Origin of the sequence: Clostridium chromiireducens, from assembly GCF_002029255.1 — a bacterium.
GTDB classification, from domain to species: Bacteria; Bacillota; Clostridia; order Clostridiales; family Clostridiaceae; genus Clostridium; species Clostridium chromiireducens.
The window spans coordinates 1-53,039 of sequence record NZ_MZGT01000040.1 but is presented as its reverse complement, the minus strand read 5'-3'; the positions used below and the strand labels follow the sequence as shown (position 1 = coordinate 53,039).

Genomic DNA, 53,039 nt, shown 5'->3' with positions numbered 1-53,039 from the left:
AACACTAAATATATAACAATCTATGTGGTTATATTATTCAATATCAATCTTATTGTTACAAATTAGTATCATTATCCTTAATTAAAAAATTATACAATAAAAAATAGAGGCGATATTTACTTCATATATAAATATCATCTCTATTTTATTATAATATATTTATTACTATAGAATAAAACATATCAACTTTTATGAATATTGTTAAAACTTTTAGCAACCGATTCTCCTAATACAATTTATAGCTTGTTGCTTTGTATCTTGGCATGCATCTCTTGTTCCTTGTTCATAACCTTCACAGTATCCTTCTTCCCTTCCCGCTTCAACGCCATCACAATATCCATTATTATAACCAGCATTATAAGCTGCTTCTAATGCATCAGCATTAGGATAATTGTTGCATCTATTATTACTTGTTGCTCCAAGAGTTCCTCTATTATTACATCTATTATTTGTATCTGTTTCCCCAAGAGTTCCGCTTCCATTCCTACATCTTCTTCTGCATCTGCAATTTCTGTTTTCCATTTTTCATCCTCCGTATTTCAATTTCTTACATTAAGTTAAAACCCATCTACCTTTATATTATGCAGGCTCTCTATATTTGCTATAGTATTCAATAAGAAAAATCAAGCTAAAGTGTGAGCTTAGCGAGTTTATATAATAATTCTAGGCTATGTATCATTTATCTATAGAAAAACACAGATAGAGGAGCCTAAGTGTCGGAACTTAATCTCCTCTATCTGTGTTTTCTAAATTTATGTTTGAGTTATTTTGCACAAGTATAAAATATCATGTTTCAACATATTAATCTATGGTATTTTATGTTTTTTATGAACTCTCACAAATTATTTATAAAAATAACTTAATAATATATAATTTATTCTTTAAACATGTATTTAATTTATACGTTTAGCATAGAAGAATATCTTGAAGTATTTATTAAAACAGATCATCGTTATGCTCGTTGGCGAAAGCCTGTATATCTTTATGCACCTGAGATTTAGCATTATCCCAAAAAACATCTAATTTCTTACCTTCATTTATATTCAACAGTATCTCAAGAAAATTAGACTCTTCTTTTGTTGTTTTCTAAGAATTTATTTCAATATTCATTAAGTTTAATTCGCTATAAATTCAACATTATCAATTTGGAGATTTGTCATATCTGTACTATCTTGCATAAATGAAATTATTAACATACCGCTTGTAACATTAACCTGTTGAGATATTTCAACATAAGAATCTCCATGCGGTATTTCAATTGAAGCTGCATTTTCTCCAAATCCAGATAATTGCAATTTAGACAATGTAGGATTTCCTACACTTTGTTTAACCATTGCTTTTACTGTATAAATACCATTAGGTAATTCAGTTACCTTTTGTTGTAATGATTGCTTTCCTTTTCCCCAGAAGTAGCATTTATAATTTCCTGAAAAAACATCGTCATCATTAACTCCAAATCCATCTTTATTTAGTGCAGTCCAGCCTGATGCATCACCTTTTTCAAAATTTCCATTAGTTATTTTTCCAACTGACTCAGGCAAATCAACTATATATCCTTCATCACCAGGTTTAAGAATTTTAGCTTCTTTTGATATAACTTCCCCATTTTCATCCAATAATTGAATATCATCAATCTGTAAATTTGTTTCACCATTTACAGTTGATTTATAATTAAATGCTATATTTAACTTTCCATTTATAACATCTATAGAACCTTCTATTTTTATATAATCTTCACTATGCTTTATATTAACTTTTTCAGTATTATCACCAGAAGTTATTTCCATTGCTGCATAATCTGGAATTCCAGTATTTTGTTTTACCATAGCAGTTACTGTATATCTACCATTTTTTAATCCGACAACTGTTTGATCAATCTTTTGTGTATAAGGTTTTTTATCATAAAAATATAACTTATTATTTCCTGATGTCGCATCTGTTGCATCTAAGCCATAGCTTCTTCCAGTTATATTCCATCCCATATATCCATCTTCAAAGCCTGGATTATTTATTTGACCTGGTACACCGATTACATCATTATTTTTATCAATATTTTCAACATTTGATTTTTTAAGATAAATCATATTCCAATATTCTAATGATGGTACTGTAAATTCTATATAATTTCCTTTTTCGTCACTTCCTTTTGTAAATTGTAAATTTTGTGATTTACAATCATAAACATCAGGTGAGGCTAAGTACACTCCTTGAATATCTTGTGTAACATAATATTTAACATTAAAATTCTCTATTTTAGTTGGTTTAGATTTTAATCCGTCAGCAGCTCTCCAAGTATTATCCGAAACTCCTAAAAGATTTATCATTTGAATAATATCATAATTCGCATCTTTTTTGGCATATGTCCATATCTTATTAGCTTCGCCTATAGCACTATTAGCATATCCTTTGACCTCAATCTTATTCCCACTATTGATTTGTCCATCTCTTAATAAATTTTCATATGCAACTATAAAATCATAATATTTTCTTTCTCTTGCCTTTAATTCTTCATTCATAACAACATTTCTATTAGGAAAATATTCTTGAGTAAGCATCCTTGTATCATCACCTAGTTCAAGTCTAGATCCACCAGCTGCAAACACTGAGGCACCTGTTAACAATACTGGTTTTTCCTCATTATACTTGCTTCCTAAGTTGTAATTCATATATGCTGGTACTATTAATGATCTTCCTTTTGTCTCTATTCTTGCTTGATCAACAATACCTTTTAGTGCATCATATGTTGCAATACCATCCCAAGGCCAAACTTCTGTATATGCTCCATCTACATTACTTTCATTTACCTGTTCGTGTCCCTTATTTCCCACTGGATTCATTAATATATATTTATTAGGAAAAGCTTCTTTTGCAGAATTTAAAAAATCTTTAAATGTAGTAGTAATCGATACCGGAGTACCATCTGCTCTATATATTGTTCCAAAGTCACCAACAGTATCCATATGCCATCCATCAAAATCAAATGCATCAAAAACTTCTTTTTCTCTTCCAAAAATATAACTTTGCCATTCTTTGTTAGCTGGGTCCATAAAGTATAGATCCGATTCCCATCCATCAGGCATTTTCATTGTCCATTGTTCCGCATCAATTCCACCTTCATCCTTATATAATCCCCATTCTTTTTTTGCACCATCGGTCTCGTAATCTTTATATGCTCCATATATTAAGTTATATTCCATTGATGCCAGGCCTGCTTCATGTCCATTTTTAATATAGTCTTCTATTATAGATTTATATACATCATGTTTTGATAAATCTTTCCACTTATCCGCAACCTCTGAGCCTTCTTTTGGTATAGGTTCATCATGTTTATCCTGCCAATCATAATATTGTAATCCATTTATATGAAATTTTTTTAATTGATCTATTATATCTTTTGTATTAACATCTTTTTTATAATTAGTTAGATATCCATACCTCGGAAATTTGATCCAATTTGATGATACATCTACAGCTACTGATGATGATTCTATAACTTTTCCATCAGAATCTTTACATGTAATTTCAAGTAAATATCCTTTAAAATCTTCATTAGGTGCAACCCAATTTAAATCTATTTGTTTATCTTCACTTTTTCCAATTGTAAAACTTTGTTTTATTACATCTCCAATTTGTGTATCAAGGTATTTTGCTGCTAATTCCACAGTACCATTGGATATTTCATTTTCTGTGTAGTTAGCCATCTCAATATTTACTATCACATTTGAACCTGGCTTGTACATTGATTTATCCGTTGAAACGTCATATAATAATAATTTTTGATTGAAAGCCCCTTTCTCTGAAGTGTCTACTATTGGAATTTTATCAAAGCTATCGTATGCATATACAGTACTTGGTATAGCAAATAAATTTAATACAGTTGCAGTTGACATTATTGTTAAAGTAAATAAATTCTTTATTCTTTTTCTTGAATTTTTCATAACTCTTCCACCTTTTTAATTAATTAAAACTCCATCGTTTCCGATATTATAACCATTTATGGTTGTATTGGTTAACATTTTGCCATCTTTATCAAAATAGTACCATTTTTTATTATATTTCAACCATCCTGTAGTCATCTCTCCATCTGTCTTTAAATGATACCAGTTTCCAGAATCAAGTATCCATCCTATTGCTAACTTACCTGATCCTCTCAAATAATACCAGCTTCCATCTATATTTGCCCAACCAGTTGCCATACTTCCATCAGGATGTAAATAGTATAAATCATCTTCTAATTTTACCCATCCAGTTGCCATGCTTCCATCTGAGTTCTGATAATACCATTTATCACTTATGTTAACCCAGCCAGTTTGCATAATCCCATCTTTATTAATTAAATACCATTTCTCATCTACTTTAATCCAAGAATTTTTAATTTGCTTTCCTGACTCATCAAAAAATTGCCACCCATACTTGGTTTTAACCCAACCATTATTAATTTGTACTTCATTATTTGATATATCTTTATTACTATCATCATTACCACTGATAACACTATCTTCACTAGTTGTTTCATCAGTTTTTGCATATTCATTAATATTAGTCACATATCCCTCTTCAGATTCACTATCTCCCCAAGCAACTAAATTATTATTATTGTAAACATCTATATTATTTATCTGTGAAGGAATTGTATATTTTTCATCAAATCCATTACCACTAAATTCATATATTTTCCTTTTACCAAGCACCCATAAATTTCCTTCCGAGTCTATAGAATAATATGGCTTCAATAAATTCTTAATTTCATCTGAATCTACAGATGTTATAATTTCACCTTTAAGTCCTGTTTCAATAGATGGGTCGTTAACTTTATATATTTTATTTCTATTAATTTTTAAATCTTCATCTACCTTAGTCTGAAATCCGACTTGATTAACTTGAATTTTATTATTTTTCTTATCTTTATTAAATCTTACAATATATAAGTTCCCATTCTTAGCATACGTTTCTATATTGTACCAGTCATCATTTAATTTAGTTTGAGTCCAAGACTTATAGTCCGATTCTCCATTCATTTCATATGCAATAACTTCTTTTGGCATATTCGCTTCATCTGTCTTATCCCCTATTGCCTTTGAAATTTTCAAAATATAATTTTTGCTTTTCTCGCTATCAGGATATTCAATATTTATATCCATATCAGAAGTAAAATCAACACTAATATCAGCGTATATATAATTTGAATCTTGCGCAATTACCTCAAGTTTTTTTAAGCTAGCTACAATATTTTCGTTCCCATATTTTTCCCAAAATTTCTCTATATTAACTGTTTTAACCTTATCATTAACTGTATAGGCAAGTTTAATATTTGCAAACTCAGATATATCCATATATTTTTTATAATTATTTACAACTCCATAATATATAGGTAATTGATCATAATTTACAATAGCATGAGTATTACTAGTACTTCCTGTTGTATTTCCAGTATCTTCTCCCGTATCGCTATTGCTTTCACTTGATTCAGAGCCAGTTGTAGTATCTGTCGAATCATTCGCAGTTGGAGTTACTTCTTCTGTTGTTACTGAAATATTATCATCATATGAGATTATTACATCTCCATCTAATTGTGCATCAGATGTTACCTGAATAACTGGTTTTCCATTTTTCTCAACAACTTGTGCATCATATCCACAATAGTCTCTTATTCTTCCTGCTATATATTGTGATGCTTCATTTACATCTCCATTATATGTTTTTGCTTGTCCATCGGACTCTAGATTACTAGGATCATTTTCTGTTATTGAAAACCAAAATTGATAACTATCTCCAAGACTTGATGTTATACCTTCACCTTTTTTTAATGTGATATTCCTCCATTGATGCGCTGTTTGATCATTTATATCAATTGTTGTTGAATATTGTACTGCTCCACTAGTTGTAATTGAATCTACTGGTGGAATTGTTAATGAAATATTATTATCAGTTTCTACACTATTTCCTGGGCTGCCAGCATCTTCTCTATTGCCTGCTATATATTCAATATTTTTTGCAGGTACTGTTCTTGTTGTTACTGAAATATCACTATTATGCGATTGTATTACATTTCCATCTAACTGTGTATCAGATATTATTTGAATAACATACTTTCCATTTTCCTGAATAACTTCTGCATTGTGTCCACAGTAATTTCTTATTCTTCCTGCTATATATTCTGCTGCAGCAGATACATTTCCATTATATGTTTTTGCCTGTCCATCAGACTCTTTATTACTAGTATCATTAGTTGTTACTGAAAACCAAAATTGATAGCTATCTCCAAAATTCGATTCTATGCCATTACCTTTTTTTAATGTAATATTGTCCCATTCATCTGTTGATTTTGCATCTACATCAATTGTTGTTACATATTTCATATCTTGTCCATTATAGTTCGCACTATATTGATACCATACATCTCCAAATGCTCCTTTATTAGTAGCAATTCTTTTATCTAAGTTAAGATACTCTCCTACATCACTCCCGTATCTTTCTGTTTGTTTTAAATCTTTAATTAGATTTCTTTTAATATTATTCTCTTGGTCTTGTATGCTTTCGTCTTCAAACTTTCCTGTATCTAGATTAAATAAATTTTTGTTACCATCATCATCTAATTCTATATATTTGCTATCATATTTTATCGAATCATCATAGGCCTCCACATCTTCTAATTCATTATATTTTCCGTTTTTATAATATATTGTTTGCTCACTGCCATCAGTTCCTCTATAACCATCGTAGATATATTTGTTTGAATAGGCAAAAGCACTTGAAAAATCTCCTTCTTTTTCCTCTAACGCATCAACTGCAAATGCGTTTATTGATGAACCTAATGTTGTAATAGTTGTAGTACACATAATTAATGCAATTATTTTATTAGTTCTCTTAATCATAATATTATCTCCCTCATTTATAATTAAATTAATGAATTCGTATTTATTACTAAGTGCTTGTTTATCAGCAGCCCAAAATTCTGTTTATATATCTTTTATTTTTCAATTACTCTAAAACTATTCTATCTAACTTAATTAACTACAAATTGATCTATTGTAGAATTTAATTTTTCAACAACAACATTTAATTCCTCAGCAAATTGAGACACTTTTTGAATTTCTTCAATTTGTTCATTTGCTCCAGCTGATACCTGTTCAGTGGCTGCCGCTGTTTCTTCTGAAATTGCTGAAATGCTTTCCATTGCAATTTTAGTTTTATCTTTCGAATCAACTATTTCATTAATTGATCCAACTATATCTTTCAATTGATAAGATATTTGATTCATACCTTCAAATATAATTTTAAAAGCCTCATCTGTATTCTCAACTGCATTCATTTGTTCTTTTATTATAGTAGTAGAATTGCCTGCTTCTCTTACCATAACTTCTACTTTATTTTCTATATCATTAATGATTTTATTAATTTGAACAGATGATTCTTTCGATTTATCAGCTAATTTTCTTACTTCATCAGCAACAATAGCAAATCCTTTTCCTGCATCTCCAGCTCTTGCAGCTTCAATAGCAGCATTTAATGCTAATAAATTAGTTCGTTCTGCTATATCACCAATTAACTCTACAATTTCCTTTATATCTTTTACATTTAAATTTAAAGAGTTTACATCTCCAACAATTTTAGCTGAAACTTTACTTGTTTCTTCAGCTTTATTTTTCAATATTTTGACTGATACAACAGCTTCTTTTTTTAATTTTTGCGTTTCTTCTAGTACATCCCACACATTTTCTGTTTTTCTACTCACTTTATTTATCCCATTGGATAAAATATTCATGCATTCCATTCCTTCGTTAGCGCTAATAGCCTGATTTGAAGCTCCTTGTGCAATTTCACTCATTGTAGCTGCAATTTCCTCTGAAGATGAACAAGAACGTTCCGAAACTTCAGCAATCGTTTTTGTATTATTTGATACATTATTAGCTAGAATTTTGACGCCACTGATTAAAGTACTTATTTTAATTACCATATCATTAAATGCATTTATTACTTCTCCAATTTCATCTTTACTATCATCAGTTATAAGTAACGCTAAATTTCCATTCTTTGCTTTCTTCATAAGTGAAACTAACTTTCCTAGTGGATTAGAAATGCTTCTTGAGACTATTAATGCCACAAGCATTGAAATTATAAATGAAACCAAACCGATAATTATAGTATTATTCCTTAAAATATTTGACTCTAAATTCAAATAACTATATGGAATAACTCCTACTACATACCAGTCCGAACCACTTAAAGGTGCATAAGATACTAATGACTCCCCATCATTTGTTGAAAAATATTGTTTTGTTTGTTTTGTTTCATCATCAATATTAAATAAATCTTTTTCTTTATCTTTAATCTTTTCAATAATACTTTTATCCTTATACTCAGTTCCAATTAAACTTGAATCCTCGTTTAATATGACAATCCCCTTTGAATCCACAACAAATATATCTGAGTTAGTGCCTAAGCTTACATTTTTAAATAAGTTAACAAATAATTTAGGGTTTAATTCTTCTATAATAATTCCAAAATTTTCACCAGTAGTTAAAGTATTAATTTGAGCAGAAGCATAAATTTTATAACCTGATGCATTTTTATTTAATGACCATACAAATTTCCCTTTTCCCTCATTTGATAAATCTGATAAATTTCTTCTTATATCATCAGATAATTGATTAGAGAAGCTACCAATCTTCTCATTGTCAGTACCTATAATTCCCAAACCAGTCATATCATTTTTTGTTCCCGCTTTACTTTTCATTAAATTAGTTAAATCATTAATTCTGCGATAACCTTCTGACAAATCTATCTCTTGTTTATTCTCAAAATAATCTTGAAAATCTGGTTCTGTTACTATTGACATTGCAAAATTAGAGTTCTTATCCATTTCACTTAAAATATTCAATCCAATTTGTGACATTACCTGTGACGAAAAGTTGGAAATTTTATTATCGATTGAGTTTTTAGATTGTAATACTGATGTAACTCCTACTATTAGTAGCGGAATCAAAACTAGTAGTCCATAAGAAATCATCAATCTAGTTTTTATTTTTGAACTTCTTATAATACGTTCAAACTCATATAAAATATTTCTCTTTTTCTTATCCCTTATATTTTTAGCTGTTTTTTTATGGTTTACCTTGAAAATTTTTATCATTATATATATCTCCTTATATAATATCTTTATTAATTAGATAAATTATCTAATTTAGGCTGTTATTCACCAAAAGACAGTCAGTATTTTTTCTTTTTATTCCAAGCTTTCTTTCCATACATTCTTTACTCATAATTTCCTCTATTTAATATATCTTTTATTACTTTTATTTTTTACTTTATTAGTCTTTAACTTTAATATATTCTGAAATAATAATAGAATTCTTTCATATATTTATACTCTCCTTTAATACATTAGGTACTTCAAGATAAAGAAAGATAATAAAAATCACCCCATCAATAAGATATACCTAAAAATGGTATTAACTTCGATTATTGGGGTGATTCTAGAAAATTAAATGTTTTTTGAAAATTGAAGAGAGCTTTTTACTACCTTCGGTGGTGATTATTCCTGAAATTAAATTTATCATATGATTCTTTAGTACAGAAGAATATGATGGGTTTTAACTCTAAAATATAGCTGTTTGCTGCCTCGCCTTGGTTTAATATTGTTGTTAGCATAGATTACCTTCTAGGGTTTGGTGTTGGTAACTTAACCCTACGTATTTTTGAGGCATCTATGCTATTTTATTATAAAATTTTGTTAAAGTAATTTATACATTGTATTAATCGATAAAATCTTAAATCAATTGCAAGTTAAGTTGTATATTTAGTTTCCTCGCTATTAATTATTTATTCCAAGCTCCATTGGAATTTAAATAATATCCATCAATATATTCATTACTTGCCATAACTCCATTACTCTTTAAGTAATACCATTGTCCATCTGTATCTTTAAACCATCCTGTAGCCATTGCTCCAGAATTTTGTAAGTAATACCATTGTCCGTCTGTGTCCTTAATCCATCCTGTAGCCATTGATCCAGAATTTTGCAAGTAATACCATTGTCCATCTGTGTCCTTAATCCATCCTGTATTCATCTTACCTTCATTTGATAGATTATACCACGTACCATTATCATTGTACCAACCAGTTGCTAAATTTCCATCAGCTTTAACAAACTGCCAAGAACCATTAACTTTATTCCATCTATTTTTATTTGTATTTCCACCGATATTACTATTTTCTGTCTCATTTTGATTAGTAGTCTCTGAACTTGAAGAGCTATCATTTGATGATGAATTTGAACCGCTACTTGACCCTGAACTGCTATTATTATTTTGTACCTTTAGTCCACCTATTGCTGACTGTAAATTAGCTTTTGCATTATCTATTTGTGATTGTGTTGTATCCGCATTATCTATTACGCTCTTTGCATTATTCAATGCTGTCACAAAATTTCCCCAACTTTCAGTTGTATAGCTTCCTTTAGTATCATTTTTATGTGCATCGTATAAGCCTTGTAACTCAGACAATCCATTTGTTGGATTTGATAATTTATTTGATGTGTCAATTATAATGTTCTGAGCCACGCTTGTAGAAACTTTGCTAGTTCTTAAATATACTGTCTTTGCATTGCTATCATAGTACCATACATCACTTCCAGCATTAAGTGCATCCATAGAATCAACTTGTCTTAAATTCACATTATTACGCTTTATATTTGTAACAGCCTTATCTAGTGAATCTACTTTAACTTGTGCTGCCCACACTCTATCTGTTACCTTTCCTTGATAATCACCATTTATAGCTGAAATATTTAAATTAATAGTTTCATTATTTTTCTTAGTTGTAATATCTGTAGTTGCAGATTGATTCTTTTCATAGCTATAAGTATTTCCATCATCTTCATATAGTGAGAATTTAGTTTCTTCTCCTGACACCTTTGGATATACTTTTAAGTTAATATAATCATCTGGTTTCTCTCCCACATAGTTCACGTCTTGTCCCATAGGAATGATAGAACCTTCTTTTACGAATACAGGTATTTTTTCTAACGGCGCATCGTAGTCATCAAGTATTTTATTACCTTGATATTGAGTTCCGTCATTCCAATCATACCATGTACCTTCTGGTAGATAAACGTTTCTAGATACTGCACCTTCTTCATGGACTGGTGCTACCATAATAGAAGATCCAAACATCCATTGATCTTGCAATCTTGCCACTTGTGTATCATTTGTGTAATCCATAACTAATGGCCTCATAATTGGTCTATTGGTTTCATAAGTGTCTTTTGCTGTAGCATAGATATATGGTAATAATCTATATCTTTGTTTGATAAGGTCAGTTGTTATGCCTTCTGCTTGTTCTCCAAAAACCCATGGCTCTCTTTCTCCCTTTCCTTGGTTTGCACTATCATCACCATGTGCTCTAAAGATTGGCATAAATGCAGCTGCTTGCATCCAACGTGTATATAGTTCTGCACTTGGTGGTCCTTGTCTGAATCCGCCTGTATCATTTGTAAAGTATGGTATACCAGACATTCCTGTACTTAAACCAAGCTCTAAATTCTGTGTAAATGCATCCCAAGTAGCATTAACATCACCAGACCAAACTGTAGTGCCGTACTCTTGAATTCCAGAGAATCCAGATCTTGCTAAGGACCATACTCTTTCATCTGTATAACGTCTTTGTCCATCATAGAAAGCCTTGGCTTCATTTAATGCGTATACATTACGTATTTCTGCTGCATTTCCTGCATTAAATTGATCTCTTAACGAATCAGTAGCTGTCTCAGGTTCATTTAGGTCAATCCACCAACCTTTAACCCCTTCATCATGTAATTTTTTTACTTTATCTGTATACCATTTTGCTGCATCTGGATTAGTATAATCTATTAGACCAGACTTTCCATACCATGCATCATAAATAATAGTTTTACCAGAACTATTCTGTACAAAATACCCATTTTTATCTCCTTCTGTAAATATATCAGAGGTTACTTGTACATATGGATCAACAATGTTAGTCATTTTAATTCCTTTAGCAGCAAGGGCATCCATTGCTTCCTTTGGATTAGCAAAATTTTTAGACCAAGAAGTATCAAAATAATGATTTTCTGGTGCCCAATATGCATCTAATACCATTCCGTCTACTGGAATTCCTTTTGTTCTAAAAGTATCTACTATTTCATTTACCTCATCCCAATTCTTGTATCCAAACTTAGATTGGATATAACCTAAAGTCCACTTTGGAGGTAATGGTGCTTGTCCGGAAAGATTAGAATAGTTTTGCATTATTTTATTTAAACTTGAGCCATTCATAAAGTAATAAACCATTTCTCCATTTGGTGAACCAAAGGAATATTCATCTTTGTTAGTTGCTCCCATATCGAAAGTTGCGTTTTCATACGTGTTATCAAAGTAGATACCATATCCCTTTGTACTTGCAAAGAAAGTTCCTGATTGATCAGATACATTTCCAGATGTATCTCCGCCTACCATATTATTTTTCATTACTACTTTTTGACCTACTCTATCAAATGTTTTTGAATCACGATCCATTCCTAATCCATAGAAGTGTTCATCTTGACCCATCTTCATTGACTCATATACTCCAGTATCCCCATCATATTTCAATCCGCCATCTTGTGACTCACCTGTTATTAAATTTGTGTTTGTTGCATCATAATATTCAATTCTAAATGGCTCTTTATATACTCTTACTGTCAAAGCATTAGTACTTACCTTGATGTAATCACCTGCATCTGTAACTGTAGGAGTAACTTTTGCACTTTCATCGTTAACTACAAAAGACTTATCCTTACTGAATATTCCTGTAGGCTCCATCCATACTCTTGCAATTTCATCATTCATAAAATCTACTTTTACTTTAGACGCTTGATCAAAGTTGAATATTACTCCAGTTCCATCTATTGTATAAGGATTCTCTGTGCTTAAATTTCCAAGAGAAGACATAGCTTGATAGTCTGTTGGATTGGATTTTAGAAGTTCTAAATTATCAATATCTAAACTACTTCCAGCTTTTCCATCAACTAATGCCCCTAATTTAATAACTTCTCCATTTTGTATTGTAACATTTGGTAATACAATTGTTGTCCATTCACTAGATTTAGGAATTGCTACTTTCTTTGTTCCCCCTGCATAATTTACGTATAATGAAGATTCGTTGAAATCACCCTTGCTCCTTACCTTTGCTTTTAATGTATAAATACCTGCTCCAGGCGTAGCATATTGCCATAAATCTGAATTATACGCATTATCTCCTTCCATACGTACAAAATTACTATCGCCTTCATTTTGGATGGATTGATTAATCATGTTATTACGGCTCCAGTTTTCAAAACCAGCTTCAAAATCTGCATTATGAAGTGGTGCTCCTACATTCTCTATTTGTGCATCGGTTTTTTCAATTTTTATATTATCAATTTGTAAAGAAGTATCTCCTTGAGGTACTTGCGTATGGAATTCTATACTCATTTCTCCAGCAGTTACATCTGCCTCTAAAGTATATTCAACATATTCAAATCCACTTGCTTCAAGTTTAGTACCATCTTCTGCTACAACTCCATCTTTTACTTTTGGCATAATATTAGTGACCGCATCTGGTAGTCCTGGTTGTGTTACTTTTAATTCACAGGTTCCTCCAGCAAAGCTTGGATAAGAATGTGGCATTAATTTTGCCATAACAGTTACCTTATAATGTCCATCTGTTACATTAGTAATTTTTTGACTTATTGTAGCTTGTCCCGGATCTGGAAAATAGTTGTATAATTTACTACCTTGGTAAGCATCATCGGTATTCACTCCCCACCAGCCATCACCAGTTTTTTCCCATCCTGTTTGCCCATTTTCAAAGTTTCCATTGATAATGGTAGCTGCACTAACTCCTGTAATCATTTCAATAGAATCTAGGTTAACAGATCCTGATTTTCCTCGTACAGTTATTAAGTTAATTCCTTTTTTAAGAGTAAGAGATTGTTTTACGCTTCCCCATTTATCTAAAGTATCTGTAGTTGGTAGCGCAACTTCTTGCGAATCAATAGTATTACCACTTACTCTTTCTCTTGAATAAAAATCAACTGAAGCACCTTCTCCACCATTAGCATAGTTAATATTAAATTTATAATCTCCGTCTTTTGGTGCATCCACAGCAAAAGTTACTTTGTCATCAGCTGTAGAAATACTTTCTATATAACCAGAACCTGTATAATTTGAATGAGTGTTATTAAATTGCGCTCCGCTTACATAGTCTGGGCCGTTAAATTTTGCACCCTCATATGATGCTATTTCAGCTTCATATTTTGAAGTTTGCGATGCTGGAACAATTTTAATTATTGTACAATCATGTGGATCTAATACAACTGTATGGGTTTTTTTAGTTCCTAAGTCCTGATGTGCCCATAAATCTCTTACAAAGCCTTGACTGATTCCCAATTCTTTAGCAAAGTCAAAAGTGAAAGCCTTTTGCTCATCTGTTCTATTAAATAATCCAATAACATAGCTTCCATCTGGCAACTGTCCTACCCATCTTTCGCTGTCACGGCTCTTGTTATCTTTATAATGTGCATTAGTGTTAAATATAGGTTTGGCAGACAATCCAAGTTTATTAAGTTCAATGAGTTCTGTATTTTGATAGAATTTAGCGTTGTCTCCTATAGTATCATATTGGTCTGCTATAGTGATTGGAGAACCTGCTATAGTGAATAGTGAAATCTCAGATTTTCTTTCGTTATTAGCATATTGTCCAGTAAAAGTATTCAATCTTGTAAAATCACCATCATTGATTAAACTACCGGTCCCATTAATATCAGCAAATCCTGTAAATCCTTGGAATGCACCAGCCCATTGTGACCATTCTTCTCCTTGCCAGTTTTGTCTTCTTCCACTGGTATGATCCCAACCACCGCCAAAAACATCTTCATCAATTCTAATCATATCTCCATATTTACGCTCGATTTCACCATGATCTATAAGATGAGGCATAACTAAGCTTAAGATCATATCCTCACCAGCAGCTTCACTCATCCATTTAATAGCCTTATCGTATTGTTCTCTTGTATGTGCTTCTCCAAGTTTACCTAAATTTATATCTGTTCCTGTCTCATACCAAGATAAGAAGTCTACTCTTAAGAATTTTACACCTTGATCCTTAAAGAACTTTACATATCCTTTTATATATTCTTCTGCACCTGGAGCATCTACATTTAACCAATATAAGGCTTTGTCATTTCCTTGTCCACCATTAAATCTATCTCCTCCTGCTGTATTATTGGGATCTGATACTACAAGACTTGCAACTTGTATATCTGAATCTCCTACTTTTACTGTATATTTATCTGGATTTTTTACTACTTCTGGACTAACCCATAATGGATTATAATAAACACCATATTTTAAACCCTTACTAGCAGCATAATCAGCCCAATATCCCCAAGTATGTCCATCTGGATACTGTTCTGTTGGATACTGCCATGTAGGCTCCTGTCCATCTTCTGGAATAGCCTCTACAATTACGTCATCTAAGTCAAGACCTCCACTTTCTCCTATCGCATCATAAACAAATTGTAAATTTAATTTTCCAGTGGTTACTTCTACTTCTATCTCGTAAGTTTTCCATGATTCTGTATCTATGTTAACTACTTCTACAGCCGCTTGAGTGGTTACTTCCACAGCAGCCTGAGTAGTTACTTCCTCAAAAGCTTGGTTACCTATTACTTCAGTTGTCTGATTGCTTGTGTCTTCATCATAATCGCTAACAATCATCTGTGCAGTACTGCCATTAGTAGACATACCATTTTTAGTTTTAGCCTTTGCGCTTACTTTATATTTACCATTTGGTAAATCATTTATTTCTTGGCTTATTGATTGCTTATGAGGATCCCAGTTCCACGTATAAAGAGCTTTAGTAGCTCCTTGTTCACTATCATTTACACCATGAATTGCTGGTCCATCAAATGTCCATCCTGTTTCTCCATCTTCAAAATCTCCATTTATCACCTGATTTCCTACAGGCATAGTTGTTGTATCTCCTCCAGCTGCTTCTAATGTAATATCATCAATTTGAAGTGATGTACCACCAGCTTTAGCATCTAAATAAAATTCTATCGGAAGTTGTCCATTAGTAACATTTACCTCTACTTCATATGAACCATATCTTACAGCACCATACTCATTCTTTGATGGCTCGATGGCTTGAACTACATAGGAACTACTTCCTTGTTCTCCGAGCCTTATTTCAGCCTTGCTTCCATCTGTTGTAAAGCTATCATCCCCACTTATTTTTGTCCAAACTATTAAATTGTAATTTCCATTTTCTAAACCTGTTACTGTTTGTTTTAAGCTGCCAGTATGGGGATCATTGCTCCACATCCAATACTTACTACCAGTATGACCATCATTGGAATCTACTCCATGACCGCTAGTACCACTAAATGTCCAACCTATTTCTCCGTCTTCAAAGTCTCCATTAATCAGCTTTCCAGCTGAAGTGTTGCTTTCATTTCCAGACATATCAAGAGGGTTTGTCATCCAATGATCATTATGAGAGATAACATAACCGTTTTCATTCAGCATAGTAGCTCCCTCAATCCAACCATCTGTAGAAACCATATCATATCCATATGGTAAGAAATTCTCTGCCATCCAGTCAATGTTATCCTTAAATCTTTGTTCAGGCATGTATGTGTTTTTTGTCCATTGGTGCTCATAGCTAATCCAATACATGGGTCCTGAACCTTGTCTTGTAAATTGACTATCTCTAGCAGAAACTCCTTGCCCGGCTAATAATGAACTCATTGTTGCGATACATAAAATTCTTGCCACTTGTCTTTTTATCATATTCTCTACTCCTTTTTATAGTATTGTCAAAAGTTTTACTGTACTTTTGCTCAATAGCCTCCTATTTTTCTACTTTTTTAATACAACTATCTTGATCTCTCCTTAAATAGATGCATTTTTAATTATTTAACGTCCTTGTACAATCCTATATTTTCTTCTAATACAACTGTAGAGTTATAAATTTTTAATCTTACTTAATTGATCCTTGAACAATACCTGCAATAATTTGTTTCTGAACGAAGAAATAGAATATTATTATAGGGATGACTGCCATAATTAAAGCTGCCATAGCAAGTTCCCATTGCTTTGAAAATGCACCAAAGAAATTATTCATAGCAAGTGGTATTGTATTTATTTTTCCGTTTATAGTTAAAAAAGGCAGCAAGAAATCATTCCATATCCAAATACTATTTAAAACTGCTACTGTAACAGTAGTCGATTTCAATAATGGCAAAACTACTTTTGTATATGTTTTCCATTTACTACATCCATCTATGATTGCAGCTTCTTCAACTTCTTTTGGTATACCTTTAATAAATCCATGGTATAAGAATACACTCATAGCTGCTCCAAAGCCTATATACATGAATATAATTCCATAGTGTGTCCCTAGCATTTTAAATGGCCCAAATGAAATTTGAGACATCCACTTTATAAGTGGTAACATAACTGCTTGAAACGGTACAACCATTCCTGAAACAAATAAGTAGAATATTACCTTACTCTTTTTACTTTCATCACGAACTAAAGTCCAAGCTGCCATTGAAGAAAATAAAACTATTAAACCTACACTAAATACAGTTATTATTATTGAATTAGTAAATGCATGTAGAAAATCCATTCTAGCTGCTGCATCTGTATAATTACTGATGTTGAATACACTAGGTAATCCTGTTGTATCAGCAAATATTTCTCTTCTTGTCTTAAATGAATTTATAAACATTAAGTAAAATGGTATAATATAAATTATTAAGAATCCCCATATAAGTACTTCTAATAATTTAAGTTTTCCATTATAACTGTCTAGTGTATTTAGTCTTTTTATTTTTCTGTTATTATTTACCAAAGGAGTTTCAACACCTCTATTAACTTCCATTATGCTTCTACCTCCTTTTTCTTATTAAAGTACACTTGTGTTAGTGAAATACCTGTCACAAGTATAAAGAATATAATAGCTTTTGCCTGTCCTATTCCCATATTATTGGTTACAAATGCTTCTTTATATATATTTAGAGCTAACATTTCAGTTGTCTTTAATGGCGTTAATGAAAAATTTAAATCAAATATTTTAAATGAATTTGATAGAGTTAAAAATAAACATACTGTTATCCCTTGTCTTACCATAGGTATTGTTATGTTTTTAAATGTTTGCAATCCATTAGCTCCATCTATATGTGCTGCTTCTATTAAATCATGAGGTACATTTTCAAGTGCTGATACATATATAACCATTATATATCCAGCATATTGCCATGTTGAAACAATAAGCATTGCTAATATTGCTGTTGAGGTTCCTTGAAGAAGTGATGTAGAAAGTATAGTATTTCCTAAGTCTTTACCTACTCCAGTGAATACTGAATTAAACATGAATTGCCATATAAAACCTAATATTAATCCTCCAATTAAGTTTGGCATAAAGAAACCAGTTCTTAAAAAGTTTTTAGTTTTCAAATTCCTTGTTACTATATATGCTAAACCAAAACCTATTATATTTATTGTAATTACACTAGCAAATGTATATATTATTGTAATTCCAAAAGAATATAGAAATTGTTTATCTTTAACTAAACCTACATAGTTACTAATTCCAACAAAATCATAATTAGTATTAGCTCCATTCCAATTAGTGAATGTATAGTATATACCGATTATAAACGGAATCATTACTACCATTATAAGTGCAAATAGACATGGCCCTACAAAAAGCCAGAAGTCTCGTGTATCCCTTGATTTTTTGCTCATATTTCTTCTCCTCTCTACTGTTATTACTATACGACCATCTAATATATTTATTTCTCCTTAATACTTCTTAATAATGGGACATACTCCAAAACCTTATAAGAAAAGTTTAGAATATATCCACATTACTTTTTATTTAATTTTTATTTTTTAAATTTTGCAGGTGCTTCTTGAATTGATTTAAGCATTGCTTGTTTAGCACCATCTCCTAAATCACTTCCTGCATAAGTAGAAAATATAGGTGCTATAGAATCAAGAGCAAAACCATCTGGTAGATCACTGAAGCACCATGGAATAGTTTTTCCAGCCTTGTTATATTCATTAATTGATTTATTCAATGGGTTATCACTTTCAACAGTAAAATTCGTGAATGCTGGAATCATGTTCATATCTTTAACTAACGCTTCTTGACCAGTTTGACTAGTAACCATCCAATTCAAGAAGTCTCTAGCTTCTTTATTTACTGAAGAACCTTTATTTATAGCCCAATACATCGGAACACCAACCGGAATAGATCCACTTACTGCTGGATCATTATTAATGCACATTGGAATAAATCCTTTATCAAAATCAGCCCCTAAATTACCTAAATCTGATGCAGTCCAGTTACCTTGTTGCATAAATGCAGTTTTTCCTAATGCAAAATTACCAACTTGAGTACTATAATCTATAGTATCTAGTGCTTTACCACCGCCATACTTAACAAATAACTCAATTAAGTTCATCCAATTCTTAAATTGCTCATTAGTAGTTACATTAACTTTTCCAGCTATATAATCTTTAGTAAATTGTCTTGCATCTTTTTGTGCTGCTAATGGAATATTAAATGAGTGCATTCCAGTAACCCAAGTTTCTTTTGTTGTATATGATATAACATTATCAAGTCCAAGTTCTGCTTTCTTACTATCTAAAGTTTCAAAAGCTGCTTTTAATTTATCAAAAGTATCAATAGATTTCGGATCAATTCCCGCCTTATCTAGTATTTCCTTGTTATACATAATTCCATATCCTTCTGTTGCAGCTGGCATAGCATATATCTTGCCATCAACAGTTAAGCTATCAAGTGTACCTTTAACTGCATTTTTTACCCAAGGTTCTGAACTTAAGTCATCAATCTTATCTTTATACGTAGTGTAATCTCCAGCTCCTTGAACAACAAATATATCTGGTTCTGTTTCCTTTTGGAATTCTGCTTTTAATGATGCACCATAGTCTGCACCACCACCTACAGAAGTTACGTTAACTTTTACTCCTGTTTCTTCTTCATACTTTTTAGCTAGCTGTTGCAGAGCATCGTTAATTTCAACTTTCATTTGAAATACATTTATTGTTTTTCCTGCTCCATCATTCTTACTTGAATCTGTTGTGCTAACACTGGTTGAACCTCCACATCCAATCATTGCACTACTAAATAATGTAGCTGTTAAAGTTGCTGCTAGTATCTTTTTAATTTTCATAAAAGTACCCCCTATTAGAATTATTTTATTTTTTATTTATCTGAACATTGATATCCTTTACACAAATGTCATAGTAAGTTTGTAATCCTATATACAATTTGAAATAAAAGAGATATATGAACAAAACATATTTTTGCTATGTCATAATAAATTTTAATTTTAAAACTTGCTTAAACTTTTTCCTAGATGTTATATTGGTTAAGCTTTTACGTAAACACTAGTAATTAACACTCGCCTATATACTGCAAGATACAAGAATTGATTTTAATATTTATACTACTGAAATTAGTATTTTTTCTATTTACCTCAGTAAACGATTAAGTACATTTTAAATATACCACTTTGATTCCTATTTGTCTACACCATATTTTTCTTTTTATAGATATATTTTCAATAATTGTATATTAAATTATAAATATTCTTATTTTTTAACATATGACAAATGTACTTATCATTCCATTAAGTTCCTATTTACTATAATCTACTGTATATAGTATGACTAGAAAAGTTATATTTTCATTACTTAATATTGTTGCTTAATGATATATTATTCTAATATCAATGTAACATTGTCAATCTCTAAATTTGTATTTCCCGGCGCCGCTTGGTAAAATGCTATATTAAGTTTTCCATTTGTAACTTGTGCAGTTCCTGTGATTTCTACATATAAATCACCATGTGGTATATCTGTATACACAGCACCACCACCAAACTCTGTTAGTTCCATTCTACTTAATATAGAGTTACCTGTATTTTGTTTTACCTTTGCTTTTATTGTATAAATTCCATTTTCTAAGCCACTTAATGTTTGCTCTATTTTTTGATTATATGCTTCGTTACTCCAAAAATAACATTTATAGTTTCCTTCTTGAGCATCATTGTTATCAACCCCAACATTTGTTCCTGTTGCTGTCCATCCATTTAAGTCCCCACTTTCAAATCCACTATTAATCAATCTACTGTTATTTCCTAATTCATCCCCACCATCTGGTTCATCTCCAGTCATATAAATCATATCCCAATACTCTAATGTTGGAACTGTAAATTCTATATAATTACCTGCATCATCAGATGATTTCTTTTCAATTTTAAGAGATCTTGTCTCACAATTATAAGCTGGGTCTGGTGATGCTACATAAACAGAGTTTACATCTCCTGTGTAATAATATTTAACTTTTACATTTGTTTGTGTATCTGGTATCTTATCACTGTAATCGTCATTTCTCCACTCGTTGTTGTTTACACCAATTAAGTTAACCATTTGAATTATTTGATACTTACTATCAATTTTAGTATTATACCATATGCTTCCTGCATCATCATTCCTACTTGCTTGGCGATCATAAACGTATACACCATTATTAGTTTCACTTTGTCCATCTCTCAATAGATTTTCATAAGCAACTATAAAGTCATACATATTACGTTCACGGCCTACTAATTCATCATTCATTTTTAAGTTTTCGGCTGGGAAATATTCATGATTGAGCATTTTACCATTATCACCTAACTCTAGACGAGATCCACCTGCTGAATATATAGCTGCATCAGTTAAAATAACAGCACCTGTATTAAAATAAGATCCTGGATGTGCTATACCATAATCTTTTTGCATATAAGCTGGAACAATTAGTGATTTACCATTACTTTCTTTTCTTGATTGTTCAACTTCTTTCTTTAAAGCACTATATGTGCTGTATTGAACTCCTTCACTATCACGATCCCATGGCCAAATTTCAGTATAAAGAACATCAACATTGCTCTTATTCACATTCTCTATTCCTTGTGCTCCAACTGGATTCATCATTACATATTTGTTTCCAAGTGCCTGTTTAGCTGCATTTAAAAAATCTGTATATGTATCTTTTACATATACATAATGCCCATCTGCTGTTTTCATTTCACCCCATTCACCTACTGTATCTCCATGCCATCCATCATACCCAAGAGCATTCAGTGATTTGTTTTCTTGCGCAAGGATATAATCTTGCCATCCCTTATTCCACGGATTAAAGAAGTATAATGTACTATCTCCTGTAGGAGTATCAGACATAAAAAAGGTAAACCTTTGCCCTCTCTTATCTACATTTGAGTTATTTTCTGAGTACCATAAACCCCAGTCTTCATGAACACCATCATCCCAATAATTGCTTCCATTAGTACTATTTGATGTTGCAGCATAAATCATGTTATATTGCATATTTACCATATTGGCTTGTTTCGCTGAAGAAATATAACTTCGAATTGTATTACCATAGATTTTTCTTCCTGCCCAGTCATCCCAAACTTCAGTATTATCTGAAGCTGGTTTATGATGCCTATATTGAGCATCATAATACTGTAACCCATTAATGTGGTAATTCTTAAGTGTCCATATGGCATTTCTTGTATCTGTATGTTCCTCAAACTTTGTTAAATATCCATAACGTGGGAACTTTGTCCAACCTGATGATACATCAACACCAACAGTTTCAGTATCTAAAACAATTCCATTTTCATCTTTACATATAGCTTGTACAAGATATCCCTTGAAGTTATCATTCGGAACTGTCCAATTACAAACTACTGGAGTAGAAGTAGTTCCTCCAGTCTTAGCTGAATATGATACTGTTTGCGACAAACTTACATCTTTTTCAAGATGTTTAAAGTTAAATGTAACTTTTCCATTAGTAACATCTTTTCCTGAGTTATTTGTAACATCCATATAAATAGTTACTTTGTCGCCTGGATTATACATAGCTTTATCGGTATTTAAGTCTCTAATCATTTTGCCTGTAGTAGAAGATGCTGCTGACACTGGAATTCCCTCAATAAATGCACTTGACATAGTTACTGTCAGAGCTAATAATACACTCTGTATTACTTTTAATTTTTTCCTCTCCTTTTTCACAACTATACATCCCTTCATTCTTATTATTAAATATTTCTCATACTTTGTAATTAACTCTAAAAATGAATTATCAGTTGTACTTAAATATATAGGTATCAATAACATGAATATATAACCATACTCCCCCCATTTCATTTAAATTTCTCAATATGCTTATTGATTTCTATATAATTCCTCTTATGCAATTTAAATAATCAACACCCTTTTGCGTTAGGTTCATTTTGGTGTATTAATTTTTTTGACAATACTACATTTACTAGACTATATAATAAACTACTTTTCAAAGAGTAGTTGGAATATTTCATTTCAACTCATTAAACGTTTACTGAAGATTAGGAATAAACAACAGATAGATTTTCTCTTTTCTTAAAACTACCTGATGTCATATATCTAACTAAGATTCACAAATTAATTTTGCAGCTCCATATATTCCAGCATCATTTCCTAGCTTTGCTAGTTCAAACTTAGTATCTCTTGATGCATGAAATGCACTTTCTTTAAAGCAATTAGCAATATTGTCAATTAAAGCATTACCGCTTTTTGATACACCTCCGCCAATTACAAATACGTCTGGATCAATAACACATGAAATATTTGCTAAAGCTTTTCCTAAATTAACACTAAAATCATTTACTAATATTAGTGCTAATTCATCTCCTGATTTTGCGGAATCAAATATATCTTTTGCTGATATACATTCAAATTCTCTCAACTTAGATTTAATATTTATATCATTTAGAGCCTTATTCGCTAAATTAACAATTCCTGTTGCAGATGCATACTGTTCTAGGCATCCCTTTCTTCCACATCCACAGTATTCTTTTTCATCCTTCGAAACTTTAATATGGCCAATTTCTCCTCCTGCACCATGAGATCCAGGTATTATTTTGCCATCAATAACAATTCCACCACCAACACCAGTTCCTAGCGTTATCATTACAATGTTTTTATATCCTTTTCCTCCACCTTGCCACATCTCTCCAAGTGCAGCAACATTAGCATCATTTCCAACTTTAATAGGTAATTTTATTAATTTATTTACCTCTTCTACTATATTAAAAATATCCCATCCAAGATTCACGCATTTAAGCACTGTTCCATCATCTTTAACTGGTCCTGGTATCCCTATTCCTACACCTAACACATTCTCCTTCAAAATATTGTTTTCTCTTAGCTTATTTTCAAGTGTTTCTACAATATCTTTTAGAATATATCTGCCCTGATGCTCTTTTCTTGTTTTAATCTCCCACTTATCTAACAACTCTCCTTGAGCCTTAAATAAGCCAAGTTTAACGGTTGTCCCACCAATATCTACACCTATTATATAATCTTTCATTTATACTGCTCCTTTTAAGACTTTAATCTAATATAAATTTATAAATTTTTGCTTCATATGGTCTAAGTTCTATATTATCTATTGGCTCGTATACATCAGAATTATAGTTAGAAATTAAAAGTTCTCTAGATTTAAATTCAATTTGTTCTTCAAGAAGAAACTTTGTTTTATTCCCTGTAAAATTACATACTACTAGTAATTTTTCATTTTCAAAAGTTCTTGTATATGCAAATACTTCATTATTTTCTTCTAAAATTAATTTATATTCTCCATGTATAACTACAGGATTAGATTTTCTGATTTTAATTAACTTTTTATAATAATTGAATATAGAATTTTCATCACTTAATTGTGATTTAGCATTTATTTCTTTATAATTAGGATTTACTTTTATCCACGGCTCTCCAGTTGTAAAGCCTGCATTTTCACTATCATCCCATTGAATTGGAGTACGTGCATTATCTCTACCCTTTGTATATATAGACTGCATTATATCTTCATGATTATAGCCTTGTTCTATTCTTTCATTGTACATATTAAGAGTTTCTATATCTTTATAATCACTTAAATCATCAAATCTTATGTTTGTCATACCAAGTTCTTCACCCTGATATATATATGGAGTTCCCTTCATTCCATGTAATAGTGTTGCAAGCATTTTTGCACTCTCTATTCTATATTCTTTATCGTTTCCCCATCTTGAAACTATTCTTGGTACATCATGATTATTCCAGAACAAACTATTCCAACCTGTACCCTCTAATTCTACCTGCCATCTTGATAAAGCCTTCTTTAAATCCAATAATTCTAACGGCTTTAAATCCCACTTTTCTTTATCTGGTTGTTGATCTAGCAAAATATGTTCAAATTGAAATACCATGCTAAGTTCGCTTCCATCCGGATTTGAGTATTGTTTTGCGATTTCTGGATTAGAACACCAAGCTTCTCCAACTGTTAATAAATTCTTATTTCCAAAAGTCTTTTCATTCATTTCTTTAATATATTCATGAAGCTTGGGACCATTTTCTTTTATTTTCTCATCTGGAATCTTACCTATAAGTTCAATAACATCCATCCTGAAGCCGCCAATACCTTTATCAATCCAAAAATTCATCATATCATAGACTTTATTACGCATTTCTTCGTTTTCCCAGTTTAAATCTGGCTGTTTTTTACTAAATAAATGTAAATAATATTGACCTGAGGCTTCATCATATTTCCATGCACTTCCACTAAATGTTGACTTTAAATCATTTGGTTCTTTTCCATCTACTGGACTCCTCCATACATAATAGTCTCTATATGGATTATCCTTTGATTTTCTCGCTTCAATAAACCAGCTATGCTCATCAGAAGTATGATTAACAACTAAATCCATAAGAATTTTTATGCCTCTCTTCTTTCCTTCTTTAATAAGCTCATCCATATCTTCCATCGTCCCAAAGTCATCCATTATATCTTCATAATCACTTATATCATATCCATTGTCATCATTTGGTGATTTATATACTGGAGATAGCCAAATCACATCTATTCCTAATTCCTTTAAATAATCTAGCTTTTCTATAATGCCCCTTATATCTCCAATCCCATCGCCGTTAGAATCATTAAAACTCCTTGGATATACTTGATAAACTACGCTTTCCTTCCACCATTCTTTGTTCATAATTTCCTCCATTTAATATATTTCTTATCTATTCTTTTATAATTGTCTGTTTCAAATTTTTGAAACATATTTTTTTATATTATCCACTGAACCAAATAAATCTGTAACTAGTAATAATAACATTTTTATATTTTTCTCTTTTAACCACCTTTGTTTAAATTCTTATAAAACATTTGCCATAATTTTATATACGTATTCAAGTATATTTATTATATAAATTGTTCTACTTAAACGCTTACGTAAGTGTTAAAAGTAAAATTACTATTCTTTTAGTAATTTTACTGTATCTCTTTCAATAACTTTATGTGGCAGTATTATATTATCTCCACTTTTCCCGGTTTCAAGCATGTCTAATATTCTCTCCATAGCTTTTTCACCCATTTCATGAAGTGGTTGAGCTATAGTTGTTAATGGCGGATTACTCATTTGAGCTATTAATGTATTGTCATAACCTATAATAGATATGTCTTCAGGAACTTCAATTTTATTTTTATGCATAACTGATAAAGCTGCCATAGCCATTTCATCACTTGTTGCAAATATAGCTGTAAACTTATCTTTTTCCTTTAGAAGCTCTTCCATACATCTGAGTCCGCTATCATACGTAAAATCTCCGTATTTTATTAATCTTTCAGTTACTTCTAAATCATAATCTTGTAATGCATTCATATATCCATTTATTCTTGGCATACCGGCTATTTTATCTTCTCTATAACCACTTATTAATGCTATTTTTTTATGTCCATTTTCTATTAAATATTGAGTCGCTGTATACGCTGCTTGTTGATCATCCACCTTTATATATGGTATTTTATACTTATATGACAAAGTAGACACTAAAATATAAGGTATTTTTAATGAATTTAATAAATAATAATATTCTTCAGTCATTGCTAAACTAACAATAATAATTGCATCAACTTGACGTTCCCCTAGCATTTTTATATAACTTTCTGCTCTAACACCATTTACTCCAGTGTTACAAAGAAATATTCCATACCCATGTTTATTTGCCCTATCTTCTATTCCATTTAATACTTCAGCATAAAAGTATGCAGAAACAATTGGAATTAATACTCCAATTGTATTAGTACTCTTAGTTACTAATCCCCTTGCTATAGCATTCCTTTGATATCCCAACTCTTTTATAGCTTCTAGAACTCGTTCTTTAGTTTCTTCACTATATCCATCAAGTTCATTTACTACTCTAGATACAGTTGCCACTGAAACGTTGGCCTTAACAGCCACATCTTTAATAGTTGCCTTCATATGAATTCTCCTTCAATTTAACGTAAACGGTTAACTCTGTATTGAATATATCATATTTTCTTTCATATGTCTATTGCTTTATTGTAAATATAATTGGTCTTATTAGATTCTTCTCTTATTTTACTTACTTCTTTTTCTCTTACTGTTTTCACATTCAATACTTGTCATTCCATATAATTATAAGGTTATTTTTCATACTTGCAGGTCCATTATTCATACGTTCCACAACTTATATTAACATAATATTTTTGAAAAGCTACCCTAATTTATCATTCATTTTCTATCCGTAATAAATCTATTCTTTAACAGAACCCATAACCATACCTGTAACAAAATACTTTTGTAGGAATGGGTAAATAATTAATAATGGAATAGTTGAAACAACAATTTTTGCAGAATTTAATGTCTTATTAGAAATATCTGCAAGACTTTGCAATTGTGCTGGATTTGTTACTTTTGTAATATCCACTGTTAACTGTTGTATATAAGTTTGCAATGGATAATTTACTGCTTTATTTATATATAATAATCCACTAAAAAAGTCATTCCAATGTCCAACAATACTAAACAAAGATATTGTTGCCAATGCTGGAAGAGAAATAGGAACATATATTTTAAATAAAATCTGCCATTTACTGCATCCTTCTAATTCTGCTGCTTCTTCCAATGATTTTGGCACACTTTTAAAAAAATTCATTAATAATATTACGTTAAATATAGGTACTGCCCCTGGTAAAATTAATGACCAAATAGAATCTAATAAATGTAGATTTTTTACAGTAATGAATATTGGTATCATACCTCCAGAAAATAACATGGCAAATATCATTAAATTCATATAAACATTTCTTAATCGAAATTCTCGTTTACTTTTTGATAAAGGATATGCCATTAGTACTACCAATATTAAATTTAATGCTGTTCCAAGAACAACTCTTAATACAGAAATTCCAAAAGAACGCCAAAACTGTCCTTCTTGCAATAATGTCTTATAAGAGGCTAAATTAAAATCTACAGGAAGTAATCCGACTAAATTTCCTGCTGCTGCTGACTTATTACTAAAAGAAATAGCTACCATATTTATAAGAGGAAATAAACAAGCTGCTGTAAGTAGCAATATAATACTCCATATAACTACATCTGCCAGCTTACTTCCAAAACTTTTTGACTTCAACATAATAATTCCCTCCTTTAGAAAATTTGCATATTTGCAAGCTTTTGAGATAATTTATTAGCAGATAACAATAATATACACCCAACTACTGATTTTAATAATCCTACTGCTGTTGCAAAACTATATTGCATTCCAACTAAGCCTACACGATAAACATATGTATCAATAATATCCGCTGTTTGGTAGACAATTGGATTATATAAATTAAATACTTGATCAAAGCCCGCATTTAAAATATTTCCTAAATTCATTGCTGTCATAAGCATAATTATAGGCATTATACCTGGTAATGTTACATGTATTAACTGCCTAAATCTATTTGCTCCATCCATAGCAGCCGCTTCATATAATCCTGAATCAATACCTGTCAGTGCTGCTAAATATACAATTGATCCATAACCAAATTCTTTCCATACATCTGTACCTATTAATATAGATCTAAACCAAGTATTACTTGCTAAGAATAGAGTTGGTTCATATCCAAATATTTTTAAAAACGAATTAACTGGTCCTTCATATGAGAAAATATTAGCTACTACTACAGCTAAAACTGCCCATGACAGAAAATGAGGTAAATATACAATAGTTTGAATTGTTTTTTTTGCCCATTTTTTTCTTATCTCATTTAAAAGTAATGCAAATGTTATTGGAACTATAGTACTTAAAATGATCTTTCCTATAGCAATTACTAATGTATTTCTTAAAATATTCATACTGTCTGGTATTTGAATCATATATTTGAAATTATCAAGTCCAACCCACTTGGATCCTAATATTCCTTTTGCCGGCAAATACTCTTGAAAGGCCATTATTATTCCAAACATTGGAATAAAGCTAAATATTATCAAAAATATCATACCTGGTGCTAGCATAAGATGATAACTTAGCTGCTTCTTCCCTTTTTCCATTAACTTCCCTTCCTTTCTCTTAATGAAAATATACATTTTCTTGTTAGCAGGTTGAACTCAAATACTCGTTTCATTCAACCTGTTAAAATGTTATTATTTTATTTTTTTATAGCTTCTTCAACTTCTTTTGTAATTTCTTCACCGCCAGTACTCTTCCAAGTTGCAACGAAATCATCAAATGAATCTATTGACGCTTCTCCTGTTACTATTTTTAAGAAAGTTTCATCTTGTAACTTTTGTAAATTTGCCCATTTCAATTTCATGCTCTTTGTTTGTCCGAAAAATACAGGATTAACTTCATTTACTTTAGTTTCGCTCATTAGTTTTGGAGAAATCATTCTTGAAGTATATCCACTCCATGCATCAGCACTTGGAGAATTTGGATTTGCCAAATAATCTTTACATTTTTCATAATTTCCCTTATCAGCTCCTAAAGATTCTGGATCTTTTTCTCCTTTAAGTGCTAAATCAATGTTTTTATACATATCGATTGTTGCATTATAATCATTAATAAGTATATTTACTGGTCTTACACCTGAATCTACACCTTTTTTGATATAGTCCATAAGTTCTTGTTTTCCATAATCTTCATATACCATCTTATCATTAATAACACTTGCTATTTTTACTAATAATTCTGGATGTTCAAATCCTTTTCTAACAACATAAAATTCACTTGCTGGATTTTGTGTATAAGTTGTATAAGAGGCATCTGCATTTGTTGGTATTACATAAGGAACCCATTTTGCATCTGGATTTAGCTTTTTAGCATCATTTAATGGATAATCTGGTGCCCACCATGGTCCAAAAAATGCGCCTGCTTGTCCATTAACAATAAGTGAAGTAACATCATCACCTTGTCTTACTGCCATTTGTGGATCAATTAAACCCTTTTTAAACATTTCAGAAACCTTCGCTAATCCTTTTTTCATATTGCTAGTTGTAGATCCAAATACTACTTTCCCATCTTCTTTAATCCATTGTCCTGGGAATGCATTATACATACCCAAAACATTATCCATTTGGAATAATCCTCCATAAACTCCACCTATATTAGCGGCTGACACTAGACCAATTGTTTTTCCAGCACCATTATTACCTGGATCTTTTGTTACAAATTGTTGAAGAATATTTTCAACATCATCCATACTCTTAGGTGCTTGTAAACTTAGTTTATCCATCCAATCTTGTCTAACCCATAACATTGTTGGTACATTAGCACATTGAGTAGATGGTAAAGCCATAAGTTTTCCATCAAATTTAGCACTTTCCAATGCTCTTCCATTATATGAATCGTACATTTTTTTAATTTTATCTGTAGCACAATTTTTGTAAACATCAGTTAAATCTGCTATCATATCACCATCAACTAACTGTTTTAATGTTGTTGCATCAACTTTCATGATATCAGGAAGATCACCAGTAGCAACTGCCATTGATACTTTTTGATCATATGGATCTCCATTTGCTGCTTCAAATTCATCTTTATTTTGAACATTTAATACATCTTTTAGATACCTTGTATATGCATTATTTTCAAAAGTATCTCCTTCTGGAAGACGTGGACTTCCAGGTGTATTTTTACCTATTGTATAAGTTATTAATTGCTCATATTTTCCATATGGAGTAGTTGCAGCCTCAGACTTACTACTTGTTTCATTTGCAGTTGTACCACTTTTATTTCCACATCCTACAAAGAATGTAGTTAACATAATAGCTGTTATCCCAAAGGTTGTTATCCTTTTCATTAAGTTTCTTTTTAACATACCATAGCCTCCTAATTTTATTGAAATAAATAATACTTTAACTGTAACTAGCTTTGGTTAAGTAATTTATATTGAAATTATAGCACTCAACAAATTATTCGAATATACTAAAGATTTTTGATTTATGCAAGTTTTTTATGAACCTGAAAACAACTACATAAAAATCAGCTGTTTAAAAATAGAATTTCTATATCTATTTTCAAACAGCTGATTATAGGCTATTCATTAAATTTATTTTTATCCTTTTCTATAGGAATACGCATTATGGCAACAGTTTTCTCATTTAATATACTTATAAATTTCAAATCACAGTTTTCACCATAAGTAAGTTTTATTCTATCATACACGTTTTTTACTCCATATCCTTTTGTTTTAGTAGTTAAAATTTTTTCACACATTTCTGGCTCCATTCCTACTCCATTATCTTCTACCTCAAATATAATATCTTTTTCTATTTGCTTTGCAGATATTCTCAGCATTCCTCTGTTATTCCTTTTTTCATCGATACCATGTAATATTGCATTTTCAACTAGTGGCTGCAACAATAAGTTAATCGTATAATATTCTTTGACTTTATCATCAATATCAAAATTCACATCAAAATTATAATTGTGCATCATAACTTGAATTTTAATATATGCCTCTGTGTTATTTAATTCATTTTCTACTGATATCACACTGCTGCCTTTATTTAATGATGTCCTATAAAATGTTGATAGTAATTGAGCCATTTCACTAATCTCATCTTCTCCTGATCTAATTGCCTTCCAATTAATTAGAGAGAGACTATTATAAAGAAAATGTGGATTTATTTGAGCCTGTAATGCTTTCATCTCATATTTTCTTCTAGCTATTTCACTTTTATAAACTTCTTGTATCAAAGTCTTTATTTTTACAATAAGCCTGTGAAAACTATTAATTAAAATACCAATTTCATCTTCTGAATCACTCTTTACCGTAACATCTAAATGTTCCATATCCATTTCTTTCATATTTTTAGTTAATCTTTCAATGCGATTTACTATTATATATGAAAGCCAGTACCCTACCACTAAAATTAGTAAAAAACAGATTCCCACTATTAAATAAACAGTATAAATAATATTTTTCGATGACTCTACAATTAAATTTATAGGTTTATAAAGATACACTGTCCATCCTAGATTATTTATATCACTTTTTATTAAAACATAATTTCTATTATTATAAGTTACACTATCTTTTTTGCCTTTATTTAATTCAGTACTTGGCAAGAAGTAATCATTTTCACCATCATAATTTTTATTTTCAAATATAACTTCGCCATTTTTATCTAAAACATACACTCCACAATTGGAACTTGATATATTATATAATGATTTAAAAAAACTCTCAGAATTTATTTTTACATAGAGAATATTTTGTATATTATTATAATTTTTATTTATAAATTGAACTGCTAAAAAAATATCCTTTTTATCACTAACAAACCAATGAGGTTGATATTTACCTGATACTTCTTGATACCAACCAGTGTCTTTAATATTATCCATAGGAATTATATAATCTGAATGTTTCACTATATTATTAGTAGTATAAATCGTTAATTGCTGTACCTCATTATGCAATGCCTTAAGCATATCAATATAAGGATCTAACATATTATGAAATTTATAATACATTTCGTAATAACTCTTATAATCATAATTAACCACTTCTAAAACCATAGGATTAAATGTAGTGTAATTTGCCAAGTTATTATAAACATTGGCCGAATTTTCGATTTCTGCAACTGATTCTGAAAAAGATTTTTTTAAGTTCTCTTTTTCTTGATTTAATAATAAGTATCTTGTTTGTTCATAACAAAATAATCCTAAAATAGTAATAGGGATAATACTAACTAGAAAATAAGTCAAAATTATTTTATGCCGAAATTTTAAATTCAGAAAAAACTTTTTTAATCTATTCACTAGCATCATCCCTTTGTCTATATTTTTCTGGTGTTAATCCATAGAACTCTTTAAAACTTTGACAAAAATAGGATGTATTACTATATCCCACAAGATTACCAATCTCTTTTATTTTAATATTTGTATCTTCTAGCATTTCTTTTGCTTTCTCCATACGATAGTTTTTTATAAAGCCATTAATACCCATACTTGTTTCCTTCTTAAATATACTGCTTAAATAACTTGGTGTCATATATACGTGTTCTGCTAAAATATCAAGTGATAAATCGTCTCCATAGTTTTTGTAAATATATGATTTTACCAATTCTATCTCATGTCTATTATTTAAAGATTCTTTAGAAAACCGCTTCTCCATACTATTTATAATATTATTTAATATATCACTAATCTCCTGTATCGTTTTGCAAAAATAAATTTTATCTATTTTCTCATTTAAATCCATTTCGCCTACCTTTTGCATTTCTTGATGTATATTCCGATAAATACTTGAGAGGATAAACTTTACATATATTTGAGAAAAAGCATTCTTTGCCGAAAATTTTTTTATTAGAACATTGACATGGGTTCTTAGGCCATAGAAATCCTTAACTTTTATATCATATTCAATATTTTTAAGCATAGTATTATCAAACTTTTCGTCTGTAGATTCTAATGATATCTCAAAATCTTTAGAAAAAATACAATTATTAGATATAAAAAAACGTTGTTCCATAATGTGTTCCATATTGTAGTATTCTTCCGAAATCAAATAAGGTGACGTTAATAAATTACTAATAGCAAAATAACAATCTACTTCATATTCTTCTAATATTCTATTATGTATTTTTATGCAAATTTTTTTTAATATGGACTCGTCTACAGAATCAAATAAAAAAAATATACTTTGTTGCGGATTTAAATTTAGATAGTCAGCTTTAATTTCTAAATTATTTTGAATTTCCTTTATAAATCCCTGATGATTATGAAAAAAATCATTATCAAACTCCATCAAAATCATCCTCTTATACTTATTTATAAAATCTGTATAGGCATCCAAAGAAAATCTTTCTCTAAGATTTTCTATTGATGTTCCACTTATTATCTTTAGTAGAACATGCTCTTTTTCAGTGAAACTTCTTATTTCTCTTTTTTGTTTTTCTTTCCTTTCCCATACCACTTCTTCAATAACGTTTTCTATTGTCTTTTTAAATTCCAGCTGATTTATTGGTTTTAAGATATAATTACTTACTCCAAGGCCTATTGCCTTCTTCGCATATTCAAATTCACCAAATCCACTAAAAATTATTATTTTTAAATTCGGATGTATTAATTTAGCACTTTTTGACAATTCTAATCCATCCATAAATGGCATTTTTACATCCGTAAATAAAATATCAACTGAATTTTCTTTTAAATACTTTAAGGCTTCTTCCCCATCACTACACTCTTTTATATCAAAATCAAAAGAAAATTTATTAATTAAAAATATAATGCCATCTCTTTCAATAAATTCATCATCAACAATTAAGATTTTAAGCATAAATTTTTCCTCCTATATCTTCCTTTAAATTTTAATAAACTATTATCGTGTAGATCATAAATACATATTATATAAGATTCAGTTAGTAATTAACATTACATTAGCTTTAATTACTAACTGAATCTTATATAATAATAATAAAACTTTACGTAATCGTTTAACATATGTTATTAATTTAGCACATATTTTTTTCTTTGTCCATATCACAATTCAAAGTAATAAAACGTCACTGTATATTTAAAGTATCTATACTGTTATTTGTGTAGCTCTAGTTTAAAACTATTAATTCACCTATGCTTCGTTGGGACTTAAATAATATACATCTATATTTTACTTTTGACTTACAGTTGTTTACCCTGGATTCGGGAAATAATCATAAAGTTTATTTTCTCCATAAGTTTCGTTATTATCTTCCCAAGTTAATCGTTTCCTTTATACTTTGAAATATATACCATACCAGAAAGAAATGATATTCTTTTGCGCAGCGTTGCATTTAAAAAATAATTGTAGGAATTTCTTCATTAAAAGTTGTTCCATCCTTGCTTGTCCTGCGCTTTAGATCAGGAGCATGCAGGGATGGAACAACTTTTAATGTTAGAAATCCACAATTATTTTTTATAGCAACCGAGTAACAGAGCACCTTCTCTTTCGGCGAACTGTCACATAACTTTAAGTTTTAGTTTAGATATCTATATTAAACTAATACTCTAGACATGCTAACTAATGCTTTTACTGAAAACTGTCTATAAACCTCATCTACTTTGCTCCTAAATCCATAGAGTCCAAGTTTACTTTGTTCCTCTATATCCTCCCTTAATTTTTTAGAAAATATTGGATCAAGTTCTACTGTTCTAATTTCCTCTATTATCCCTGTTTTAGCATTAATAATATATATATTAAATAAGTATCCACTTACTTCTGAAATCTCTTTTAGTCCAACTACTTTTCTCGACATATTTACTGAATAAGGTATATCTATCCACTGATGATTTCCAAATCTAAACAACATTACGATTACGTTATCTTCTTTAAAATATCCGTATTTCAAATCATCTTTCATTATAGTTAGTCTCTCTTTTTCTGTAGGTTCTTCGGCATAAAGTAATAAATTGCATTCATTATCTCTTATATCAAATTTTACTCCTTCTGGATATCGTGACACCCCATCCTCAAATGGTTTTCCAATTTCAAATAGCCCCATATTCCCAACTCCTTTTCTGTTATTATTAAATTATACTATAAAATACTCTTAAAATAAAGTCGAATATTATACCAAAAACTTTTTGTTATTCATCATTTAAATTATGTTTACGCATTTTCCAGCACAACAAAAGTAGTAAATAATACATCTACTATTTACTACTTTTTAAAATCGTATTGAGTTCCAACTTTAGCCATGAAGTTATAATCTGGCTTGACATCCTACTCTATAAAGTTTAAAACATAATGAACATTCTTTAAATTAAGCCACTCTTCTTTACTTATATTTCCCATATTATGTACGCTATTTATTATATACCCCTTAATCCCAAACCATAGTACTTATTTCACCATTGATAAAATTGTAGTCATGCTTAGTGCCGCCTTAATATTAGTAATCTCCAAACTGTTACTGAACTATAATAAGCTTGTCCTGATCTAGAATATGCTTATCAATCCAATCTACAACGAATCCTAATAAATCTTTTACTGATTCATCTTGATTCTCATCTATTTCTGCTAAATTAATACTATTAATTTCATTTATGAAATTTTCATGTTCTACTTTATGAGAAAAGAATCTTTTATATCCAATGCTTAACATATATTCTTCTTCTGATTTAAAATGAAATACTGTATAATCTTTTAATTCAGAAAGAATTTCAATAATCTTATCATATTTATCCACATAAAAATCATTTCTAAGAAGCTCATATGCACTGTTAGCTATTTCAAATAATTTTTTATGCTGCTCGTCAATTAACGATACTCCAATTTCATAATCACTTTTCCATTTCACCATAAAAACACCCCACTATTTCTAATTTTGTATTATTATAGCACAAACTTAATGATTTTATAATATATTGGTTTGTCTATTAACATTTATCTAACATAAAATAAAACAATTATTGGATGTTACTGAAAAAGAGGAGCTATAATTGTACTCCTCTTTTTCAGTAAATATTTAATTTTTTAAATATTTAGGAGATTAATTAATAACAACTCTTATTGTTATTATGATGTTTATGACATTTTATACAGCATTTATTTTTCTTCATATAATTTTTAAGATCATTAACTGCTTTTTCGTAACCTTTTTTGCATCCCTCTTTAAATCCTTGGCTTCTTCCTTTTTCAAATCCATCTTTATACATGTCTTCGCATATCTTTTTACACCCGTGTTTTTTATCTTCGAAACATTCATCTATATTATTGATTTCATCTATACTTTCGAACTCATCTTCATCATAGCTTTCCTCTTTTTCAAAGCATTCGTCCTCTTCAAAAAGTTTAATATCACTAAAACACTCAAAATCTTCTAGATCAAATCCAATTTTGTTATCCATCTTTTTCTCTCCTTCGTAATTTGCATAATAAAATTGTGTTGAAAAAACACCTAATTTTATATTATGCTAAGTAATTTTTTTTGTTATAGATTATGATAAAAATAGATAAAGTTTTATAGTTAATGTATATTTTTTATAAACCAGGTCAATCATTAAATATGTAAACATAATAACCCGACCTAATAAATAGAGATAGTATTTAAACATTTTGTTAATACTATCTCTTTTGCTTTTTAAATATTTATATATTAAATTGATATTATTAAATCCAATATAATGAAAAATGAAAAATTTTTTTCATTTTTCTTATTATTAACTAGATAATATATTGAATTGGAACATTTTATATAATATAATTTAATTGTATTTAAGTATATTTCAAACCTATGCCGAAATCTTCCCTTAGAATTTCGGCATATAACCTTTTTTATTAATCTAGATAATAAGTATTAGTTGTAAACATATCTAGTACCTATTATCTTTTTCATTATGTAATGTATATTACCATTATAGCTTTAATAATATTAGGACTTGCATTCTTTTATAACAGAATGATTCATCAAATATTGTTTTTTCTTCATGCATGTATCAAAATTTAAATTTTAAATTAATCTTCTTGTCCAAATTGGTTGGACTAATCAACTTATACTATATAATATAATAGTATAGTATAACCTATCTTATATTAAGAAATCCACTTTGAAAAGACACTCTATAATTTCATTGTAAAGGATTAGGAAAACAGTATATATTATAATATATAATCAGGGAGGGAATATATTATGAAAAGAATAGAAGCAATAATAAGGCCTTCAAAGCTTGAAGATATTAAGGAAGCATTAAAAGATCACAATATAAACGGTATAACTATAAACCAAGTTATGGGATGTGGACAACAACGTGGATGGAAAGAATACCACAGAGGTACTGAGGTAATAACTAACGTATTGCCAAAAATAGAAGTTCAAATAGTAGTTGAAGATGATAGAGTTGAAGAAATTATTGAATTAATTATATCAATTGCTAGAACTGGTGAAGTCGGAGATGGAAAAATATTTGTTGTTGACATAGCAGAATGCGTGAGAATTAGAACTGGTGAACGCGGAAAAGATGCATTATAGAAATGCCTATTCTAAAAAAGTGGTAACTTACCGAAAGGAAGTAGACTCTGTTATTTCGGTTGCTATAGAATATGACTGTGGATTTCTACCAGTAAAAGTTGTACCCATTCCTGCATGCTCCTGATCTAAAGATCAGGACAAGCAAAAATGGAACAACTTTTACTGAAGAAATCCTACAGTCGTATTCTAAATGCAACACTACATAAAAGAGTCTACTTCCTTTCTAGTATAGTATATACTTTTGAGAATAAGTCAAATAATTAACAAAATTACTCATATACTTTTTCAAAATTAATATTGAATAGGGGTTTGATTTTTAATCAAGATCCCCCCATTTCAATTTCAATTCTAAATAATGGACTATGAGTTTTTTTAATCATCAACTAATCTGTACCCTACCCCGACTTCTGTATAAATATATTGTGGATCTGCAGGGTTTTTCTCTATTTTTCTTCTTAGGCTCGCCATAAAAACCCTAAGTGACTGAGTTTCATTCCCTATTGAAGCTCCCCAAATTTCGTTAATAATAAAATTATGAGTTAATACTTTTCCTGAATACTTACAAAGGAGTGCCATTATTTTATATTCTATGGGAGTTAAATGTTTATCTTCACTGTTTATAGTCACTTTTCTTTTATTAAAATCTACTGCTAAATCCTTAACTTTAAACACATCAATACTGCCTTTTTCATTTGTTACAGTCATGCTATGTCTTAAGGATACTCTAATTCTTGCTAATAATTCTCCTATTCCAAATGGCTTTGTTAAATAATCATCTGCACCTTTATCTAAAGCTTCAATTTTCTGTCTCTCATTTTCTCTTGCAGAAACAATTATTATAGGAACCTTTGACCATTCTCTTACTTTTGTAACAACTTCGATTCCATCAATATCTGGAAGTCCTAAATCCAATATTATTAAATCAGGATTATGTGACATTGAAAGAGCAATGGCTTCATTCCCTTTATCCGTTTCTATATAATTAAATCCTTGAACTTTTAAGGATGCTGTTATAAAATTTCTTATAGGTCTATCGTCTTCAACAACAAGGATATGCAGTTTATTATCCATCTACTTTTTCCTCCTTCGGAATATCAAATTTAAAAGTTGCTCCTCCTTCATCTTTGTTATAAGCAAAAATTGTTCCACCATGTGCTTCAACTATGGATTTGCAAATTGCAAGGCCTAAACCAACACCTCGTCTAGAATCTGAAACTATATTTCCGTTTGTAAAAAATCTATCAAATATATTTGGTAATATTTCTTCACTTATTCCCATACCATTATCACTTACCTCGAAGATAACACTCTCATCATTTTCATGAAACTTTACTTCTATTTCTGATTCTATGGGAGTAAATTTTATGGCATTATCAAGTAAATTTATTATGACCTGCTCAATTAGACTACCATCCATTGGAGCCATTATTACATTTTCAGAAACTGTTACTTTAATATTATGATCTTTAAATCGTTTTGAAGTCCTTTGAACCGCTTCATAAACTACTTCTTCTACAATCTCCATATTCTTTTTTATTTTCATCTTTCCTTCATCAAATCGTGTCATGCTAAGTAAGTTTTCAACTAATCTTATGAGCCACTCAGTATCATCGTAAACACCTTCAAGTAATTCGCTCCTAGTTTCTTCTGATATGAGATTTCCTGTTTCAATTATAGTGCTTACTGCTCCCTTAATTCCTGCAAGGGGGCTTCTTAAGTCATGAGAAATTGACCTTAAAAGATTACTCCTTAACCTTTCGCTTTCTACCTCTAATTTAGAATTCTTTTGGGTTTCTGCAAGGATTTCTCGGTCTAGAGCAATATAAATTTGGTTAGCAACTGTTTCAAATATAAATTTTTGTTCAGGTTTTAATTGACCATTAGTACATGAAATTCCTATTACGCCTAATATTCTTCCATTACTTTTTAGAGGCATATAATAACCTTTTGCTCCATAAAAGGTATTTGTTCCTGTCCCTGACTCTTTATCATTTAATAACGTCCAGTGTGCTACAGCTTCTTCATCCTTACTTAATAAAGCTCTGTCTTTCTCACCTTTAGTTGCAGTATAAATAAAAGGTGTAGATAATCTATTTTCTTGAACTAAATAGCAAATAATAGTTCTTTCAAGTAATCTTGATAAATATTTTATTCCTATCCCTACAACATCTGCAGTACCTGTTGCACTTAATAATTTTTTGCTTACCCTGTACAAAATTTGTGTTCTATTTTCTCTTAGCAACGAATTTTGCGCTTCTCTTTGAATTTTATTTGTAAGAGTACCAATGATAAATGTTACTATAAGCATAATAGGAAATGTTGCCAGATAGCTTTTATCATATACTTCAAGAGAATATCTTGGTTCTGTAAAAAGAAAATTAAATAGAAAAATGCTTATAATTGAACTAGTGAACCCTAAAAGGTATCCTCTTGTTTTCATATTAACTATAATAACACCGAGTATAAATATCATAATTATATTAGCTTCACTAAAACCTATATAATCAATTAATAGCGAAATCATTGTAGATAATAGCATTATTAAGCTGGATATTAATATCTCTCTTTTAGTCACATTGAATTTTATTTTATCCTTCTGTATTATCTTTTCTTTTCCCTTATAAAAAGTTGAATTTGGTATTACATACACATCTATATAAGAGTTTGATTCCATAAGTTTATCAACAATATCCCTAGCATAAAAATGAAATAAATTCTCAGGTTTCTTATGATTTTTACCTATAATAATTTTAGTTGCATTTCTAAATTTTGCATATTGAATTATCTGTTCAATAGTATTGTCACCATATGCTGTTACTACTTCTCCTCCTAATTGCTCCGCTAAACTAAAATGTGAATTAAGCCTTTCTCTATCTTCTTTACTCAAATTTTGAGATTTTGTTGTCTCAACATAAAGAGCTATCCATTTTGAATGATGAGCTTCAGCCATCCTTGTGGCTGTCCTTATGACTCTTGAAGATGAAGGTGATGGGGAAATACAGGCAAGCACTACATCTGATGTTGGCATTACAGTTATCTGTCCTTTTGATAATCTTACACTTTCCACCTCATAATTTACTCTATCAGCTGTTCTTCTTAATGCAATTTCCCTTAGGGCAAATAGATTATTTTTAGTAAAAAAGTTATTAAAAGCTTTTCTTGTCTGCTCCTTGCTATAAACTTTTCCCTCACTAAATCTATTAAGGAGTTCAGTCGGCTCAATATCAATTAATTCTACTTTATCAGCTTCATCAAAGACCTTATCCGGAATTGTTTCTCTTACAGCAATATGTGTTATACTTTCAACTATATCATTTAAGCTTTCAATATGCTGAACATTTAAAGTTGTATAAACATCTATTCCAGCCTCTAAAAGTTCCTCGATATCCTGCCATCTTTTTCTATGCCTTTCAGTACTAGCATTGGTATGAGCAAGTTCATCTACTAATATTATCTGTGGCTTTCTATCAAGAGCCTTATCTAAATCGAATTCTTTTAATATTATTCCCTTATAATTAATAATCTTAACGCCAATGTCTTCAATTCCACTTACTAAAGCCATAGTTTCTGGTCTAGTATGAGGTTCTATATAACCAATTACTATATCCTTGCCCATCTTTTTCATATCATGAGCTTCCATCAGCATTGAGTAACTCTTACCAACTCCAGCTGCATAACCAAAAAATATCTTCAATTTCCCTATCGAAGAATCCTCTTCATCTTTTTTTATTTGATTTAAAAGATAGTCTGGATTTGGCCTTTCATGAATATCTATTTAAATTCCTCCTTACTCTCATATAGTTGTGTCTTCTATTTTAGTAAAATTATATAGTAGTTAATACAAAAGAAGTATCTTTCCTAAACTGTATTAATCCATTTTTGAATAGATATCCTCTTCTTTCACGCTTGAATAATTATAAAACTCTATATTGCTTCCTTTAACTTTTCCTTTTAAACTTTTGGTTCTAAAATAATTCTGTTCATTATTTTCAAAAACTATTTCTATTTCATTATCTTCTATGCTATATTTTGCATAAGTATAAAATACATCCTTATAAAAATTATTTATAATTGTACAATTACCATTTGAGTTAAGTTCCAATATAGTATTATCGGAGGATCTATATCTTCCGATATATGGGTCGTTGCTACAACCTACTATAAAAATACTACTCATTATAAAAATTAAAAATACAGAAAGCATCTTTTTCATAGTAACTCCTCCAGTCCACATAATATAAAATGCACACAACTTCAATCTACTTTTTGTTTAAAATTGCAGCTACTTCAATATTAACTTTCATAATATTTACTCTTGTTTCTCCAAATACACCTAAAGTCCTGTCCTCAGTATATTTATCAACAATTTTGCGAAGATCAGCTTCACTTATTCTTGATGCCTTTGAAACTGCAGGTATTTGAATTGCTGCTGCTTCTGGACTTACGTCAGGATCAAGACCTGAACCCGAGCTTGTTAATAAATCAGTTGGAATATCTTCTTTTTTAACTCCAGGATGAGTATCTAAAAATTCATTAATATCTTTTTCAACTCTTTCTTTAAGTGCTTCATTAGAAGGTGCTAAATTTTGTGATCCTGAACCTACACCACTATATGCTGACTTACCATTTTCATCTTCTTTTGTATCAGCTTCTGTATAAGTGTTATAATTTACTGCAGAAACTCTGCCTCTAAAGAATCTAGGATCTGTAAAATTTTGACCTATAAGTTCTGATCCAACTTCTTTTCCATCAAAAACTACCATACTTCCGTTAGCTTGTTTATTAAAAATTAACTGACTTATTCCAGTCATTAAAAGAGGATATATAAGCCCACAAAGTATCATTAAAGTAATACTTACGAGAATAGATTTTTTAATTATTTTCATATAAAAATCTCCTTTTTGTTGAAATACATACGATTATTTATTTTAAAATACTTAATAACATATTTTTCTGAAATCTCAGAACTTCAAGAAACATTCATTTGAAAAGAAAGCCTGCGGCTTTCATTCTCAATTGTAAATTGCTGACTGTTAACTGACTAAATTAGCCTATATTAAGAATTCTAACTAGTGGAGTAATAACCATATCAATTATCTTTATTCCTATAAAAGGAACAAGTACTCCTCCGCCTCCAAAAATGAGCATATTTCTAAGTAACATCATTTCTGCTTTCATAGGTTTATATTTTACACCTTTCATTGCTATTGGAATAAGCAATGGTATTATTATTGCATTAAATATAAGCGCTGAGAGTATAGCACTATATGGTGTTGAAAGTCTCATTATATTCATTATTTGCATTTCAGGTATAGCTACAGTAAATATAGCGGGTATAATAGCAAAATACTTTGCTACATCATTAGCAATACTGAAAGTAGTTAAAGCCCCTCTTGTAATCAATAGTTGTTTTCCTATCTCAACTACTTCTAGGATTTTTGTTGGATCTGAATCTAAATCTACCATATTGGCTGCTTCTTTAGCTGCTGTAGTACCACTATTCATGGCAAGCCCTACATCTGCCTGTGCTAGAGCTGGTGCATCATTAGTTCCATCTCCAGTCATTGCTACAAGTTTACCTTGTTCTTGTTCTTTTTTAATAGCAGCAATTTTATCCTCTGGCTTGCATTCAGCTATAAATTCATCTACTCCAGCCTCTTTAGCAATAGTTGCAGCCGTCAACGGATTATCACCAGTACACATAACAGTTTTAATTCCTATTTCTCTAAGCCTTTGAAATCTTTCAACAAGACCTGGTTTTACAGTATCTTTAAGATATATAACTCCATATATTTTGTCATTTACACAAACTACAAGAGGTGTTCCTCCAAGTTTTGATACTCCATTAACAGCTTCATCTAAATCCTTCGGAATAGTTCCTCCCATTTCTTTTATTCTATTTCTTATAGAATCAGAAGCTCCCTTTCTTATAGCAGTGCCATCACGTAAATCTACTCCACTCATTCTTGTTTGAGCTGTAAATTCAATAAAATCTAAGCTTTTATACTCTTCTTCATTAACTGTTGCTTTGCTCTTTTTACCAAGATCAACTATAGATTTCCCTTCTGGTGTATCATCTTTTAATGAACACATTACAGAATAATTTATTAAATCTAACTTATCTGTTTTTCCAACAGATATAAAATCAGCTGCCAATCTATTACCAAATGTTATGGTTCCAGTTTTATCAAGAAGCATTGTATCTACATCACCACAAGCCTCTACAGCTTTTCCCGACATGGCTATGACATTAAATTTAGTGACTCTATCCATGCCTGCAATACCAATTGCTGATAATAGACCTCCAATTGTTGTAGGTATTAAACAAACAAGAAGTGCAATTAAAGTAGAAATATAGATTGAAACTCCTGAATAATGGGCCATTGGATAAAGGGCAACTATAACTATAAGAAATATTATTGTCAAGCTAACAAGTACAGTATTAAGCGCAATTTCATTTGGAGTCTTTTGCCTTGATGCTCCTTCTACAAGAGAAATCATTTTATCTAAAAATGATTCACCTGGTGTTGCTGTTATCTCAATCTTTAACCAGTCACTTACAACTTTTGTTCCTCCTGTAACTGATGCAAAATCTCCTCCACGTTCTTTCATAACAGGTGCTGATTCACCAGTTATTGCTGATTCATCTACAGAAGCTATTCCATCTATAACTTCACCATCATTAGGAATTATTTCTCCATTTTCAACTAAAACTACATCTCCTCTTTTTAATTCATTTGCATTTATGATTTTAGTAGTTCCATCAGGATTTAATAGTTTTGCTACAGTATCCTTACGCATTTTCTTTAAATTTTCAGCTTGAGCTTTTCCTCTCCCTTCAGCTACTGCTTCTGCAAAATTTGCAAAAAGTACTGTAATAAACAATATTACTGCTACAATGAAATTGTACACTCTTAAATTACTACCTTGATCGCCAAATAAACTAGGTAAAAATGTAAGTAATAAAGTTATGATAAAACCTACTTCAACTACAAACATAACTGGATTTTTTATCATATATTTAAGATTCATCTTTTTAAAAGATTCTATAATTGCTTCATTCAATATTTCCTTTGTAATAAATTTTGATTCTCTTTTTTTATCACTCATATTATTTTTTCTCCTTGCATTCTAATTTCATAATAATCAAGGTCTTATCAATTCCACAATGTTAAGTGCTCTGCTATTGGTCCAAGAGCTAAAGCTGGTAAAAATGTTAACGCTCCAATTATTAAAACAATAGCAATTAGAGTTAATGTAAACATTTTATTATCTGTTCTAAAAGTTCCTGTTGTCGTTGGAATTGTTCTTTTAGCTGCTAAAGAACCTGCTACTGAAAGAAGAATTATAATTGATAAGTATCTTCCGTAGAACATAACTATTCCTGTTGTAGTATTCCAAAATAACGTATTATCTGCCATTCCTTCAAATCCCGAACCATTATTTGCAGCAGATGATGTAAATTGATAAACGATTTGGCTTAAACCATGAAACCCTGGATTTGATATTCCGGCTAACCCTTGTGGAACCACTAAAGCTAAAGCTGAAAACATTAATATTAAAAATGGATGAATGATTATAGCTAAAGCTACTAGTTTAATTTCCTTCCCTTCAAGCTTCTTTGATAAAAATTCTGGAGTTCTTCCTACCATAAGTCCACATAGGAAAACCGTAAGAATTGCGTACATCATCATATTCATAAAGCCTACACCTTTTCCTCCAAATATAACATTAAGCATCATATTCATAAGAGCTACTGCACCACCAATAGGCGTTAATGAATCATGCATATTATTAACTGTTCCTGTTGTAAAGGCTGTAGTCACTGTGGTAAATAACGCCGATTGACCTATACCAAACCTAACCTCTTTTCCTTCCATATTACCCATAGCTTGGCTTAATCCTACATGAGCTAAAACCGGGTTACCTGCTTTTTCTGCAAAATAACATATTGGTAAAGCTATAATAAATATTCCTGCCATTGCACCAAATATTGCCCACCCTTGTTTTTTATTCTTTAACATTAAGCCAAAGGTATAAACTAATGCTCCTGGAAGCATCATCATAGATAATAATTCAATCAAATTTGATAACGGTGTAGGATTTTCAAAAGGATGAGCCGAATTCGCACCAAAGAAACCACCACCATTTGTTCCTACGTGTTTTATAGCTTCAAGAGCTGCTACAGGACCCATCGCTATATCCTGCATTTTCCCCTCTATTGTAGTAACTGTTTTAGTTCCTGATAGAGTTTGTGGTACACCTTGACTTACTAGAAGAATCCCTATAACTATAGAAAATGGTAATAAAACTCTTGTTGTAATTCTTATTATATCTACAAAAAAATTTCCCATTGTTCTTTTACCAATTATTCCTCTCATAAAAGCGAGAGCTGCTGCAAAACCTGTTGCTGCTGATGTAAACATCATAAAAATTATAACTATCATTTGACTAAGATGAGAAAGTCCAGATTCTCCACTGTAATCTTGAAGATTTGTGTTTGTCATAAAACTTATAATTGTATTAAATGATAAACTCTGCTCCATTCCATCTATTTTATTTGGATTTAAAAATAAAATCCCCTGAGCTCTAAGTATTACATATCCTATAAATACCATAACTGCATTAACTACAATAATTGAGAAAACATATTCTTTCCAATTCATTTCCTCATTTTTGTTTATCCTGCATATTTTATAAATAAAATTTTCTATTGGATTGAAAAGCTTGTCTCCAAATGTTTTTTCACCAGTACTAACATAATATAAATACTTTCCAAGTGGAACTACAATTATCATAAAAAGTAGTAAAGTTATTATTATTTGTAACCATTCCATAAACTATTCCTCCTGATTTACTTTCAATAATTAAAATTTTTCTGGATTAAATAGTGCATAGCCTAAATATCCAAAAAGTAAAATTATAATTGTAATTAGAATCCACATATATATCCCCTCACTTTTTTATTTATTGATTTGCCTTTCACACCAATTCGCAAATAATGTAACTGAACAAAAACCTAATATTAATATTACAAAAAAAACCACGTCTAACATTATTCCTCTCCCTCCATTATTTATTTTCTTAATTTGAATAATTTTCTTCATTCCTAGTAAAAGTAATACCGATTAATTCCAAAACAAAAAAATAAGGAGTATTATTCAAATAACTTTATATTTGAATAATACTCCTTATAATATAAAAATTGGGTTAAGATTATTTTTTTCATCATAAAGATTGTATAAAGATTTTATAGGACTATTTCTTCTTTTTTAATTTATCTTCTGCTTTTCTTATGTTTTCATCAACTCTAAATTCAACTATTCTGCTTATTAATTCATAAGGAAGCGACTTATCTATGGGAAATTGCACTGATCCTTTTGCCCCTTTATATTCGGATAATTCATCTTTAAATTCATTAATTCCACTAGGCGTAGGGTAAAACCCTATATGATTTTTATAAGCAGCAAAATGCACTAAGTTTCCATGCAGCACAAAAGTAGGCATTTGATAACTTATTTTTTCCGCCGCATCTGGTGCCGACTCTTTTATAACTTTTCTTAATGTTTCTAATATTTCCTGAATCTCAGGAGAAAACTGCAAAATATATTCATCGATTGTTTTATAAGTAACCTTATTTTCTTCCATCCTTTTCTCCTCTATTAACGAATTCATCTATTATCTTTCTTGCAAGAGTATATTTCTTTGGTATATTAGGAAAATTATCTATTGAAAACCAGTTTGCATCCATAATTTCTTTACCATCAACCTTTATTTCTCCCGATTCATATTCTGCAAAAAATCCTATCATTAGTGAATTTGGGAATGACCATGGAGAGCTATTAAAAAATTCAATATTCTTCACCTTTATTCCAACTTCCTCAAATACTTCTCTCTTCACAGTGCTTTTTAAATCTTCTCCTGCTTCAACAAATCCAGCAATTAAACTATACATATTATTTATAAAGCCACTGTTATGAGCCAGCAATATTTTATCTCCCTTTGTAACGGCAACAATTATTGCTGGGCAAATAACAGGATACATTACATGATTACAGTTTGGACACACTTTAGCGATTTCTTCTTCTTTATTTTTTGTTTCTGAGCCACATTTACCACAGAATTTATGAGTTCTATCCCAATTTAATATTTGATTTGCCCTTCCAGCTACTAAAAATAATTCTTCATCAATAAGAGGACCTACCTCTCTTAAAGATATCAATTCATAGCCATCCTTTAATTCAATTTGAGAAGATGCTTCTACACCAAAACACGATTGTCCTGACATTTCCCCTAAAAAGAATTCGCTTTCATATTTAACATTCAAATTCTTAAGTTCATCTAAAACTGGAATATTTATTACATCATTCTCTCTTTTAATTAATAAACTTCCCTTAAAAAATGTGAAGTAAAAATCACTAGCCTGACTTTTTTTAGATATATTCGATAATATTTTAAATTTATTGCTCATAATTTACTAAGTCCCTTCTCACTACATTATATTATGTTTAGTTCATCTATTCTTTAAAGGTTTTAAATTTATCTAAAAAACCATCTTTACACATTAATATATTGATTAACTTATCATTTCAAATCAATATTAATTTTAATTATAGCACTAATTCCAAATTTATGTGAATATTCTCACTCAGTATCAAGTGAAACTTGATTCAAGTGGGGGCTAATTCCCCATCTGAATCTTATAATAACGATGATATGGTCATAAGTGACGCTAATGCACTTCAAAATTAAGGGTATCTTATCTGCATTCTAAGCACAATTAAAAAGGAAAGAATGCATCATCTCCATCCTTTCCCTACCTCTCTGCGTTTTAATGAAATATGAAACCATAAAGTTATATATATCCAATTTAAATATTTGACTTATAATTAAAATAATTATTCATTCTTGTTAATTTTGAGTGTATCACTATACTAGAAATAATTAACATATTGTTTGCAGTGTTTCATTGGGATTTTGATGGTAGTGATTCTTGACTAGAAGTAGTTCCACAATGCTTGTTCAGCGCCTGTCGTTGAAGCAAGCATTGTGGGTACAACTTCTAGTCGTAGAATCATCCATTAAAATTCCTAGAAACCGAAACACAATATGTTATTTATTTCGGTAAGTTACACATAAGTCTAAGTTATAAGTTGCTTATCTTTCAAGCAATTCCTTAAAGACCTTATTATGTTCTATATCTTTGCTTAAAGCTTGAATAACCCTTACGATTTGTTCTCCCTTTATCTCTTCCTTATTACTCATAGCTATTCCAATAATATATGCCTTTATTATTCTGTAACTGTTAATCAGCACATTAACGCTTTTAACCAAACTTTCCCCCTTATTAAAAGGAATTAGATCTTTAAAAATTTGATTTACTAAATAATTTTCAAAAACATAAGAATAGCTTTCTAATTCTTTAAAATACTTAGGTGTATGATTTAAGAATTCACTCATATTATTTACTTTTGTCATACCATTTATATAGTCTTTAAGGCATTCTTTTAATCTCACGCTTCTTATATTTTCTACAAGAGCACTTTCTGCAATATCTGTATAGAACTTATTGTCCTCTTTGAATTTTAATCCCCTTAGCCTGCTGTAATCTGACTCTTCATCATTAAATTCTTCTAGCAATTCTTCTATAAGGTCAAACTCTGATGAAGCATGTGCCTCTTCAATTTGTTCATAAAAAGCTTTAAGTATATTTAGCCTTTCTTCAATAGAGAAGTTTCTTGACTGCATAATATTTATTGATATTACTCTTATATCCCAAAAGTATTGAAGAAGACTATCAGTTCCATCAAAAGCTGCACTATCTATTATTCTTCTTATTTCAGTATCCTTCTCTTCTAGTTCTTCTTCCCCTTCAATAAATTCCATTTTGTCCTTATTTAAAAATGCCATAGCGCATATTTCCGGACATGAAGGTAATCCGTTCTTTTCATAGACATCATCCACAATATTAAATACTCTAGGATAGCTCTTGCAAGTTATACAAAGCTCCTCTTCTCCAAATCCACCATGAATATCACAAAGCATATTACAATTTAAAAACGGACATCTACTCTTTTCTTTAAGTACCATAAATCCCTGGTTAAACGAATCATGTTCATCTTTATTTCCCACATATTTTCCGTCTAATAATTTGTTAAAATCCCCGGTACTATTTTTATATTTATTATAGGTATCTTCATCTATATTTATATCCCATCCAGCACAACAAGTATCCGTGCAGCTTGAGCTAATACATTTAAATTCTGCCATATATTTAGGCATAAAAATATTTACTTTCATAATTTGCTCCAATCTCTTCAATATAAACTACATTGTATCACTATTGTGACTGATAAACTACTTGTAAATTTGGATTTAAATCTTAGTAACATAATACCTTTATAAGTTATTCCTAGACTTATAACTTATAAAAAAGTATAAATTTTTCATTAAAACATAATCTAAATTTGGGCACTATGATTAGAATGACATATGGAGGATAGTCAAAATGAAAATAGTTAATAAGATAATGTTCATTATCATTATATTTGTCATTATTCCAAAACCAAATAATAATTGTACTAATCTATGCATTAGCTCAAATGCTGCTACTAGAAAATCAGTCAATGTAGGAGTATTAGTATCAGATATCACTGATCCATACATATCCCAAATCAAACAAGATTTAGAGAATATCCAAAAAGATAATGCAAATAAAGTTAATTTCACTTTTTTTGATGCAAAAGGAAATCAAGCTACACAAAATGAGACTTTAGATACCTTACTCAAAAATAATATTGATCTTTTCTTGGTAAATTTAGTTGATACAAATACACATACAATTGATAATTACATTGATAGTGTTAAACAAAAAGGTATTCCATTAATTCTATTTAATTCCGAACCGCTAACCAAAACAAACCAAATGATTGGATATAAAAAATTTGCTATTATAACAACCAATCCTAAAGAAGCAGGTAATTTACAAGGGAAGCTTATTTCAGATATATGGAATAAATATAAATCAACTATAGATAAAAATGGAGATGACACAATGCAATATGTAATGTTACAAGGTGAACTTGATAATATAGGCGCAATTGAACGAACAAATTCTTCTATTTCAACAATCAAAAATGAAGGAATAAAAACTCAACAGCTTGCATTACAAATTTGTAACTGGAACCAAGAATTAGCTAAAAATGCTGTTGAATCACTTCTTCTTAAATTGGGTAATAGAATAGAATTAATAATTTCAAATAATGATGCAATGGCAATAGGTGCTTTAGAAGCACTTCAAAAGCACGGATATAATATGGTAGATAAGTCTAAATATATTCCGATTTTTGGAGTGGACGGAATACCATCTGCCCAAGATTTAATAATAAAAGGTTTTATGACAGGTACTGTTGTCGAAGATCCTAATGACACAGCTGTAGCACTTTATACAGTAGGTATGAATTTGGTTAATAATAAATCCCCTCTAGAAGATACACCTTATAAATTTGATGAAACAGGATTTATCATTAGAATTCCTTATCGCGGAACTTTTCCAAAAAGTTGATTTTAGTATTTCACTCACCACAAAATTGTGGTAAGTGAAAACTTGCTTGATTCTAATTTTTTAGTCCTTCGGAATAACAAAGTCTACTCACTTTTGGTAAGTTATGTAATAAATTAAGTATATATATTATTTATAATATTTTGGTGCAACTTTTATTGTTTTGAAGAATTCATCGTCATGAGCAAAGAATACTTTTGCATCATACTTCTTTTCTAATGATCTCACTTTATTAATCGATTTAAAGAATGAGAGACTGTCATAAAGCAATCCAGATGGTTTTGCTGGCGGCCCATATATTTCCGAGGTATACACACAATCTTGTGGAAAGATAAGAGTACCTTCATTTTCCAAGTGAACTACCAATCCTAATAGTCCTGGTGTATGACCTGGGAGATTTATAATCTCTACCCCTTTGGCAAATTCAAAATCATCTTCAACTAAATGATATTGTTTTACTGAAACATCTAAATCTGCTTTTATGTATCCTCCATGAGTCAATGGATCTGCATTTAATCTAACCTGTGTCTGAGCCTGCATGAAATCAGCTTTTGAAACATACACATCAGCATGCCTAAACATATCTAAATTTCCTGCATGGTCTAAGTGCATATGAGAAATAATAACTTTCTTTATATCCTCTGGTTTTGTGTCACATAAGGCTAATTGATTCTCTAGCCTCTGTTCCTTTGTTTGATATAACGGATAAACTTCTTGAAGATTTTTAGGCCAATATCCATTCATAGCCTCTGGATTGCTTCCTAAATCATATAATATTTTCCCATCAGGATGATCTATCAAAACAGCCATTACAGGCAGCTTAATCCATTCATTTTTTACGTGCGGGTTACTATAAGTCCCCATAGTTGCCCCACCAACCACATTATTTTTATCCGTTTCCAAATATCCTGTATCTAAAATATACACTTTCATATAATTCTCCTCCTAAATCATAGGTTAGTGTAAAGTATTTACACTACTCTTTTAAATTTTTTCTTTATATATCAAGGGTTCGAGCGTTTTTTTGTACAAAAAAACAATGCCCCCCCTAATTTCATGTTATAATCGAGTTCCGCAACACCA

General features: G+C 30.3%; 33 protein-coding genes. 2 read left to right on the top strand and 31 right to left on the bottom strand.

All coding sequences use genetic code 11. The annotated features are described in order from the left end of the window. Positions 1–210: 210 nt before the first annotated feature. From CLCHR_RS14815 to CLCHR_RS14720, 20 genes are all read right to left on the bottom strand, one after another. Complete coding sequence (locus CLCHR_RS14815) at positions 211–522, bottom strand: hypothetical protein (RefSeq protein WP_079440615.1); 312 nt, start codon at positions 520–522, stop codon at positions 211–213. A gap of 593 nt (positions 523–1,115) precedes the next feature. After that, a complete protein-coding gene (locus CLCHR_RS14810; protein ID WP_079440614.1) occupies positions 1,116–3,938 on the bottom strand; it encodes a glycoside hydrolase family 66 protein in 2,823 nt (940 codons plus the stop codon). Between the two features lie 15 nt (positions 3,939–3,953). Beyond that, complete coding sequence (locus tag CLCHR_RS14805) at positions 3,954–6,875, bottom strand: N-acetylmuramoyl-L-alanine amidase family protein (RefSeq protein WP_079440613.1); 2,922 nt, start codon at positions 6,873–6,875, stop codon at positions 3,954–3,956. A 131-nt stretch (positions 6,876–7,006) separates the two neighbouring features. Continuing rightward, positions 7,007–9,133, bottom strand: a complete 2,127-nt coding sequence (locus CLCHR_RS14800) for a methyl-accepting chemotaxis protein (RefSeq protein WP_079440612.1) — start codon at positions 9,131–9,133, stop codon at positions 7,007–7,009. Positions 9,134–9,818: 685 nt separating this feature from the next. After that, positions 9,819–16,832 (bottom strand): TIM-barrel domain-containing protein, encoded by a 7,014-nt coding sequence (locus CLCHR_RS25465; RefSeq protein WP_079440611.1) that lies wholly within the window; start codon positions 16,830–16,832, stop codon positions 9,819–9,821. Between the two features lie 190 nt (positions 16,833–17,022). Further along, positions 17,023–17,928: a carbohydrate ABC transporter permease gene (locus CLCHR_RS14790; protein ID WP_079440610.1), complete on the bottom strand. Its 906-nt coding sequence runs from the start codon at positions 17,926–17,928 to the stop codon at positions 17,023–17,025. Continuing rightward, entirely contained in the window at positions 17,928–18,794 is an 867-nt protein-coding gene (locus tag CLCHR_RS14785) for a carbohydrate ABC transporter permease (protein ID WP_079440609.1), read from the bottom strand. The genes CLCHR_RS14790 and CLCHR_RS14785 overlap by 1 nt, the downstream gene beginning before the upstream one ends. 140 nt (positions 18,795–18,934) lie before the next feature. Then, positions 18,935–20,248 carry an ABC transporter substrate-binding protein gene (locus CLCHR_RS14780; RefSeq protein ID WP_079440608.1) on the bottom strand — a complete coding sequence of 438 codons (1,314 nt, stop codon included), beginning with the start codon at positions 20,246–20,248 and terminating at the stop codon, positions 18,935–18,937. A gap of 547 nt (positions 20,249–20,795) precedes the next feature. Beyond that, a complete protein-coding gene (locus CLCHR_RS14775) occupies positions 20,796–23,243 on the bottom strand; it encodes a glycoside hydrolase family 66 protein (protein ID WP_207652322.1) in 2,448 nt (815 codons plus the stop codon). 289 nt (positions 23,244–23,532) lie between these two features. Further along, a complete protein-coding gene (locus tag CLCHR_RS14770) occupies positions 23,533–24,474 on the bottom strand; it encodes an ROK family glucokinase (protein WP_079440607.1) in 942 nt (313 codons plus the stop codon). A 22-nt stretch (positions 24,475–24,496) separates the two neighbouring features. After that, positions 24,497–26,140 carry a glycoside hydrolase family 13 protein gene (locus CLCHR_RS14765; protein ID WP_079440606.1) on the bottom strand — a complete coding sequence of 548 codons (1,644 nt, stop codon included), beginning with the start codon at positions 26,138–26,140 and terminating at the stop codon, positions 24,497–24,499. Between the two features lie 261 nt (positions 26,141–26,401). After that, on the bottom strand, positions 26,402–27,409 hold the full coding sequence (locus tag CLCHR_RS14760; protein WP_079440605.1) for a LacI family DNA-binding transcriptional regulator: 1,008 nt from the start codon (positions 27,407–27,409) through the stop codon (positions 26,402–26,404). A gap of 295 nt (positions 27,410–27,704) precedes the next feature. After that, positions 27,705–28,586, bottom strand: coding sequence for a carbohydrate ABC transporter permease (locus CLCHR_RS14755; RefSeq protein WP_079440604.1), 882 nt, complete (start codon positions 28,584–28,586; stop codon positions 27,705–27,707). A gap of 14 nt (positions 28,587–28,600) precedes the next feature. After that, entirely contained in the window at positions 28,601–29,491 is an 891-nt protein-coding gene (locus CLCHR_RS14750; RefSeq protein ID WP_079440603.1) for an ABC transporter permease, read from the bottom strand. Between the two features lie 98 nt (positions 29,492–29,589). Next, positions 29,590–31,257, bottom strand: coding sequence for a type 2 periplasmic-binding domain-containing protein (locus tag CLCHR_RS14745; RefSeq protein WP_079440602.1), 1,668 nt, complete (start codon positions 31,255–31,257; stop codon positions 29,590–29,592). 218 nt (positions 31,258–31,475) lie between these two features. Next, positions 31,476–33,212, bottom strand: a complete 1,737-nt coding sequence (locus CLCHR_RS14740; protein WP_242966088.1) for a sensor histidine kinase — start codon at positions 33,210–33,212, stop codon at positions 31,476–31,478. Then, a complete protein-coding gene (locus CLCHR_RS14735; RefSeq protein WP_079440600.1) occupies positions 33,199–34,725 on the bottom strand; it encodes a response regulator transcription factor in 1,527 nt (508 codons plus the stop codon). The genes CLCHR_RS14740 and CLCHR_RS14735 overlap by 14 nt, the downstream gene beginning before the upstream one ends. A gap of 694 nt (positions 34,726–35,419) precedes the next feature. Then, positions 35,420–35,926 (bottom strand): hypothetical protein, encoded by a 507-nt coding sequence (locus CLCHR_RS14730; protein ID WP_079440599.1) that lies wholly within the window; start codon positions 35,924–35,926, stop codon positions 35,420–35,422. A gap of 408 nt (positions 35,927–36,334) precedes the next feature. Then, a complete protein-coding gene (locus tag CLCHR_RS14725) occupies positions 36,335–36,727 on the bottom strand; it encodes a bacteriohemerythrin (protein ID WP_079440598.1) in 393 nt (130 codons plus the stop codon). Between the two features lie 193 nt (positions 36,728–36,920). Beyond that, complete coding sequence (locus CLCHR_RS14720) at positions 36,921–37,274, bottom strand: hypothetical protein (protein ID WP_079440597.1); 354 nt, start codon at positions 37,272–37,274, stop codon at positions 36,921–36,923. A 782-nt stretch (positions 37,275–38,056) separates the two neighbouring features. Between CLCHR_RS14720 and CLCHR_RS14715 the strand changes: the two genes are divergently transcribed. Beyond that, positions 38,057–38,395 carry a P-II family nitrogen regulator gene (locus CLCHR_RS14715; RefSeq protein WP_079440596.1) on the top strand — a complete coding sequence of 113 codons (339 nt, stop codon included), beginning with the start codon at positions 38,057–38,059 and terminating at the stop codon, positions 38,393–38,395. 372 nt (positions 38,396–38,767) lie between these two features. Here the strand turns inward: CLCHR_RS14715 and CLCHR_RS14710 are convergent, their stop codons facing one another. The 10 genes from CLCHR_RS14710 to fliB all read right to left on the bottom strand — a co-directional run bounded on the left by CLCHR_RS14710 (position 38,768) and on the right by fliB (position 50,695). Continuing rightward, positions 38,768–39,466: a response regulator gene (locus tag CLCHR_RS14710; protein ID WP_079440595.1), complete on the bottom strand. Its 699-nt coding sequence runs from the start codon at positions 39,464–39,466 to the stop codon at positions 38,768–38,770. Beyond that, positions 39,459–42,170, bottom strand: a complete 2,712-nt coding sequence (locus tag CLCHR_RS14705; RefSeq protein WP_079440594.1) for a sensor histidine kinase — start codon at positions 42,168–42,170, stop codon at positions 39,459–39,461. Before CLCHR_RS14705 ends, CLCHR_RS14710 begins: the two co-directional genes overlap by 8 nt. A 93-nt stretch (positions 42,171–42,263) precedes the next feature. Then, positions 42,264–42,608: a hypothetical protein gene (locus CLCHR_RS14700; protein ID WP_079440593.1), complete on the bottom strand. Its 345-nt coding sequence runs from the start codon at positions 42,606–42,608 to the stop codon at positions 42,264–42,266. 46 nt (positions 42,609–42,654) lie between these two features. Beyond that, on the bottom strand, positions 42,655–43,281 hold the full coding sequence (locus CLCHR_RS14695; RefSeq protein ID WP_079440592.1) for a K(+)-transporting ATPase subunit C: 627 nt from the start codon (positions 43,279–43,281) through the stop codon (positions 42,655–42,657). A 160-nt stretch (positions 43,282–43,441) separates the two neighbouring features. After that, the gene (gene kdpB / locus CLCHR_RS14690; RefSeq protein WP_079440591.1) at positions 43,442–45,505 is read right to left on the bottom strand and encodes a potassium-transporting ATPase subunit KdpB; all 2,064 of its coding nucleotides are present in this window, start codon (positions 45,503–45,505) and stop codon (positions 43,442–43,444) included. A gap of 47 nt (positions 45,506–45,552) precedes the next feature. Further along, positions 45,553–47,232, bottom strand: a complete 1,680-nt coding sequence (gene kdpA / locus CLCHR_RS14685; RefSeq protein WP_079440590.1) for a potassium-transporting ATPase subunit KdpA — start codon at positions 47,230–47,232, stop codon at positions 45,553–45,555. A gap of 30 nt (positions 47,233–47,262) precedes the next feature. Continuing rightward, positions 47,263–47,340, bottom strand: coding sequence for a K(+)-transporting ATPase subunit F (gene kdpF / locus CLCHR_RS25670; protein WP_079440616.1), 78 nt, complete (start codon positions 47,338–47,340; stop codon positions 47,263–47,265). Between the two features lie 313 nt (positions 47,341–47,653). Continuing rightward, complete coding sequence (locus CLCHR_RS14675) at positions 47,654–48,043, bottom strand: iron chaperone (RefSeq protein WP_079440589.1); 390 nt, start codon at positions 48,041–48,043, stop codon at positions 47,654–47,656. Further along, positions 48,030–48,866, bottom strand: coding sequence for an NAD(+) diphosphatase (gene nudC, locus CLCHR_RS14670; protein ID WP_079440588.1), 837 nt, complete (start codon positions 48,864–48,866; stop codon positions 48,030–48,032). The genes CLCHR_RS14675 and nudC overlap by 14 nt, the downstream gene beginning before the upstream one ends. 686 nt (positions 48,867–49,552) lie before the next feature. After that, positions 49,553–50,695 (bottom strand): flagellin lysine-N-methylase, encoded by a 1,143-nt coding sequence (gene fliB, locus CLCHR_RS14665; protein WP_079440587.1) that lies wholly within the window; start codon positions 50,693–50,695, stop codon positions 49,553–49,555. A gap of 208 nt (positions 50,696–50,903) precedes the next feature. Here fliB and CLCHR_RS14660 point away from each other — a divergent pair, with 208 nt between their 5' ends. Further along, positions 50,904–51,959 carry a galactose ABC transporter substrate-binding protein gene (locus CLCHR_RS14660; protein WP_079440586.1) on the top strand — a complete coding sequence of 352 codons (1,056 nt, stop codon included), beginning with the start codon at positions 50,904–50,906 and terminating at the stop codon, positions 51,957–51,959. A 126-nt stretch (positions 51,960–52,085) separates the two neighbouring features. On the opposite strand, the gene CLCHR_RS14655 is transcribed toward CLCHR_RS14660, so the two are convergent. Continuing rightward, on the bottom strand, positions 52,086–52,889 hold the full coding sequence (locus CLCHR_RS14655; RefSeq protein ID WP_079440585.1) for an N-acyl homoserine lactonase family protein: 804 nt from the start codon (positions 52,887–52,889) through the stop codon (positions 52,086–52,088). Positions 52,890–53,039 lie beyond the last annotated feature (150 nt).

What these genes read in the sequence shown, in the direction of transcription:
- CLCHR_RS14815 (WP_079440615.1), bottom strand. Translation starts at nt 522, where the DNA reads ATGGAAAACAGAAATTGCAGATGCAGAAGAAGATGTAGGAATGGAAGC.
- CLCHR_RS14810 (WP_079440614.1), bottom strand. Translation starts at nt 3,938, where the DNA reads ATGAAAAATTCAAGAAAAAGAATAAAGAATTTATTTACTTTAACAATA.
- CLCHR_RS14805 (WP_079440613.1), bottom strand. Translation starts at nt 6,875, where the DNA reads ATGATTAAGAGAACTAATAAAATAATTGCATTAATTATGTGTACTACA.
- CLCHR_RS14800 (WP_079440612.1), bottom strand. Translation starts at nt 9,133, where the DNA reads ATGATAAAAATTTTCAAGGTAAACCATAAAAAAACAGCTAAAAATATA.
- CLCHR_RS25465 (WP_079440611.1), bottom strand. Translation starts at nt 16,832, where the DNA reads ATGATAAAAAGACAAGTGGCAAGAATTTTATGTATCGCAACAATGAGT.
- CLCHR_RS14790 (WP_079440610.1), bottom strand. Translation starts at nt 17,928, where the DNA reads ATGGAAGTTAATAGAGGTGTTGAAACTCCTTTGGTAAATAATAACAGA.
- CLCHR_RS14785 (WP_079440609.1), bottom strand. Translation starts at nt 18,794, where the DNA reads ATGAGCAAAAAATCAAGGGATACACGAGACTTCTGGCTTTTTGTAGGG.
- CLCHR_RS14780 (WP_079440608.1), bottom strand. Translation starts at nt 20,248, where the DNA reads ATGAAAATTAAAAAGATACTAGCAGCAACTTTAACAGCTACATTATTT.
- CLCHR_RS14775 (WP_207652322.1), bottom strand. Translation starts at nt 23,243, where the DNA reads ATGTTATTGATACCTATATATTTAAGTACAACTGATAATTCATTTTTA.
- CLCHR_RS14770 (WP_079440607.1), bottom strand. Translation starts at nt 24,474, where the DNA reads ATGAAAGATTATATAATAGGTGTAGATATTGGTGGGACAACCGTTAAA.
- CLCHR_RS14765 (WP_079440606.1), bottom strand. Translation starts at nt 26,140, where the DNA reads ATGAACAAAGAATGGTGGAAGGAAAGCGTAGTTTATCAAGTATATCCA.
- CLCHR_RS14760 (WP_079440605.1), bottom strand. Translation starts at nt 27,409, where the DNA reads ATGAAGGCAACTATTAAAGATGTGGCTGTTAAGGCCAACGTTTCAGTG.
- CLCHR_RS14755 (WP_079440604.1), bottom strand. Translation starts at nt 28,586, where the DNA reads ATGTTGAAGTCAAAAAGTTTTGGAAGTAAGCTGGCAGATGTAGTTATA.
- CLCHR_RS14750 (WP_079440603.1), bottom strand. Translation starts at nt 29,491, where the DNA reads ATGGAAAAAGGGAAGAAGCAGCTAAGTTATCATCTTATGCTAGCACCA.
- CLCHR_RS14745 (WP_079440602.1), bottom strand. Translation starts at nt 31,257, where the DNA reads ATGTTAAAAAGAAACTTAATGAAAAGGATAACAACCTTTGGGATAACA.
- CLCHR_RS14740 (WP_242966088.1), bottom strand. Translation starts at nt 33,212, where the DNA reads ATGCTAGTGAATAGATTAAAAAAGTTTTTTCTGAATTTAAAATTTCGG.
- CLCHR_RS14735 (WP_079440600.1), bottom strand. Translation starts at nt 34,725, where the DNA reads ATGCTTAAAATCTTAATTGTTGATGATGAATTTATTGAAAGAGATGGC.
- CLCHR_RS14730 (WP_079440599.1), bottom strand. Translation starts at nt 35,926, where the DNA reads ATGGGGCTATTTGAAATTGGAAAACCATTTGAGGATGGGGTGTCACGA.
- CLCHR_RS14725 (WP_079440598.1), bottom strand. Translation starts at nt 36,727, where the DNA reads ATGGTGAAATGGAAAAGTGATTATGAAATTGGAGTATCGTTAATTGAC.
- CLCHR_RS14720 (WP_079440597.1), bottom strand. Translation starts at nt 37,274, where the DNA reads ATGGATAACAAAATTGGATTTGATCTAGAAGATTTTGAGTGTTTTAGT.
- CLCHR_RS14715 (WP_079440596.1), top strand. Translation starts at nt 38,057, where the DNA reads ATGAAAAGAATAGAAGCAATAATAAGGCCTTCAAAGCTTGAAGATATT.
- CLCHR_RS14710 (WP_079440595.1), bottom strand. Translation starts at nt 39,466, where the DNA reads ATGGATAATAAACTGCATATCCTTGTTGTTGAAGACGATAGACCTATA.
- CLCHR_RS14700 (WP_079440593.1), bottom strand. Translation starts at nt 42,608, where the DNA reads ATGAAAAAGATGCTTTCTGTATTTTTAATTTTTATAATGAGTAGTATT.
- CLCHR_RS14695 (WP_079440592.1), bottom strand. Translation starts at nt 43,281, where the DNA reads ATGAAAATAATTAAAAAATCTATTCTCGTAAGTATTACTTTAATGATA.
- kdpB (WP_079440591.1), bottom strand. Translation starts at nt 45,505, where the DNA reads ATGAGTGATAAAAAAAGAGAATCAAAATTTATTACAAAGGAAATATTG.
- kdpA (WP_079440590.1), bottom strand. Translation starts at nt 47,232, where the DNA reads ATGGAATGGTTACAAATAATAATAACTTTACTACTTTTTATGATAATT.
- kdpF (WP_079440616.1), bottom strand. Translation starts at nt 47,340, where the DNA reads ATGTGGATTCTAATTACAATTATAATTTTACTTTTTGGATATTTAGGC.
- CLCHR_RS14675 (WP_079440589.1), bottom strand. Translation starts at nt 48,043, where the DNA reads ATGGAAGAAAATAAGGTTACTTATAAAACAATCGATGAATATATTTTG.
- nudC (WP_079440588.1), bottom strand. Translation starts at nt 48,866, where the DNA reads ATGAGCAATAAATTTAAAATATTATCGAATATATCTAAAAAAAGTCAG.
- fliB (WP_079440587.1), bottom strand. Translation starts at nt 50,695, where the DNA reads ATGAAAGTAAATATTTTTATGCCTAAATATATGGCAGAATTTAAATGT.
- CLCHR_RS14660 (WP_079440586.1), top strand. Translation starts at nt 50,904, where the DNA reads ATGAAAATAGTTAATAAGATAATGTTCATTATCATTATATTTGTCATT.
- CLCHR_RS14655 (WP_079440585.1), bottom strand. Translation starts at nt 52,889, where the DNA reads ATGAAAGTGTATATTTTAGATACAGGATATTTGGAAACGGATAAAAAT.